Here is a 54,653-nt window from a genome sequence, read left to right on the forward strand (position 1 = left end):
CCCGCAGTACCTGTTGCTTGACGAACCGACCTCGGGCGTCGCCACCCAGGAGAAGGAGTACGTCATCGAGACGATCGTCGAGGCCAGCGAGGCAGAGGGCGTGACGACGGTGACGATCGAACACGACATGGATCTGGTCAAGGAGTACGCGGATCGACTCGTCGTCCTCCACGAGGGGAGCGTCTTTCGGGAGGGCGAGCCGGAGTTGCTCGAGACCGATTCCGAACTCCGACGGGTCCTGCTGGGGGTGGACGAATGAGCGAACCCGACACCGATTTCGACGACACGGACACCGACGCCAACGCTGCTCGTACTGGCGACCCCCTGCTCGAGGTCTCGAACCTCTCGGCGACGGTCCAAGGGTTCGAGGTTACCCACGGACTCGACCTCGAGGTCCGGGAGGGTGAGGCGGTCGCCCTCGTCGGCCGCAACGGCGCGGGAAAGACCTCGACGTTCCGATCGATCATGGGGCTAACACCAGTCGCAAACGGCTCGATCCGGTTCAAGGGCGAGGAACTGCTGGATCTGCGACCGGAACTGATCCCGCATCGAGGCATCGGCTACCAGCCGGAGAATCGCGATCTCTTCACCGGAATGACCGTCGAGGAGAACTTCCGTCTCCCGATCTGGACGGCCGGATCGGCCAGGGGAATCGAGGACGAAGATGCGGCCGTTGAAGACATCTTCGACTTGTTCACGGAACTCGATAACCGGCGCAACGCCGAAGTCCAGAACTTGAGCGGGGGGCAAGGGAAAATGACCGCGGTCGGCCGTGCGCTCGCGCTCAAACCGGATCTGCTCATCCTCGACGAACCGCTCGAGGGGCTGGCGCCGGTCGTCGTCGAGAACCTCAAAAGCTACATCCACGAGATTATCGATCGAGACATCTCGGTGCTAATCGCGGAGTCAAACGCGAGTCACGTTCCCGAGATGGTCGATCGGATGTACGTGATCGAACGCGGCGAGATCGTCGACAGCGGCGATCCCGAGGTACTCGCGGAAGACGACGAGATCCAGATGCTGATGCAGGGCGGCGGCGAGTAGCCGCTGGCGACGGCGATCACGCATTTTTGCGGTGCCACTAACCCGATCAGCGACGCGAGAAATCGCACTGTCGGTTTCCCTGCCAGAAAGAATGGGTTATCCGCCGATCTTAGCGTTCTTCGGTGCCGTTTAGCTGTTCCAGGGCAGTTAGTGCCGCCTGGAGGATCTTCCGTTCGCTTCGCCGAAGGTTCATCGAGACGGCGGTTTTCGAAATCTCGAAGTGCTCTGCGAGGTCGTCGAGGGTCGTTCCGCGCGGCGTTTCGTAGTAGCCGTTCCGGGAGGCGACCTCGAACGTCTCGCGTTCCGTCGGAGTCAGCGAGCGACAGCCCTCGAGGAGGTCCATCGCGCTGTCCGAGTTCTCGAGGAGATCGAACAGCATCGTCGGTCCGAACTGGTCGCGATCCTCGACGGTGTACTCGTTGTGGCGCTCAAGCTCAGCGAGCGCTCGGTCCTCGTCGTCGTCTTCGTCGAAGCCGACGTGCCACCGTTCTCGGCCGTCCTCGATCTGGAAGGGGCCAGTGATGTAGCCGCCGTTTTGCTGGATCGTCCGCATCGCGTTTGTTACCTCGATTTTCGTCCCGATCTCGGCGATATTATCGCGCTTCGAGAGGATATAACACTCCGTCATGTTCCGATGCTCCTGAAGCTCGTGGAGCCCCTTCTCGAGGACGCCCATCGACTCCCCCTTTGCGATGAGTCTGGTCTCAAGTTTCTCGTCGTTGGTGTCCAGTTGCCATTGGATAGCCGAGAACGCGATATCGACGTCATCAGTCGTGTCGATAAACGGACAGTCGTACTGTCGCATGTCGATATCGAGGTCGATCATTACTAGGTATTGGGTCACATACCAGGTATTAATATTTATCATCAGTAATCGCCGACATACTCTCAGAAACATTATATTATCGGCCAGTATCGGGAAGCCGGTCGATACCGCCGACCACTGAGACGCACCGGACAAAACCGCTGTGAATATGTTAACAAACGTATTTTAGCGTGTTCCAAGATAACGTATATCGAGTGCAAGACATGTCTCAGGACCAGGTTACGCCGCCGACGGTGACGGAAGACGATATTCAATCGATCGACGACGACGCGTTTACGGGTCGAAACGTCTGTCTCGTAACGGGCGGCGGATCGGGGATCGGCCGGGCGACGGCTCTTGCCGCCGCTGGAAACGGACTCACGGTCGCCGCGACGGACATCGACGAAGACGGCCTCCAGGGAACGATCGAACGCGGCGAGGAACTCGGTCTCGAGGGCGAGATCGAGTCTATCGCTGGGGATCTGACCGACGACGACGATCTCGAGCGAATCGTCGAGGAGGCCGCAGAGTACGGCGACCTCAAGTATCTCGCGAATATCGCGGGGATGCAACACATCGACTCGATCGAGAACTTCCCGATGGACATGTACGATCGGATGCACGAGATCATGCTTCGAGCCCCGCTTTACCTCTCGAAGCTCTGCATGCCACACTTCCGGGAGACCGAGGACGGACGGGGCTGTATCGGCAACATGAGCTCGGTTCACGGCCACTACGTCACCAGCGACAAGGTGGGGTACAACGTCTCGAAGTTCGGCCTGCGCGGACTCACGCAATCGATCGCCGCTGAAGGCGACGGCGACATTCGTGCGTTCTCGATCAGTACCGGCTACGTGAAAACGCCGCTCGTGACGGACCAGCTCGCGGACACCGCCGAACAGCGCGGCATTTCCGTCGACGAGGTGGTCGAAGACGTGATGCTCGGCCAGTCCCGCGTCACGGAGATGATGGAACCGGTCGACGTCGCCAACCTCTACATGATCGGGTTCTCGGATCTCGGTCGACACCTCGACGGCGGCGACCTGTTGTTTGATGGCGGCATGACCCTAACGTACGAGTAACGATGACGGGGAACACTACCGACCCGAGCCTCGAGGACGTCGATACAATCGTTCACGAACCGAGTCAGGAGTTCGTCGAGTCGACCAACGTCTACGAGTTCATGGAGACGTACGGGATCGACGACTACGACGATCTCATCGAGCGAACGACGAGCGAGGTCGACGGCGAACCCGAGAGCGGCGTCGACTGGTTCTGGGACGAACTCGTCGACTACCTCGACATCGAGTTCTACGAGGGCTACGACGAGGTTAGAGATGACAGCAAGGGGCCGCAGTTCACCGACTGGTATCCCGGCGGGGAGCTCAACGTCGCCCACAACGTCGTGGATCGTCACGCCGCCGTCGACGAGGAGCGCCGGAACAAGGTCGCGACCATCTGGGAGGGCGAAGACGGCGAGGTCCGCGAAGTCACGTATCACGAACTCCACCGGCAGTCGAATCAGGTCGCGAACGCACTCGAGGAACGCGGCATCGAGACGGGCGACACGGTCGGGCTCTACATGCCGATGGTGCCGGAGGTCGTTTCGATCCTCTATGGCTGTTTCAAGGTCGGTGCGATCGCGGTCCCCATCTTCTCGGGCTTCGGCGTCGACGCAGCTGCAACCCGAATCGCGGACTCCGGATGTTCAGTGCTGTTTACGGGCGACGGCTTCTACCGGCGCGGCAAGCCGATTTTCCTCAAGTCGGCGGCCGACGAGGCCATCGCGGAGGCCGGCCACGTCGAAGATACGATCGTCTTCGACAGACTCGGTTCCAGTGACACGGCCAGCGAGCACGAAATCCCGTGGAACGACGGCCGCGACGAGTGGTGGACCGACGCCGTCGAAACGCAGGACGACGCCTACGAGTCGAAGTCGCTCGACTCGAGTCAGGAGTCGATGCTGCTGTACTCTTCGGGGACGACGGGCAAGCCGAAGGGGATCGTCCACACCCACGCGGGCGTGCAGGTCCAGTGCGCCAAGGAGGTCTACTTCGGGATGGATCTCAAGCCCTCCGATCGCTTCTTCTGGGTCTCCGACATCGGCTGGATGATGGGCCCGTGGACCCTCATCGGCACCCACACCTTCGGTGGCACGGCCTTCATGTACGAGGGCGCGCCGGACCACCCCGAGCCGGATCGGTTCTGGGAGATGATCGACCGCCACAAACTCACGCAGTTCGGCATCTCGCCGACCGCGATTCGGGCGCTACGAAAGCACGGGGACGAGTGGCTCTCCGGCCACGACCTCTCCTCGCTCCGCCTGCTGGGCTCGACCGGCGAACCCTGGGACCCCGAATCCTGGCTGTGGTTCTACGAGAACGTCGGCGGCGGCGAGGCACCGATCATCAACATCTCCGGCGGCACCGAAATCTGTGGCTGCTTCCTGATGCCGATGCCGAACCAGCCGCTCAAACCCTGTACGCTCGGCGGACCGGGGCTCGGCATGGACATCGATATCGTCGATCAGCAGGGCAATTCGGTAACGGAGGACCACGAGCGCGGCTTCCTCGTCGCGCGGGATTCCTGTCCGTCGATGACCAAGTCGCTCTGGTCGGGCGACGAGCGCTACCTGAACGAGTACTGGTCGACGTTCGAGGACATGTGGAACCACGGCGACTGGGCCCAGCAGGACGAGGACGGCTTCTGGTACCTCCACGGCCGGGCCGACGACGCGCTCAACGTGGCGGGACGGAAGGTCGGTCCCGCGGAGGTCGAGGGTGCGCTGATCGACCACGAAGCCGTCAATCAGGCCGCGGCGATCGGGGCCCCCGACGACACCACCGGAACCGCCGTCGTCACCTACGTGATCCTCGAGGACGGCTTCGAGGAGACCGACGAGTTGCGCGAAAAACTGCGCGCACAGGTCGGCGAGGAACTCGGAAAGCCGTTCCGCCCGCGCGAGATTCTGTTCGTCGACCAGTTCCCCAAGACCCAGTCGGGCAAGATCATCCGCCGAGCCATCGAGGCCACCTACACCGGCGAGGATCTGGGCGACATGAGCAGCATCGAGAATCCGGAGGCGCTCGAGGAACTCGAGGACGCGCGGTAGCGTTCAACGGGGGTCGTACGGATTCGTCGCCGTCCCGAGACGGGAGATGTCTCCTATTCGATCGAAATCGTCGTCGAACGCGTAGAGATACTTGAGTTCGTTCGATTGGAGATAGGCGACGATACAGGCATCAACGAACGAGAGCCCTGCATACCGCCGAAACATCGATTTTGCAGTCGCCAGTTCGTCCGACGATAGCGTGTCGATGTGAAAGCGGGCGTTTTCTTCGATGCGATCGAGAAAATCAACAGCAGGATCGTGACCTGCGTGCGTCGTGAGGCCGTTGAGCGTCTCCGCAAGAACGTAATCGAGCACGACGGCTTCGGGAAGGGATTGATCGTCTATGCCACGGAGGATCGGGAGTGCATCCTCGTGCGCTGCGTCCCGACGATAGCTCGCCGCGAACAACACCGACGTATCGACGACCGCGCGTGGCATCTACTCGAGTCCCCACGCGTCGTGATCCGTCGTTCCGTCAGCTTCTTCGTTACCCTCGTATCCCGTGAAGTCGGCAAACGAGCCGCCGCAACGATGTACGACTTCGATCTGTACCGTTCCATCGTCTTTGACACTCCAGCGTAGCTGATCTCCGTCGTCGATATCGAGTTGGCGGCGAATCTGAGCGGGAATATTTGCTTGATTCCCGGACACCTTACTTTCCGCATCGACTCGATCGGTACTCATAGTTCCAGTGAGAACCTGCAGAGACAAATATAGTGTGGTAGCACACTACTAGCGAGTCGCCTCGAGGCCGTCCCGTTACGTTTTACCCCCACGGGCCCGAATCGCCTCCAATGACTGCCCAGACCGTCCAGCAGGGCGACCTCGTCACCGTCATCGGGCTCGAGGTCCACGTCCAGCTGGAGACCGACACGAAGATCTTCTGTGGCTGTTCGACTGACCAGACCGACGAACCCAACGAGAACGTCTGTCCGGTCTGTCTCGGCCTGCCCGGCGCGCTCCCGGTCCTGAACGAGGCTGCCGTCGAGGGAGCCGTCAAGATCGGCAAAGCGATCGACGCCGACATCCCCGAAGAGACCCGGTTCCACCGGAAGAATTACTACTACCCCGACCTGCCCAAGAACTTCCAGATTACCCAGTACGACGAACCGATCTGTCAGGAGGGCGAACTCGAGGTCTCCGTCGAGGGCGAGCGCCGGACGGTCTCGATCGAACGCGCCCACTTAGAGGAGGACCCGGGCAGCCTCCAGCACGTCGGCGGCGGTGGCGGTATCGACTCGGCGGAGTACACCCTCGTCGACTACAACCGCGCGGGGACGCCGCTGATGGAGATCGTTACGGCCCCCGACTTCCGCAGTCCGAGCGAGGTTCGGGCCTTCCTCGCGAAACTCGAGGAGGTCCTCGAGTACCTGGGCGTCTTCGACGCCGAACGGGACGGCAGCCTGCGAATCGACGCCAACCTCTCGATCATCTCCGAAGACGAGATCGAAAGCGGCGATGTGACCGACATCGGCGCGGAGGCGCTCGCAGCCGCCAACCGCACCGAAGTGAAGAACATCTCGAGTCACAAGGGCGCAGAGAAGGCCTTAGCCTACGAGGAGACGCGCCAGAAGAACGCGATCCAGCGCGGGCGCGCGGTCGAACAGGAGACCCGCCACTGGGACGAGTCCCGCGGGATCACGGTCTCGATGCGCTCGAAAGAAGAGGAGAAAGACTACCGCTACTTCGAGGAGGCCGACCTGCCGCCGCTGCGGGTCGCAGGCTGGAAAGACGAGATCTCGATTCCGGAACTCCCCTCGGCACGACGCGAGCGCTTTCAGGAGGAGTACGGGCTGAACGAGGAGGCTGCTTCGAAACTGACCTCGACGAAGCAGGTCGCGGACTTTTACGAGGACATCGCGAGCGAGTTCGATCCCGACCTCGCGGCGACGTGGGTTGCGGACAACTTGCTGGGCGAACTCAACTACCGCGACATGGCAATTACGGACCTCGAGGGGCGTTTCGAGGAGGTGACGCGACTCGTCGAGCTCGTCTCGGAGGGGGAGATTACGGCGAAAAACGCCCACGAGACGGTTCTGCGATCGATGCTCGACGACGAGAAGGCGCCGGACGAGATCGTCGAGGACGAAGGGCTGGGCAAGACCGACGAGGACGAAGTCCAGCAGGCCGTTGTCGCGGCCATCGACGAGAATCCCGACGCCGTCGACGACTACGAGTCGGGAGACGACGGGGCGATCAACTTCCTCGTCGGACAAGTCATGCAAAAGACTGGCGGGAGTGCGGATCCCGGTGACGTGAACCAGTTGCTCCAGGCCGAACTCGAGGGCTGAACGCGGGCACGCACAGTATTCGACTGGGTAGCGAGGCCGTTCGATTTCTCTCAGCAATCGACGTTCCCTGAGTTCGGAGTCGGTGTTCCGCTACCAGTACAGTTACCAACGGACGACCTGTGCAGTGTCGACATGGACCGTATCACGCTGGGAAACGACGAGTTCGAGGGGCGTAACAATACGTACGTTCTCGCCGACGAGACGACCGACGAAATCGCGCTCGTCGACACCGGACTCGCGACGGAAGGGATTCGAGCGGAACTGCGGGAAGGACTGGCCGAACGCGGCTACGCGTTTTCCGACGTCGACGACATCGTTCTGACGCACTTCCACGTCGATCACGCGGGACTGGCCGGCGAGATTCAGGCCGAAAGCGGCGCGACGGTGTACGCTCACGAGGCCGACGCACCGCTGATCGAGCAAGATCCCGACGCAGTGGCTGCCTTAGAGGAGCGGCGACAGGAGTACCTCGAGCGGTGGGGCGTCCCCGACGACGCCCAGGAGACGTTGCTGGGGTTCTTCGAGCAGGCCGCCCACCTCGAGGGCGAACCGGCCGAGGTCACGCCGATCGAGGACGGCGAGGTGCTCGAGGTCGGTGGCCGGACGCTCGAGGCAATCCACGCACCGGGCCACGCGGCGGGGCTCTGCGGGTTCGAAATCGAAACGAGTGGGAGATCGGAAGCGTTCGTCGGTGACGCCGTCCTCCCCGTCTACACGCCGAACGTCGGGGGTGCGGATGTCCGCGTCGAGCGGCCGCTCGAGACGTACCTCACGACCCTCAGACGACTCGCCGACCGCGAGTACGACCGGCTCTGGCCCGGCCACCGCGATCCGATCGACGACCCGCGGGATCGTGCGCTCGAGATCGTCGACCACCACCGCGAGCGAAGCGAAAAGATTCTCGGGATCCTCGAAGAGCACGGCCCAGCAAATGCGTGGGAGGTGAGCGCACACCTGTTCGGAGAGCTAGAGGGGATTCACATCGTCCACGGGCCGGGTGAGGCGTTCGCGCATCTCGATCACCTGCGTCACGAAGGGACTCTCTCGGTTCGGGAGAAAAAATACCGATTCGGTGAGTAATTGGCTCAGAGAGAATTTCCGTTTCGCGAGCGATTAGGAATCTCGTACCACGTTTGTAAACCAGGCCCTGTTCGTTATCATCCCGCTCCTGTGTGTCGATTTTACGACACATATTCATTGGTAACTTTAAACGGGAAAATTGGTAACAACCCTCAGAGTTAAGGTGACATGATTAATATACCAAGATGGATGTCCTAAGTGGTATATAATGGATAACGATAATCAACAGAGCGGATCTGACAGTGGTGGGCGGTTTGGGATCGGACGACGGAACTTCCTCGGAGCGGCCGGGGCAACAGCAGTAACGACTTCGCTTGCCGGCTGTTTTGGCGGAATCACTGGGGACGACGATGTCTTCCGGATTGGTCATCTCGGCCCGACTCAAATGGAGATGGGTATCGGCGCTGACCGAAGTGCCGAACTCGCCGTGGAGGAGTTACAGGACAATGGTGGGATCCTCGACCAGGAAGTCGAGTTTATTTCGGCAGACACCGGGGGCCAGCCGGCGGAGGGTGAACGAGTGACCGAGAGCCTGATCAACGAAGATCAGGTTGATTTGCTGGTGGGAACGTTCGTCAGTGAAGTTACCCAGGGAATCATCGGGCTGGTCGCGGAGATGGACGTTCCATTCGTTATTACTGGCTCCGCCGACCCCGACACCGTCACCGACAACCACGGTCAAGATTACGAGGAGTACAAGAACATCTTCCGTACGGGACCGATCAATTCGGATCTCCAGGCCGCGGGGATGGCCGACTACGCGAACTATCTCAACGAGGAGTACGGCTGGGACAACTTCTCCATTCTGGGCGACGACGCCGCCTGGACCACCTCGTTCAGGGATGTTCTCCCCGACCTGATCGAGGAGAACGACGACCTCTCCGTCGTCCACCAGGACGAGATGTCGCTCGAGACCGACAACTTCAGTCCATTCCTCGATGACGCCGAGGACGCGGACGCCGACGTTGTCTTCCGTTTCATCGCACACGGCGGCGCGGGGGCGATGACCGCGACGTGGGCGTCGAACGAGTATCCGTTCGCACTCGAGGGCGTGAGCGTTCCGGGGATGTCCCCGGAGTTCTGGGACGCGACGGAAGGCGCGTGTCTGTACGAAACGACGTCTCAGTCCGGTGCCGGAGGCGTTGCCGAGTTGACCGGTCGAACGATGGACTTCGTCGATGCGTACGAAGCGGAGTACGGAGACGAAGGGGCCCCGAGCAAACCGATGTACATGGGGTTCAACTCGTACGATGCGATCCTCTTCTACGCGGAGGCCGTCGAAAACGCCGGGACTGCGGATTACGAGGGCGACCTCGACGATATCGTCGACGCGATGCTTGACCTCGAGTTCGAGGGCGCCGCCGGAGATATCTCCCTCTACGGCGAAGACGACGAGTTCCCACACGACGTTCGAGAAACCAGGACTGACGACGACGTCATTTCGAACTTCCCTGTGACTCAGTGGCATCCGGACGGGGACGACGATGGCGTCGTCGAGTGTGTCTACCCGCAGGAGGACGCAACTGCAGAACACATGGAACCGGATTGGCTCTAAAGATCTTCGCAAGGAATGTTAGGACAACTAGCTACGATACTGGTACTGGGGGCCATGATCAGTGCCGTCTACGCGCTGATCGCGATCGGATTCACCATGATCTTCGGCGTCGGAGGCGTGTTGAACCTCGCACACGGGGCCTTGATCATGATCGGTGCGTTCGCCTACCTTGCGGTCACCTCGAGCGCTGGCGGGATCGCCCTTCCGCCCGTGGTCGGACTCGTTGTCGCCGTAGCGATTACGGCGGGAGCATCCTACGTCCTGTACGCCGGCCTCGTCAAATACATCGAGGACAACGTCGTGATTACGTTTCTCGCGACGGTCGTCCTCGCGCTCTTGCTTACCGAACTGGTCATTATTCAGTTCGGCGCGGAGCCGTCACAGCTCATCCCCGTGGTTGCGGGTTCGTTCTACATCGAATCCGTGGGAACTCGGATTCGATACGTCGAGATCGTCGCCTTCGTCGTCTCGTGGATCGCGATCGGGCTGCTGTGGTACTACGTGACGAAAACCGACGAGGGACGGTCGATTCTCGCGACGTCGATGAGCACCCGCGGTGCGGAACTCACCGGGGTCGATCTCGAGAAGGTTAAGTCCCGAACCTGGCTGATCGCCGGCGCGTTCGCCGGCATCGCGGGCGTGTTCATCGGAACGCTACAGTCGACCTACCCGGAGATGTGGCTCAACCCGCTCGCACTGGCGTTTATCATCGTCGTGATTGGTGGTATCGGGAGTATCAAGGGATCCGTCGTCGCGGCGTACCTCATCGGCTATCTCGAGACAGCGTCGATCGAACTCCTCGGACCGAGTTTCCAAGGAGTGTTGTCGCTGATCGTCCTCGCGATAGTCTTGCTCATCTTACCACACGGTCTCTACGGGAGGGAGCTCGTCCATGAGTAGCGCTCGAGAACGAGTGAGTGCGTCGATGAGCACCGCAACGGATCGGTTGAGCACCGTTACGGAACCGCTCGACAACGCACTCCACCCGATCGCAAAGCTCTACAACCGAACGCTGGGTGGCTACTTCGGCGAAATGAACGGGCTGCAGTTCCTGTTGATCGTCGGCTCGCTGGTCGCGATGTTGACGGTCCCGTTCTGGGGCACGTTCGGCCTCGTCAGAGCGATGACGTTGGCGTCGATCTGGGCCATCTTCGCGATGAGCTGGGACATCCAGAGCGGATACACCGGCTACATCAGCTTCGGCCACTCGGTTCTCTCCGGCGCCGCGGCGTACACGACGGCGATGCTCATCCACAACGTCAACCCCGAGATGTCGATGGCCGTGACGATTCCGGTGTCGATTCTCGCCTCCCTCATCGTTGGGTTGCTCATCGCACTCCCGTCACTCCGGCTCTCGGGACCGTATTTCTCGTTGATCACGTTCGTGGCCGTGTTGATCTTCTACCGCCTGATCCCCTCGTTCAGCCAGTACACTGGCGGTGAAACGGGGATTCAGGCCGTGGACGTTTTCACGTACGATCCGCTCGCGCGGTACTACTACATGCTGATCCCGATGCTCGTCGTCGCTGTTGGATTGACGTTCATCGCGCGCTCGAACATCGGACTGATCCTCATGTCGATCCGTGAAAACGAAGACGCAGTCAACGCTGCAGGGATCAACGCGACGAAATTCAAAGTCTTCTCGTTCGCCCTGAGTTCGATCCCGATGGGGATCGGTGGGGTGATGTTGGTTCACTTCTACGGCGGCGTCGATCCCACGACGTTCATCGTGGTGGACCGGAGTATCGAGATGATTGCGATGGCAGTACTCGGCGGTATGAGTTCCATTCTCGGTCCGCTCGGTGGGGCCTTCTTCCTCATCGTGTTGCGGGACTTCATCCTGACGGATATCGCGGGACTCTCGTCGCCGGCGCGCTGGACGATCTTCTGGGGGCTGGTTCTCGCGGTGCTCGTGTTCGCCCGCGACGGACTGTTCCGAAAGCTCTGGCACGGCCTCGACCGCATCGGAGGTGACAGATCGTGAGCCTCCTCGAAATCGACGGTGTGACGAAGCGCTTCGGTGGCCTCGTCGCCGTCGACGACGTTTCGTTCGACGTCAACCGCGGTGAGATCGTCGGCTTGATCGGACCGAACGGCTCTGGGAAATCGACGGTGTTCAACTGTATCATGAGCATCTACAAGGTCACCGACGGTTCGATTCACTTCGACGAGAACGATATCACCGACCACCAAACCCACGAGGTCGTCAACAGCGGGCTCTCTCGAGTCTCACAGGAGTCGAACCCGATCACGGCAATGTCCGTCGCCGGCAATATTCAGCTGTTTACGCTGCCGAACAGTCTATTCTCCCTTCGCGGCGGTGCCAGCGAAGCGGAGATCTACGAGTACGCGGCACGCGTCGACATCGAGGACAAACTACAGGAGATGCCGGACGAACTTCCACACGCGGATATCCGTCGTCTCGAAATCGCCAAAGCGTTGGCGACCGAGCCCGATCTGTTGTTGCTCGACGAGCCGTTTGCCGGAATGAATCAGGCCGAAATCACCGAACTCGCGGAGACGTTCCGAGCGTTCAGCGAAGCCGGGATTACGATGGTTATCGTCGATCACAACATGGGGGGTCTGATGGACCTCGTCGATCGGGCCGTCGTCCTCAACAACGGTGAAAAACTCATGGAAGGAACACCCGACGAGGTCACGAGTGACGAACGCGTTCAGAAAGCGTACCTCGGTACCGCGGAGGAGAGCTAGATGTCGTATCTCGAACTCGAAGACGTCCACGTCCGGTACGGCAAAGCACACGCGTTGAAAGGGATCTCGCTATCGGTCGAACGGGGCGAGATCTACGGCGTCATCGGTCCGAATGGCGCCGGGAAGACGACCATGTTGAACGCAATCGCCGGCTTCGTCGAGTACGAAGGCGACATTGGCTACGACGGGGTCGACCTCGCAACGGTAAGTCCACAGCAGATCGTCCAGAACGGCCTGGTCTACTGTACCGAGGATCGGGATCTGTTCCCGTTCTTTTCGGTCCACGATAACCTGTTGATGGGAGCACAGTTCCGTGACGACCGCGACGCGGTCCAGGAGGACCTCGACATGGTCTACGACCTGTTCCCGCGGCTGGACGAACGCCGAACGCAGGAGGCCGAAACCATGAGCGGCGGCGAACAGCAGATGCTCGCCATCGGCCGAGCGCTGATGAGCGATCCCGATATGCTCATGCTCGACGAACCGACGATCGGACTCGCGCCCGTGATCATTCAGGACATCAGCGACGCCATCGAAACGTTACAAGAAGAGGGTCTGACGATTCTCCTGGCCGAGCAGAACTCGACGTTCGCGCTGCGCCACGCCGAGCGACTCTCGTTGATCGAAACCGGCGAGATCGAACTCGCGGGAACGTCCGAAGAGTTCCACGACAACGAGTACGTCCGAGAAGCTTACGTGGGCATCCACTAACGCCGCGCGATTATTTTTCGGCGGTACGGGCTCGACTGACTCGAGCGGTCGCGCTACGGATCGGCGCTCGCGAGACCACCCTGAAACGCCGCGACGGCCTCCCGGAAGGCATCGGGGACGGCGATCGGTTCCTCGGTCTCGAGGTCGACGGCGACCTGCGTGACGGTGCCGTCGGCGAGCGTTCGGTCGTCGGATTTTCGTCTCACGCGGTACTCGAACGTGATGCTTGCCGTGCCCATCTCGGCAACGCGCAGTTCGTTGACGAGCACGTCGCCGAACTCGGCCGCGTCGCGGTAGTTCAGTTCCGCGTTGACGACGTGGACCTGCCAGCCGTCAGCTTCCATCTCCTCGTAGCTGTAATCGATCTCTCGGAAGAACTGGGAGACGGTCTCGTCCTGAAAGGTGAAATACTCGCCGTAGAAGACGATCCCCTGCTGGTCGGTCTCGGCGAATCGGACGCGATTCTCGAAGACTGGCTGGAAGTCGGGCTCGCCGGCATCATCGGTATTGTCAACGGTATCCATACCACCTACCGTTGTCGCGACGAGCAAAATCGTACCGGACTCGGCAACCGGTCGCCGCTACAGGGACTCGAGCGTCTCGAGGTCGTCACCATCGTGTCCACAAATAACGGTCGCGTCGTGCCGTCGCTCGAGGGCTTTGACCGTCCGGAGGCTCTCGAGCCAGTGGCGTTTGCTCCAGAGTAACTGCCCACCCATCGGCTGTTCGTCGTGATAGTTCGCCCGCGTGTAGGCCTGGTCGCCGGCGAGGACGACGGTGCCGGTGTCCTCGAGTTCCAGTTGGACGCCGAGCAATCCGGGCGTGTGGCCCGGAAGGTGGACGAACTCGAGGTCCTCGACGAAGTACTCCCGGTTGCCGTGAACGATCTCCCAGTTCAGGTCGCGGTCGAAATCACCCGCCACATAGGCCCCGTCGCCCGCGTCGGTCTTGGCGCTGTAGTAGGCGAACTTCAGTTCTTCCTCATGGACGTAGACCGGCGTGTCAGTCTCCTCGAACGCGTAGAGCCCGCCGGCGTGGTCGAGGTGGAGGTGCGTCTGGATCACGCAGTCGATATCGTCGAGGGCGTAGCCCGCGTCTGCGAGGTCGTCCTCGAGCGGCCGTAACCCCGTGTGTTCGAACGCAGCGTAGAGCTCCGGCGGCCAGTGGCCCGAGTCGGCTTCCGGATGCGAGCCGGTGTCCCAGAGGATCGTCGCCTCGGGGTGGTCGATAACAAGGTTGTAGACGGGACCATCGCCCATCACCGTCTCCGGATTCGGCTCGTCGGTCGTCCCCAGCGCGAATCCCTCGATGATGTTGTTGACGTCGGTGGTGATCGTGCCGCGCTCGATCGGCGTCACGGTCGCAGAAACCATGGTTGACACTGTGGCCGGTCGAGCATAATTCCGGCGGCGAGAGTCCGCGCCCGAGCGTCGGCCTCGAGGATGCTTGCTGTGCATGCCTGCCGCAGGCCTACCCGACAGTTCGTCGTACCTATCGTATGGTTCGCATTTCGACGATCGTGATCATCGCCGGTATCGTCCTCCTTCCCGTCCCGATTCCGCCGTTCGCGACTATCGCCGGACTCCTCCTGATCGCCGTGGGAGTGGCGCTCCGGCTGTTGACAGATCTGTAGCCCGCAGTCGAAGCGGCCTTGCGTGACCAGCGAGCGCAGCGAATCGGCTGGGAGACCATCGAGCGCCGCGACCGCCGAATCGGTTGCATGGGTAGGTCCACGGTTTTTATCTCTCTCGGCGTGACGGGGTCTGTATGCAGACGACTCCACGGGTGCTCGTCGTCGGTGGTGGACTCGCGGGACTCGTCGCCGCACGCCACCTCGCCGGCGGCGGGACCGACGTGACGCTGCTCGAGCACCGCGAGACGGTCGGCGGCCGCGTCCGAACGCTCGAGCGGGACGGTTACCGATTCGATCGCGGCTTTCAGGTGCTCTTTCCCGCCTATCCCGCAGTGCGGCGGGAACTGGACCTCGAGGCCCTCGACCTTCGCCGATTCACCTCGGGTGCGACCATCGCGCGACCGGGCCGACGGTCGGTACTCGCGGATCCGCGCCAGCAGCCACGTACGATACCCGCGACGCTGTTCAATCGCGATATCACGATGGGCGACCGGCTTCGCGTCGCTCGCCTCTGGTGGGCGTTGCGGGGAACCGATCCGGATCGCGTCTTCGGCGATACTCGCGAGGAAGACGTCTCGATCGAACGCTATCTGCGCGACCGCGGCTTCTCCGACGGCTTTATCGAGGAGTTCGTCGCGCCGTTCTATGGAGGGATCACCCTCGATCGAACGCTCTCGACCTCGAGTCGAGTCTTCGAGTACACGTTTGCGACGCTCGCGGCGGGCGGTGCTGCAGTTCCAGCGGAGGGAATGGAAGCGATACCGACGCAGCTCGCCCAGCGCGTCCGGAATGTCGGCGGCGCGATCGAGACCGGTATCGCGGTCGAGTCGGTCTCGAGCGACGAGTCGACGGCGACCGTCGAAACGGCCGACGGGGAGACCCACGACGCGGACGCCGTCGTCGTCGCCACCGATCCGCCGGCTGCACGAGAGTTGACCGGCCTCGAGTCGATTCCGACCGAGGCGCGAGGCTGTGTCACCCAGTACTACGCGCTGCCGGACGAGACGGGGCTCGAGACCGGAAAGCGGCTGCTGCTCAATGCGACCGAAGACGAGGGACCGAACCACGTCGTCCCGCACAGCGCAGTCGTTCCCGAGTACGCGCCCGACGATACGACGCTTGTCAGCGCGACGTACCTCGGATGCGAGGTCCAGCGGACCTCGAAGCGAAGCGACGCCAGCCGCGGAGCAGAGGCGAACGACGCGGAACTGGCCGAACGAACGCGACAGGCGCTCGAGTCGTGGTATCCGGAGCAGCGGTTCGACGGCCTCGAGACGCTGCACACCGATCGAATCCCGTTCGCCCAGTTCGACCAGCCGCCGGGGATCTACGACCGGTTGCCGGACGCTCGCGATCCGGACGGCCCGGTCTACCTGGCGGGCGACTACACCCGCTGGTCGTCGATTCAGGGCGCAATGCGCAGCGGACAGGACGCAGCGCAGGCGGTGCTCGAGGATCTCTCCCGGTAGCCCGTCGTGTCCTCGAGCGATACCAGTGTCGCGAGGGTGCAGTCGATCAGGCACGGTTGCTATCCGTTTCCGGACGATACGCTCACGCAATGGCACGCAGCGGCACACAGCGACCCGAGGCGGTGGACCGACGGCTTGCCCGGCTGTTCGTCGCCGTGGTGAGCATCTCGCTCACGGTCGGCGCGCTGGCCGTTCTAGCGGCTCATCGATTCGGTGCCGCGTTGATCGAACGGCTCCGTCGGCGCTAATCAGTACTCAGCGGTCACAGTCACAGGAGCCGCCGACACTCCCCCAGCGGCGGAAACCACAGCGGCTCCTCGCTCGAGTCGTCCCAGACTGCCGGGTGAAACTGGCCGGGGTCGGTGACCAGCGGCGACTGGAAGTCGCGGCCGTACATGCCGTTGACCGTGGCACCCGACGCTAGCCTCGTAAACGCCGGGCAGACGACCACGTCGGCTCCCTCGTAGACCCCCGGTCCGTAGAGGAAACACGGCAGTTTGCGCCCCTCGACGGAGAGTGCAGGGTGGTCGTGGCCGACGACGTACCGGTCGGCCTCAAGAGTGGGTGCCTCGTGACCGTGGCAGACGACCGTCTCGTCGTCCCCGAGACGATACTCCGGGCTCGTTTCGCCGTCGAACGCGCCCTCGAGCTTCGTGTCGTGATTCCCGGGCGTGACGACGAGGGACGCGCCAGCATCGTCGACGACCGTCTCGAGACGGGCCAGATCGCGTTCGACGCCGCGCGGGAGCCGGCTGAAGGAGTGGAGGAGATCGCCCGCGACGACGACGGTTTTCGGCTCGGTGCGAGCGAGCAGTGACTCGAGTCGCTGGCGGACGTCGCTCCCGTCGTCGATAGGGGCATCGACGCTCGAATCGGCGGCTTTGCCGAGGTGAACGTCCGCAACGACGAGCGCGTCGGCTTCCGGGACGGCGAGTGCGCGCTCGACGGGCGAGACGGGGAGGTCGACGGTGGTCACTGCTGATCGGGACCGCCGTCGGCGCGAACCTCGTCCTTGCCGAGCGCCTCGAACAGGTCGTACTCGTTGCCGGTGAGGACGAAGAGGACGTCCTCGAGCGGTTCGAGGATCTCGGGGAGGATCTTGACGAGGAGGTAGGTGATCCCGACGAGGGCGACGATCGACAGCGACTGGGCGATGTAGTTGTGGGCGACGAGGAAAGAGACGCGGCTCTCCTCGGCCCCCATGTAGGTGGTCATGAACGAGACGAGCCACTCCTGCTGGAACCAGCCCCACGGGGAGGCCAGCCCGATGAAGACGTTGCGCACGAGGTTGAGAAACCAGATGACGCCGATAGCCATCGCGAAGGCGATCGCCTTCCGCTTGAACGGCGCCTTCACGGCGGCGACGAGCCCGCCGAAGATGGCCATACTCCCGAGTCCGGTACAGGCGAGGATGATGTAGGTGGTCCGCCCGGTCACCGTCTCGTCGGAGTCGAAGTCGAACCGACTCTGGTAGCCGTTCGCGCCCTCGTTGATGCCGGGGCTGTGGCCGAGCAGTTCCATCCCGTAGTGGGTCTGGACCGCGGTCGTCTCGATCAGCCACGTGCGAACGACGGGAATCGTCTCCGCGGGGAGGTAGATGAGCCCCATGAACGCGACCGCTTTCGTCAGGAGGAACAGTGAGTCGCGGCCGTCCCAGAGGAGATAGCCCGTGTACGCACACAGCGGAAGCGCCGCGAGCGCCAGCACCGTCTGGAGGGGACTCTGGACGTCGTAGTAGTAGTACGGCACCATCGTCAGCCAGAAGACGCCGAAGGTGAGCCAGGCCCCCATCGCGAGGTGTCTGGCTGGCTCGGGGACGCCCTGCCATCGGAGGATCAAGGCCACGAGAAACGCCGCAATCGCGACCCACGCGAGCAGATCCGTCAACCCCATCGAACCGACGACTGCCGGGGTCAGCGTCGCGCCTGCGGCCTCGAGACCGGCGACCGAGACGGCGTCGATCGCGGCTGAAGCGGGCGACATATTCATGGAAGACTGAAGGAGGGCGTCGTTATCAACCTGACGCCCTGTATCAGATCGTTCGGACGGGAGTCCAGTAGCCGCTGACCGTCATTTCACACCCGGTTGAACGACGGGTGCGTGGTTCGGAGCGGATGCGGTTCGGAGCGAACGAAGTGAGCGAGAACCACGACGCGAACGGGAAACGAATGTGACCCGTGAACTGAACAGAACGAGCGAAAACCGCGAACTGTACGATCCGTGTGGAACTCGATTCGGTTGTTACCAATGGTTAGTAGTGCGTATTCAGAGTTGGGTGTGAAACTCGCGAAGCGTACAGCTGAAATACCGAACAAGTGAATTAGAGATAATTTCTGAATGAGCCGTCAGTTCAGGTATCTACCTCATGAGTCAGTTTACACGCCTTTCCCTTCGAGATAGGCGTCGATGCCACGGAACAGAATCTGACACCAGAACCGCGTCGCGATAATCACGACAAACGCTACTACGAAACCGCTGCTAAACGGTCCGAGCAGGTCCCTTGCAAAGAGTGCTCCATAAAACGCAAACACGAATATAAGCACGCTTCGCGTAAACACCCAATTTACGACTTTTTCTCTTGATTGTGTCGGCTCCAGATTAAATGCGTTCATCTCGTTCACATAACTCTTCAATACATATTTACGTTATTGGATTATTCATCGCGACTATTTCAGAGATTGTCTCGTTGAAATGCATCTTCTACGCAACAGCGCTACATTCGAATCTATAAGTACCGAACACCTCCGATCCAGTTTCAGACGTGAGCTTGAGTAAAGGAACCGTGCTACTATCTACTGTTGCTATAGACGGCACCGGCGTCGATCGCCGTCCGCGCGTAGAGGTCGATCGTCGAGAGCGCGATGATCGTCAGCGGAAACGCCACGTCGGCGAAGCTGATCGCCTCGAGTCGGAGGGCGGTCACGACGATCGGTTCGGTGAGCGTTCCGGCGACGAGGAGCGTACCGGGGCTGAGAAACACGAGCGCGAGCCCGCACAGCGCGGCCCAGCTGCACCCGCGTTTCCACTGTCCGTTGTAGAGGTGGCCGGTGCCCGGGAAGCAGACGGCCAGGAGGTACGCCGGCCACGCTCGCGCGCGGTGGCCGAGTCGCCGCGGCAGGCGTACCGTCACCTGTGGAAGCGTCATCGGTGTCGCCTCCCGCAAGCCGTGGCTCGGTGTGCGACGAGGACCGGTTCGACTGTTCGTGGTGTATCCATACTAGCCGGCTCCACACTCTCCCTGAAAAACGTCAGTCAGACGGCTGTGCGACACGACGCTGTCGCCAGCCCCTGGCAGGTTCCACAACCTCTCGCCGACGAACGGTGCGGCGTTTCACTAGCCGCATATAATAGTTCACAAGATTCACCACCTCGCTTTTATAATCCGGACACAGAACACGTTCATGGACGACCAGTACGCCGGACCGCCTCGTCCATCGAGCCACCACCGGGTCGACGAGCCGACCGCGTGTTGTACCTGCGGATCCGAGATCGGACCGGACGAACGCCGCCTGACGTGGCGGGTCCGCGACGGCGACGACCGTTTTCGGTACCACTACTGCAGCGAGGACTGTCTCCCGACCCCCGATATCGAACTGGGATAGCTCGAGGGCGGACCGGTCCCCGGCCAGGCCACAACCATATCAATTAAATCCTGTTACCACTTCATCCCGGCCAGTATGTGGCCACTCGGACACGTCGCCGTCGCCTATCTCTGCTACGCGTTCGCGACGCGAGCTCGCTTCGACGCGCCGCCGGCGCAAATCCCCGTACTCGTGCTCGTCGTCGGGAGCCAGTTTCCGGATCTCGTGGACAAGCCGCTCGCGTGGTATCTGGGCGTCATCCCGACAGGGCGGACACTTGCGCACTCGCTGTTTCTGATCGTCCCGCTCTCGATCGCCCTCTACGCGCTCGCCAGTCACTACGACCGCCGCGAGTACGGCATCGCCTTCGCGATCGGTACGCTCTCGCACGTGCTCGTCGACGCACTCCCCGTACTCTGGGGCGTCGAGGGGAGTGCGAACCACCTCCTCTGGCCGGCGATTCCCGTCGAGGAGTACGAACAGGGACCACCGACCGTCCTCGGCCTCCTGCGGGAGTCGATGGGCGATCCGTACTTCCTCTCGGAGTTCGTCCTCGCGGCCATCGCCGTCGTACTCTGGCGGCGTCACGGCTATCCCGGTCTCGAGCCGCTCCACGCCGCACTCGAGCGAGTGCGGCCGACCGCAGGATAACAGCTATTGGCCCTCGATAGCCGACGGCCGATGGTGAGTCGCCAACCGTCCGCAGCGTGGACAGACTGAGACGATTACCGGATCTCCTTGTACTCCGCGGCACAGTCCGGACAGATCCGGACGGTTTTGATCTCGTCCGGGTCGTTTTCGGTCTTCAGGGGCTTTTCGCAGTCACCACAGACGAGCCGATCGTAGGTGTCCTTCTCGAGTTCGCCTTTGCGGAGTGCCTTCCGAACTGATTTCATGTTCGCCCCCTACGAAGGTGGGGGAGAAAAAGACCGGTGCTTATTTCGAGTACGTGTCGTCACTGATCCAACAGTTTCCCTGCAGTGAGTTTCGGTCCGAAAGAAGCAACCGAGATCACGAGACGGGAGAGACGAACGAGTCGATGGAGGTTCGCAGTACTCTCGCGGTCTATCTGGCCGGAGCCGTGGGCGTTTTACCGATCCGGCCGAACACTTTACCGATGGAGTACGTACAGGAGCGGATCGCGACGCTCCACGCCTTCGGTGGAACGGGCGGGGAATCGGGCCACGGTCTCGCCCGCACGACCACCGATTCGGTCGCCGAGACGTCCGTCGTCGTTCCGATGACCGCCCGGGAACACGAAAATCCCGCCGCCGAGCGCGTCCTCTCGGAACTCGAGACCCTCGAGCCCGCCCCGGCCGCCGTTATCGTCCCCGTTCGAGCCGACGCCGACGAGATCGGTCCGTTTCGGCGGTGGCTCGAGTCGTTCGCCCTGCCGATTCGGGTCTGTTGGTGTACCGCACCCGGAGTCGAGACGCTCCTCGCGGACGCGGGACTGGCGAACGGCTTCGGCAAGGGACGGGACGTCTGGCTTGCGCTCGGCCCCGCCGCCGAATTGGGCGAGTACGTCGTCGTCCACGATGCAGACGCCCGGAGCTACGAGGCCGCACACGTTCGCCGGCTGCTCGCGCCGCTGACGATGGAGTTCGAGTTTTCGAAGGGGTACTACGCCCGCGTCGAGGACGGACAGCTCTACGGGCGACTGTTCCGCTTGTTCTACGAGCCCCTGATCCGAACGCTGTCGGCCGATCACGACGCGCCCGTTCTCGACTACCTCGAGGCGTTCCGGTACGCCCTGGCCGGCGAGTTCGCCGCCACCGCTGACCTCGCGCAACAGCTTCGCGCGCCACGCGCCTGGGGGCTCGAGGTCGGCACCCTTGGCGACGCCTTCGACCACGCGGGCTTCGACGGCTCCGCGCAGGTCGATCTCGGCCGCCACGAGCACGATCACCGCGCGGTCGCCGGCGACACCGGACTCGAGGGAATGAGCCGCGAAGTCGCCGCGGAGCTGTTGCGCGTCGTCGAGGAACGCGGCGTCGGCCCGGACTACGAGACGCTTCAGGAACGATATCTTACGACCGGCGATCGGCTCGTCCAGCAGTACGACGCGGACGCTGCGTTCAACGGTCTCGCGTACGACGCGGCGAGCGAACGCGACCAGCTCGCGCGCTACGCGGAGTCCGTTGTCCCACCCGGAACCGACTGCCGGCTGCCGCGATGGGTCGACGCCCCGTTCGAACCAAGCGAGGTGCTCGCGGCAGCCCAGCCATGGCGGACGGACCGACCCGCCGGTCCGCGCCTATCCGAGCGGATCGACACCGGCGCACAAGACTAATCTGCCCACCCTTCGTTGTGGCGGGTATGAACGCGACCGCCGACGAACTGGCAGGGGTGGTCGACCTCTTCGGCGGGCTGACCCGACCGGAACTCGAGCAGGCGCTCTCGGAAGCCGCGTTCCGCGCCGACGGCCAGTCCGTCGACGAGTCGGCGCTCGAGGCGGCGATCGACGACGCCCTCGAGACCTTCGCCCTCGTCGAGTACGAACGACGCGTCGACGACGAGCGACAGCCCCTGCTCGTCGCCGGCCCGACCGCGTTTCCATCGGTCCCCGAACACGCCGAAGACGTCCCGCACATCCTCGACATCGACCGCCGTCGACTCGATCGCGACGCCCTCGGCGAGCAGGTCTACGAGCAGTTCGTCGACGCCGTCGAGACCGCCGTCGATGCCGAGGAGGGGGATCAACTCCGGCAGCTGCTCGATGTCAGCTACGATGTCGAAGCCTGGGCGCCGGTCGACCTTGCGAGCGAACGGGACCGACTGGAGGCGAGCCTCGAGTGAGCTCCGAATCACCGTGAACGCGGACGAACACCCAATGTCACAGAAGAGCCTGACCCTGGAGCCGGTCGCGAGCCACGAACCGCTCGAGATCGACGACCAGGAATACGACGCGGCCGTCCTCGCGCCGGTCATCGAGCGTGACGGCGAGGATCACCTGCTGTTCACCCGACGGGCCGACGACCTCGGCGAACACCCCGGCCAGATGAGTTTCCCCGGCGGCGGTGCCGAACCCGTCGACGAGACGATTCTGGATACCGCGCTCCGGGAATCGAACGAGGAGATTGGGCTCGATCCCGGGGAAGTCGAGGTCGTCGGCCAACTGGACGACATCCGGACGATTACGGAGTACGCGGTCACGCCGTTCGTCGCCCGCGTCCCCGACCGCGAGTACGTCGGCGACGGCAACGAGGTCGCGGAGATCGTCGTCCTGCCGCTGTCTGGACTGCTCGACCCCGATAACTACGAGTACGAACGCCGGGATCATCCCTACTACGGCGACGTCGTCATCCACTACTTCCACGTCGACGGCTACACCGTCTGGGGGGCGACGGGGCGGATTCTCGTCCAGTTGCTCGAGTTGACGACCGAGTTCGAAGCCCCCGAGGGGCTCGATCGAACCCACTACTAGTCGATTTGGCGCATCGAGCGTATTCGCCGGCCGTTTCTCGAAATCGACTACTGTTGTGGCGGTTTCCCGTCCGACTGCATCTCGCCGACGACGGAAAGCGGCACGTCCTCGAGGTCGCCGTCCGCGCGGTCCGCGTCACCGAAGCCGGCGCTCACGACGCGCGTCAGCGCTTCCTCGACGGTCTCGTCGAGTTCGGTTATCTCCTCGGGTGCGACCTCGAGGACGAATCCCGTCGTGATGTTCGGCGACGTGGGCAAGAAAAGGAGGACCCGTCCGTCCGGCGAGGTGCGGCCCGTCTTGAACGCCGTCATCCGCAGTCCGCCCCAGGTGTCGATCTTGACCGGCGTCTGGAGGGTATCTCCCGTCCCGATCGTCGTCTCGGTGGCCGTCTTCGAGGCGTTGTAGACGACGCGGATGACGGGGACGCGGTTCGCCAGGTAGTCGACGATTCCCTCGAACACCTCGCCCGTCGTCGTCTCGGTCGTCTGGCCGATGGCGTACATCGCGAGTGCGAGGGTCGCGACGAACGCAAGCACGCGGAGGAAGCCGGCGAGTTGCTCGCGAGCGTACTCGCCGACGCCGGGGAGGATGGCCTCCAGAGTCTCGGCGTTGAGCAGTATCCCCGGCGTGAAGTTCGCGATGAACGAGTAGAGCGTGTAGACGATGAATAGCGTCACGAGGACGGGTCCGATGACGATGAGTCCGCGACCGAAGTCCCCTTTCACCGAGTCCATTGCTCCACTCACAGTCTGAGTCAGGGCCCCCTCCTACGAGTAGATTGTGGACTCGCGGCGACCGAAACCGAACCCGCGTCGGAACGCCAGATTTTTGCGCGACGGTCCCAGAAGAGGTCTATAGTCGCGTAAGCGCCGCCACTCGCGAACCGCCGATCAACGATGGTCCGCCGGTTCGCCGCTGCGTTGCGCGAGTACGCCACCGATGTTAACTACGAGCACTGTCGCCCGCGCCGGACTCGATGCGATCGCCCTGAAACCCGCCGAGTGTGACGTTTCGACCGCCGAAGCGCTCCCGGTCGAGACGATCGCGATCGACTACGAGGGACGGGACCACCTGCCCGCCCGGGAGACCCTGACGTCGCTCTCGAGCGACGCGAACGTACTGGTCACGACGCCCATCCGGGCCGACGGCTTCGACCCGCTGGGGGACGACTCGCTGAGTTCGGAGTTGCCCGACGCGGTCGGCCGCGTCCTCGTCGCCGGCCACCCCGCCTACCTCTCCGAGGAGGAGCGAGAGCGGGCCGTCGCGCCCCGCCTCGGTGCCGCCCTCGAGACCGCACCCGACGCCTGGGTCGGCACCGAGAGCGTCGAGCGGATCGCGATGGCGACCGGCGCGACCCAGTACGATCTGCTCTCGCGGGCGACCCACCGGGAGCTCCGAGGGCTCCGTTCGGCCGGGTTCGACGGCGAGATTGCCGTCTACGCGCCGACGGTCCTGACCGACGACGACGATCGCGTCCTCGAAGCCGTCGGGGAGTACATCTCTCGTCGCCGCCCAGTCGCGCAGGCACTGCCCGACCAGGCCGCGACCGATGCGAGCGCAACCGGGCGCGCTCGAGAGATCCTGCTCGAGGCGGCCGGCGACTACGCACTCGCCGGCACATCTGAGGACGTGCGCGCACAGACCGATGCGCTGCGCGAGGCCGGCGCGACGACCGTCGTGGGGTATCCGGCGCAGGGACTCGAGCCGTTTCTCGCTTAGTCTGTTCAGTATCGATGGTTTCGAGTCGCGCGGTCGAAAACGGGTTCCGCACTCGGACCACTCGAGTGCTATCAGTAGTTGGGAATGCGACTTCTTTACCCAGAGTGATCCATGAAACTCGCGTTCAGTATAGGGTAAGCTGGCTCTGTTGAAATCCTCAATGGCTGATAGAATTCGACTGCTGAATATAGAGTATTAGTGCAGCACGACAACCCCATTTGTTTCACTCCGAAATTAGTGAACCATCCGCTCACTACACGTGCAGAAGTACCTTTTTCCGCCTCGGGATTCCTCGCTACGCTCGGAACCGCTCGGCGCAAAAATCTACGCTAAAAAGGCCGCTCGCTCCCGATGGTCGCTCGCGGGTGCTGCACCTTTGGCTCAACCTCAGCGGTAACGCCTTGCCCTGTACTGACTGTTCGACATTCCGCGTTGATCCCTCCTCAGCCCATGCAACATTCGCGCTGTGTATTCAGCACAACTGCTAAAACGTATCATCAGTCGAGGGTTTCAACAGAGCCGGTAAGCTCATATCACTCCCCACTCGCGTAGGTAGAGCAATCCGGTGCCGATTACAGAGACTGTTGCCATAATTAGTAGTGCCTGCGAACCAATATCCACAGTTTGGCCAATAGCAACCCCTATCAGCACACAAAGTAATATCAGAAATAGTACACCCACTCTCTCTATATACATAATCCAGTTACCAAGAATGTCAATAGATATTGTTAAATAATTGTCGCTCAGTTCGCAGATGTACTTAGCGAATTCTCCGATTCTGTTTCAGGTGACATTCTGAATAAAGAAGCCGCACTACGATCTACTGCTATACTGTGATGGCAAAACGACGAGCGGTCTGCAGCCGCTAGCGGCGGTGATTTCCACGTCCTCCCCAGCCGATTCGATCCCTCACTTCGTTCGGTCACTCATCCACTGGAAGACGCTTGCGTCTTCCAAGCCATTCGCTCGTGATACTCGCGAAGACCTCGCGCAAGGTCGGGCCGCCGTTCGCCGTCGGCTCACTGCGGCCCAGCGCGCGCCACAGCACGTGGATCGACCGGTCCGATTTCGACGCGACCCCGACGATCACCGCGTCGAATGACCGACACTATAAGTGACGTGGATGCGCAGGACAGCGCATGTCGCTACTCGCCGAACACACCACCACGACTGCCGCCGACGCCATAGAGCGGGCCGAGGTTGCGGTGCTCCCGACCGGGAGTACCGAACAGCACGGGCCGGCGCTGGCGCTCGGAATGGACCACCTGGCCGCCGAGGCGTTCGCCCGGACGGCCGTCGATCGCGACGATACGGTCGTTCTGCCGACGATCCCCGTCGGCGTCAGCGAACACCACCGCCAGTTCGACGGCACGCTGTACGTGACCGCGGAGACGTTCGAACGCTACGTCGAAGAGACGATCTCGAGTCTCGCCGCACACGGCGTTCGGAAGGCCGTCGTCGTCAACGGCCACGGCGGAAACTCGGACGCGCTGCGACGGGCCGCACGAACCCTGCGCGACGAGGAGACGGCGTTCGCCCCGCCGTGGAACTGGTGGGATAGCGTCGCGGACGTCGCCGACGACCTGTTCGACGAGGAAGGCGGCCACGCGGACGCCATGGAGTCGAGTCTGCTCTGGCACCTCCGCGAGGATCTCGTCGATCCGGACGCGCTCGAGGACGCCGAGGCCGGCGCGAGCGAGGCGTGGGGCGAGTCCGTTCACGGCGCCGCACTCGGCTTCGATACGATCGACTTCTCCGAGAGCGGAGCGGTCGGTCGGCCGACGCAAGCCGACCCGGAGAAGGGAGCACGTCTGTTCGACGCCGGCCGAGACCAGTTGCACGCGCTGCTCGACTGGCTTGTCGATCGACCGCTCGAAGACTGCTGGCCGAGTGATCACAAATGAGCGGGAATCGCAACGGCGAGGAACCCGAACTTGCCGTCGGCGCGGACGCCTTCGTCCAGTCCGGCACCGGCCTCGAGATCGCCGTCGTCGGCGCGGGGGCCGTCGGCGCGACGACGGCCTACGATCTCGCTCGCGAGGGTGCCGACGTGACGCTGTACGAGAAGGGATCGATCGCGAGCGGCTCGAGCGGTCGCGCGGCGGGCGTCTGTTACGACGCCTTCGCGGACCCGCTCGACGCCGAGATCGGTGCCGACGCGATCGAGCGGTTCCGCGACCTCTCCGGCGACGACACCTTCCCGTTCGTGGAGTGTCCGTACGTCTGGCTCGCCCGCGAGGGCGATTCGGAGCGCGCGGACGCGATCCGCGAGCAGGTCGGGCGGATGCAGGAGAACGGCATCGTCGCGCTCGAGGCGACCGGTGACGACCTCGCGGATCGGTTTCCGTCGCTACGGACGGACGACGTCGAAGTCGCGGGTATCGCCGGCGGGGCGGGCTACACCGATCCCGCGACGTACACGGCCTGTCTCGCCGCCGCGGCGAACGGGGCAGGTGCGGCTCTCGAGTCCGAGACGCCGGTGCAGGTTCGCACCGATCCGTCGCGAGTCGTCCTCGAGGACGGCACCGAACGCGAGGTCGACGCGGTGGTCGTCACCGCCGGCGCGCACACGAAACGGCTCCTCGCCGACGCCGGCATCTCGATCGCGATGAAACCCTATCGCGTGCAGGCGCTCGTCGCGAGCGGCGACCTCGCGGAACCGATGTGTTACGACGCGACGGACTCGCTTTACCTGCGGCCCCATCCTGACGGCTTGCTCGTCGGCAACGGGACGGAGTACGTCGAGGCCGATCCGGACGACTACGAGCGCGACGCGGATCTCGACTTCGCGAACGACCTGCTCGCACGCGTCGAGCACCGCCTTCCGGAGGCGGATCTCGAACTCGAGCGAGCGTGGGCCGGCCTCTGTACGGCGACGCCGGATCGAGACCCGCTGGTCGGTGAGCTACGGGACGGGCTGTACGTCGCGACCGGCTTCCAGGGCCACGGCTTCATGCGCGCGCCGGCGATCGGCCAGCGACTGGCAGAACAGGTGCTCGGCGACGACGGGATCGAAGCCTTCGATCCGACCCGGTTCGACGGCGACGAGTCGTTCGAAATCGTCGACGGAATGTCGGTCGAGTCCGAGTCCGCGTGAAAACGACGTGTCGGTAACGGCAAATCAGTCGTCGACGGTGATCTCGTCGGCTTCCGGCGCGGTCGCACTCTCTGGCTCCGTGTCGGTCTCCGAATCGTCAGTTTCGATCGAGACGTCCTTCGGAATGTCGATGCGCAGCGTGCCGGTTTCGGTTAGGGTCGCCTCGCCGGCATCCGGATCGACGACCGCGTCGTTCGGCAGTTCGGCTTCGCCGTCGAGTTCCATTCCGCGGCCGGGAAACCGCATCTCGTAGCCGTCCCGGAATTGGCGGAATCGTTCGATCCGAATCTTGACGTTTCCTTCCAGATAGCGGACCTGTACGTCGTCGGGTTCGGCACCCGGGGCGTCGAAAACGACCTGATAGCTGGTCTCGTTCTCGAGGACGTCGACGGGGAGCGAGCGGTGTTTCTGGACGCGGCCGTTCGCGCGGCCGACCTGTCGGTAGAGGGCGTTACCGATCGACTTGCGGAGGTCGCTGGGGCTCACGGGGGGTCACCTCTGGACGCGACACGCAAGGCCGCAGTGGGGACCGGGAGGTGGGTCGAAGACATGACTTACCATCGGCTACACTAGCCCCATTCATATCTCTTTTGATAGAACAAAATAAACGTCTGACGAGTTCCGCGTTCACGAAACTGTGGCGGCCTCAGGAAGCTACAGTTCGACCCGCTCGAGACAGTCGCTTCCGCCACAGACCGGACACGAGAGGTCGGTCACCTCGATATCGTCCGGCACGTCGTAGGTGTAGTGATTCTCGAACAGGTCGAGAAAGCAATCCTCCGCGGTACAGACGAGTTCCTCCGTCGGTGGCATACCCGTTCTTGGGGCACGACGACCATCAACGTCCGGGTTACGGCACCATCGGTTCGAGGTACTGGCTTCGGCTACTCGCTGCGGGTCGCCCATACGAACTGCACCCGCGAGCAGCGAGCGGTTCATCAACGGCGACCCTGAGGTGGACACGTTCGTTCGGTGTAGTCACCGTTTTATCACTCGAGGCGCTACCCGACGATATGACTGACCCCGAGACGCTGTCGGTGACGATCGTCGACGGCTACGTCGACGAACCCGCTCACTTCGGGGTGCCGCCGTACATTTCGACGTACCCGCGATACGCGGCCGGCGCGCTGATCGATGCGGGGGTGCCACGCGAAGCGATCACTTACCACACGATCGATCGGCTTCGCGACGAGCCGGACTACTGGCGGGACGTCGACGAGGCCGACCTGCTGATCTATTTGGGCGGGATGACCGTCCCCGGCAAGTACGTCGGCGGCACGCCCGCCGAACCGGACGAAGTGCGAAAGATGGCCTGGACGGCGGGTGGCACGACCCTGATGGGTGGCCCCGTCAAGTTCGGCGTCGGCGACGAGAACGCCGGCGCTACGGAGACCGAACGGGACGATCTGGACTTCGACTTCGTCGCCAAAGGCGACGTCGAGGCCGCCGTCTACGACCTCGTCGAGAGCGGTCTCGAGGGCTTCAACAACCGGATGCGCGACGTCGACGAGGTGTCACGGTGGGCCCAGGAGGGGGCGTTCATCGTCGAGCAACACCCGAATCATCCGGACCACCTCATCGCGGAACTCGAGACCTCCAGGGGCTGTGCCTACCGGTGTTCGTTCTGTACGGAGCCGCTCTACGGAAACCCGACGTTTCGGCCGCCGCCGTCGGTCGTCGGCGAGGTCGACGCCCTCTCGGATTACGGCGTCTCCCACTTCCGAATCGGTCGGCAGGCCGACATCCTCGCATACGGCGGCGACGGCGAGGCGCCGAACCCCGACGCCCTTCGCCAACTGTACAGCGGTATCCGGGAGGTCGCGCCCGACCTCGAGACGCTCCACCTCGACAACATGAACCCGATCACGATCGTCGAGTGGCCCGAGGCGAGTCGGGAGGGAATTCGGATCATCGCCGAACACAATACGCCGGGTGATACGGCCGCGTTCGGTCTCGAGTCGGCCGATCCCGTCGTTCAGGAGGAGAACAACCTGAACGTCACCGCCGAGGAGTGTTTCGAGGCGGTCAAGATCGTGAACGAGGAGGCTGGCTGGCGTCCAGGAGGGCCGAGGGACCCGAGGCACTCCGATAGTGCGAGCGGCCCAGCTGCGAGTGCGGGCGAAGTGCCAGACGGCGACGCGCCGCAACTCCCCAAACTCCTCCCCGGGATCAACCTCTTACACGGTCTCAAGGGCGAGCGCGAGGAGACCTACGAGCGAAATCGCGAGTTCCTCCAGCGGGTCTACGACGAGGGCTACATGCTCCGGCGGATCAACATCCGACAGGTGATGGCCTTCGACGGAACCGACATGAGCGATACGGGGGCCGAAATCGCGAACGAGCACAAACAGCTGTTCAAGCGGTACAAGACGCGGGTCCGCGAGGAGATCGACCAGCCGATGCTCGAGCGCGTCGCCCCGCCCGGCACCGTCCTCCCGAACGTCCACCTCGAGTACCACCAGGACGGGAAGACATTCGGTCGCCAGCTCGGCACGTACCCGCTGCTCGTCGGCATCCCGGGCGAGCGCGAACTCGATCGGACGATCGACGTCGCGGTCGTGGATCACGGCTACCGCTCCGTCACCGGTGTCCCGTATCCGCTCGATCTCAACGACGCCTCGATGGACGAACTCACCGCCATCCCCGGAATCGGGGATCGAACTGCGGGCGACATCGTCATCAATCGCCCCTACGAGACCGTCGCGGACGCCGACCTCGAGACGCAGTTCGATCTCTCGCAGTTCGTGACGACGCGGGGTCTCGAGCACGCGCGGTGATCTGCACTTCGAACGACCCCGTTTGGCCCTCTCGAGCTGGTTCAGTCCGCTTTTCGAACCTACGCGATCTGTTGCCGTCCGCAGCCCGTACTTTTTTCCAACTGTGCAGACGCTCGATCTGTCGGTAGTTCTATTACGAATGAGCATAAGAGGTGAAATCGAGGGTCTACTGTGGAAATATCTGAAAAACTCCTGTGTCTGTTCAGTGCGGACGTTTCAGCAGAGGAGGATCGTTACGTCATCGAAGTACCACGTCAAGAGGTCGAAACCGGCGATATCGACCCGGAGGAAGTGTACCGCGTCGCGCTGATCTCTCGTGAGGAGTCGACCGAGACCGAGGAGACGACGGCCCAGCCACAGACGGCACCGTCGGAACCGCAGCCACCGGTCGACGTCGGCGAAACGCGCTACGTCGAGATCGAAGACATCGGGAAACAGGGAGACGGTATCGCTCGCGTCGAACGCGGCTACGTCATTATCGTCCCCGGCGCCGACGTCGGCGAGCGCGTCAAAGTCGAAGTCACCGAGGTCAAATCGAACTTCGCCGTCGGCGAGATCATCGAAGAAACGTTTTAAGCGACCAGTCGTCCGGGTTCTCGAGCGGTCTGTGGCCGCGCTCGAACCCGGTCCGTGTCAGCTTCCCGTGAGACGCCGTCAACGAAGGTTTCGTATTGCAGTGGCGTCGTCCGAACAGCCTGTGGAACTACCAGCCCGAGCGAACAGGGTCCCCAACTGCCCCCTGCGGATCGAGCCGGGTCAGTCGTGGTCGTTCACGTCGAGGGCTGCTGCGACGAGACTGGATTGGCCCCGCCGTAACAGATCAGAGACGGTCGAGACCGCACAGTCGAGTCGATCCGCGATGTCCTGAAGCGTCGCGGTCCGTGGAATTTCGTAGTAGCCGAGTTCCCAGGCGGTCTCGAGCGCTCGTCGCTGATCAACGGTGAGGGGAGCGTCTGCGATCTGGGGGACGGAGCCGACGGAGATCACGTCGACCGTCAACTCGTCCGGTATCTCCTCGCGGATCTCCCGAAAGTCGCTGGATGTGGTCACAATCGAGACGACCATTCGCCGATCGGGCAGATACTCTATCGGCGGAATCACCGCGAGCGTCTCGCGTTGAAACGCCGTCGCGAGCGCTCGATTGTACGCATCCAGTTCGTTTCTGAGGTAGGAATAACAGCCGTCGTCTCCGTCCGGATAGATCTCGTACTCATCAATGTCGAGTTCCGTCCGGAGCGCCGATTCGTACACCTCCGGATCGCCTTCCACGTAGTTGATTGTCGTTTCGATACCGTCGGTGACCGTGACGTACAGAATCAGCTCTCGAGACACCGCTGGAGCGGTACAGACGAGCGAGTGGATCGGATGGATCGTCGTCTCCGTATGCGTAATCGCGATCCGGATTGCATTCATTCGTTCGGCCTCGTCCAACCCCTTCATCTCGCCGAGGCAACTTATATAATTGCGAAAGCATTCGTGCCAACAGTTTGGCGGGGCCGAAGCAGTGTTGTGGATGATGGCACGGAACGGAACGTCGGAGAACTCGACACCGGCCACCGACGAATTGCTCGAACTGCTCGGTGACCGGTACGCTCGTCGGGTCCTCCGGACGATACTCGACGAGCCGATGGCTGTACAACAGATCGTCGATACCACGGGAATCTCGAAGCCGACAGCGTATCGCCGCCTCGACCAGTTAGAGCGTGCGGGGCTCGTCGCGTCGAAGATGCTGCTCGACACCAGCGGGAACCACTACAAACAGTACTGGACGACGCTTGAGAGCGTGACCCTCCGAATCGGTGAAGACGGGGTAACGACGACCGTCCGGGCCGACCGTACGCAGCGGAGCCAGGAACGAAGACTATCGTAACGATCGAAGCCAGTTGCAGACCGATCAGATGACCGTCGTCCGAGGGTGCGTACCGACCGCACGGCCGTCGTCTGAAGATGCGTACCGACCGCCAGCCGCGACGCTCAGCCGGCTCACGCCATTGGAATCGTGTCTCGAAACGTCTCCGGATCGTCGTGGAAACAGTCGCCGACGACGACGGCGTCCGCGCCGGCCTCGAGGATCTCCATCGTCTTCTCCTGACTGTCGATACCGCCGCCGTAGAGGAGCGTGGTGTCCTCGAGATAGCGCGCCGCGGCTTCGACGTCCTCGGGCCCGCCGTAGCGGCCGGAGTATTCGACGTAGAAGATCGGGAAGCCGTAGAACGCCTCGGTCGCGAGCGCAGCACCGGCGACCTGCTCCGGCGTGTAGGTGGTCTCGACCCCGGAGGTGGTCGCCGCCGCGGAGTCGAGATGCTGGACGACGTATCCCTCGCCGATCAGGCTCGTCGCGAGTTCGGCGATCGCATCGACTCCTTTGGACGCGACGAAGTCGCCGACGACCGGGAGACCGGCCCCGAGGAGTTCCTCGGGCGTGCGTCCGACCTCGGTGAAGAGATCGACGTGTTTGCCCACGAAATGCTCCCGATCACCGTTGTAGACCGCCGGAACGGCGACGAAGTCCGCGGCGTCGATCGTCTCTCGCGAGACGTGGTCGGAACTGTACGGCTCCTGAAAGACGGGTGTCGAGGGATGTGCGTCGTCGATCGCTCGGATCGCCTCGAGCGTGTTCGTCTCCGTGACGTCGTCGGAGCCGCCGACGATCACCAGATCGGTGCCCTTGAGCACGTCGAGATCATCCGGCAACGGCTTCGCAGGATCGACTTTCGTGATGTGGGTCACCCCGTCCCAGTCGAGTGTCATGCAGAGGCCTTCGAAGAACGGTCTCAACTCCCTGTCGGTTTCGCGGTCGGTCGTCGGTCGAACCCCGCTGGACGACGATTCACTCTTCGAGGGGCGTCCCGTCGATGCCTTTCACCCCTTCGGAGTCGTGAACGACGACCTCGCCGGGGTCCGGTGGGGCGGGCTCGTAGGTATCTCGGACGGCAATGGCCTCCTCGAGTTCGCGTACGGCGCGCTCCTTGAGTGCGCGTGCGAGGTCTTCGGCGTCCTCGCGGGAGATATCTCGACCCAGCCCCTCGCACTCGTGGGCGCGGACGACGCCTTTCTCGTCGCCGGCTCCGCCAGCTTCCCGTTGCGCCGGGAGCGCAACGCTGTCGACGACCTCACCCATCGGCTGGCTGGTTCCGTCCAGTGCAACGCTGAACGGGTAGGTACGACAGATCAGTGGTCGGTCGTCGTGGGCGGCGCAGGCACCGGCCCCATCCTCGTCTTCCTCGTAGAAGGTACAGTCCCCGCAGCTGTCGGTCTGGAGCGCCCACTCGAAGGTCTCGCCCTCGAGGTCGCCGTCTTCGGTCTCCGACAGGCCGTACGGCATCGGTCGGGCGACGTCGCGCCAGTCGTACTCGCCGTCGTACGCGTCGCTCGCTTCGAGGTCGCGCACCTCGTCCGGAAACACCGTCGCAGTGTGTTCGTCCTCGCCGTGGCCCTTGCAGCAGGCCCCACAGCGGGTACACTCGAAGCCGATCGACTCGATGGCGTCCGCGAGGTCGTCGACGGCGAGCTGGCGGGCGTCTTCGAGTTCGGCCTCGAGCGATTGCATACTGGATACTCCCTGCGAGGGCAGAAAAGGCAGTCGCTCCCTCGCCGTTCAGTCGGTCCGCGCGGCCGGCACCGCCCGCTCGCCGTCCCACCGGACGCGACCCTCGACATCGAGCTTCTCGAGGTGGGCCACGACGGTTGCCCGCGCGAGGTCGCGGACGCCGGAGAGATCCTTCTCGTAGGCCATCTCGAGGATCTCCTCGAGCGTGTCCGCACCAGCGTCGACGGCCTCGAGAATCTTCTCCTCCCGACGCTTCCGGTGGGTGAGCAGTCGCTCCAGAGTCTCTCGGGACGCGTCGATCTCGGGTCCGTGTCCGGGATGGAGCGCCGGCGGGTCGGCCGCCCAAAGGCGACGCAGGGTCGTTACGTAGGCGCGCATGTCGCCCTCCGGTGCGCCGACGACGACACTGCCCTCGCGGACTGCACAGTCACCGCACAGGATCGGTCCGTCGCGGCCGGCCTCGAGGGCGACGTGGTCGGGCGCGTGGCCCGGCGCGTCGAAGACGCGAACGCGGTCGTCGCCGAGCGGAATCGACGTTCCCGGGGTGAACGTTCGGTCGGGATCGACACCGGTCGCCTCGCGGAACCGTTCCGCGTGGCCGTACCGCGCCCAGACGGTCGCGTCCGTTTCGGCGGCGTACGCGTCGACGGCACCGACGTGATCGGGATGGGTGTGCGTGACGAGCACGTGCTCGACGTCGCGGGTACGGACCGCCCGGTCGAGTTCGTCGGTTCGCGCCGCGGGATCGACGAGCACCGCGGACTCGTCGCCGAGCAGGTAGGCGTTGGTCGCCCCGCCCGGCGCGCGCGTCGCGACTGGAATCGCCAGTCGAGTGAGATGCATATCTTGAGCGTTGCAGCGAGCAAAAAAGTGTGTATCGGCGGGTCGGTTCGACCGACGCCGGCGGACCACCCCCATCCGTACCCCCGTACAGATGTGGACCGGGCTGCCGGGCGGTCAGTTCTTGAGGAAGTAAACCTGTTTGCGCGCGTCGCGGAAGCTGTATCGGGAGCCGACGAGACCGACGTCCTCGAGGCGGTTGAGCGCGTAGCGGACGGTTCGGTCGGGTAGGAGCGACTCCTCGGCTAGCTGGCCCTGCGAGAGTGGCGAGTCGGTCTCGAGCACTTTCGCGACCAGTTTCGCACTCGGCGGCAGGTCACGGAGGCGGTCACGGTATTCATCCGCTGAGAGGGTTTCTTCGGCAGCACCGGCACGGTCCTCGGCTGTACTCATGCTCATACCTACCACAGCGGAATGGTCATTGGTAAAGCTTCCCTATATGTAGATACGAATAGTCCAGTTTGTATAAGGGGTATGAATGAGGTATTAACACAGAACGTGCACCTCGACTCCGTCCCCCGATTGTAGTTATATATGGGGTCGCTCGAAGGCCGACCTCACAGCAAGCGAGTGTCCGTTAGTCACCGACATCGGACTGTCAGCTCGGCGGATCAATTCCGACGAATCGTCGGACCGGCCGAGTCGATTCGGGCCGACAGCCGCGTGCCCACTCGCCGATAGACTCCAGTATCGTTTTATCCTCCGGCTACTGTAGTTGCGCCCAGTGTGAAAGGACAGGAGTGGTACCAGGCCGACGACGTCGCCGAGGAGTACGACGACAAGCGATTCTCCCAGGGCGGACAGCTGATCGACCGCCGGGAGAAAGCAGCCGTCCTCGAGGCCATCATGCCCGTCGAGGACCGGAACATCCTCGAGATCGCCTGTGGTACCGGGCGGTTTTCGGTGATGCTCGCCGAGCAAGGTGCTGACGTCGTTGGACTCGATATTTCGGCGGCAATGTTACAGCAGGGCCGAAAAAAGGCTCAGAACGTCGAACTCGAGGGGACACTCGAGTTCTTGCGAGGTGACGCGGGACGGCTTCCGTTCCCGGACGATCACTTCGATACCGTCGTCGCGATGCGGTTTTTCCACCTCGCGGACGATCCGAAGGCGTTCTTAGCAGAGATGCGTCGCGTGTCGCGCGAGCAGATCGTCTTCGACACGTTCAATCGGTTCAGTTCGCGCAGTATCTACAACTGGGCACTGCCGATGGGGTCGCGACTCTACTCGAAGAGCGAAGTCGCCGTCTTGCTGGCCAAGACGAACCTGACCCTGGTCGACGTCGAAGACGACTTCATCGTCCCCTACGGGTTCTACCGGTCGATTCCGAACGTGCTTGCCTCACCGATCCGAACGATAGACGAGACCATCGGAAAACTGCCGGTTACCGACCATCTCGCGTCGGTTTCCTACTGGAACACGCGGGTTCGCTGACGGATACCCGAACTCGTCGACGATCCTGTCCCGTGTGTCCCCGTAGCTGCTGGACTCCCGTTCGTGGACGGTGGACGACCTGAGACGAAACGGTGATCCTCGCTTGGCGGGAAACCCCCCTGTTTTTACTACCGACGAACGCTACCACAAGGTATGGAGCTCTCGGTGGTAGTATCGACGCTCAACGACCGGGAGCAGTTAGTATCCTGTCTCGATGCACTCGCGGAACGAGCACCCCCGTCGACGGAAGTAATCGTCGTCAACGGACCGTCCTCCGACGGAACGACCGGCGTCGTTCGCGACCGCACCGACGTGGACGTGCTCGTCGAAATCTCCGAGCGAAATCCGAACGTCTCGAGAAACGCGGGGCTCGGAACGGCCACCGGCGAGGTCGTCGCCTTCCTCGACGGCGAGTACGCGATCGAACACAGCTGGTACGAGGCCATCGAACGGTCGATCGCCAACGGTACTGACGTTGTCACCGGTCCCGTCACGGGCGGCGGTACCGATTACGATCTTCGAACGCCACGGTCGATCAGGGGTCGCAGCGTCACGCACTTCGACGGCGACAACGTCGCGTTCGATCGGACCGTCCTCGAGGCGCTGGACGGGTACGACGAGTACCTCGAGGTCGACGGCGAGCGGGACTGTGCCCACCGCGTGGCCGGTCTCGGATTCGACGTCGCCTGGGATGCGGAGATGGCAGCCAGATGTGAGGCCGAGACCGACGGCGGCCGAACCGACTGCGACTGGGGGGCGACCTACCGCTCGCTGTCCTACCGACTCGCGAAGAACTACGGGCCGCGACCGACAGTTCTCGGGCGAACGGTCGGGAGCGCGCTCCGCGACGGGTTCACGAGCATTCGCGGCGTCGTCGCCGGTGACGAGAAGCCGACCGGGTGGGTCTCCAACGGTACCGACGTCGTCAGCAACGCGGCCCGCGGTCTGGGAGACGGTCTCCGCGCTCGCTACGCGGATCGGTCGGCACAACGAAATCCGAACGGGCTTTCAGTGCGTCACGACCGGGCAGTGCAGTTGTACGATCGCCGCGAGGAGTGAGCTATAGTAGCCACTGAAAGTCAATGCACACCAGATCGCATGACGGCTATGCGATCAGTGTGTGAATCGTTTCAGTTGTTACTATACGCTGCCGCTGGTTTTTATTCGCCACGAAATGCCGGCTCTCGATCCTCGAGTCGCGCTTCGAACCCCTCGCGGTAGTCGTCGGTGTCGTCCAACTCGTACCCTAACTGCCGTTCGTAGGCCAGCCCCCGCTCGAGGGGCATCTCGAGGGCGGCGTTGAGCGCTCGTTTGGCGTTTCGAAGGCCGAGCGGCGCGTTGTCACAGAGGCCGTCGGCGAACGCCTTCGCTCGCTCGTCGACGGCGTCGGTATCGACGACCTCGTGAACTAATCCCATCTCGGCGGCGTCCTCGGGGTCGACGAACTCGCCCGTCATGACGATCTCCTTTGCATTCGAGAGGCCGACCAGTCGCGGCAGTCGCTGGGTTCCGCCGCCGTGTGGAAAGGTCCCGAGTCGGACCTCGAGTAACCCGTACGTCGCCTCGCGGCCGATGATCCGGAAGTCACAGGGGAGCGTCAGTTCGAACGCCCCCGCGGGCGCGGCGCGTTTGATCCCGGCGACGACCGGCTGGCGGATTTCCTCGATGGTCTCGAGAAGTTCGGGAAAGACGTCGCGATCGATCCCGGAATCGGGTTCGACCCGGTCGCGCATCATCTCGAGGTCCATGCCGGCACAGAAGGCGGGTCCCTCGCCGAGCAGCGTCGCCGCACGGACATCCTCGTTCGCGTCGACGCGTTCGAACGCCTCGGTCAGGTCGCACATGAGGTCGACCGTCATCGCGTTTCGCTTGTCCGGTCGCGAGAGATAGACGTCCGCGCGAGTATCGTTCCAGTCGATCGCCGCGAGTCCGGTGCCGATGGATTCCATGTCCGTGCGATCGATTGCCAGCCACGTAACAGTAGTTGTTAGGCGTGTCCTGTTGCTCGAAGCACGTGGTGAAATTGGCTTTCAGTTCGGTGATGGAATGCTCGTTCCGATCTGATCAGGTTACGTGCGGTGGCGCGCGCTGGTTGCGAGGTGCAACAGCGTGAGCAGTGTATTCGAATCGACTCCACCTCGTCCCTGCGACAAATCCGATAGGTAAGCCGTCGCCGCAGTACTTTCGGATGGCGAACCATCGGCCAGGTCGGAACGAATCGACTACCCCTCGAGCACTTCGTAGGAGACATCCGCGTCTCGAAGCGTATCCGTGACTCGACCGACTTCGTTGGTGGTGGCGACCGCGGCCACCTCGAGACCGCGTTCAGCACCTTCGGCGGCGACCTCGCCGGCCGCGAACGGGACGGCCGGATCGCAACCGGCCTGTCGGCAGGCGACGACGGCCTCGACGCCGGCGGCGACGACGAGATCGGACTCCTCACAGTGCTCCGAGAGCACCGTCGAGTCGACGTCGCGACTCCCACCGGTGCGAACCGCGGGGATCTGCAGGACGGTGACGGAGCCCGGCTCGAGTTCCATAACGCCCTCGAAACTCGTAACGCCGACGTCGGTGCCGGCGTCGGCGTCGGTCGTCGCGACGCCCGTCGCCGGCCCCTCGCTGCTGGGGGTCGCGTGAAGCAACCCGTCTCGAACCGAGAGGGTGACGGTGTCGCCCTCCGCGATGTCGTCCGTCGCGATGTAGGCCGCCTCGCTCATCGCTCCGAGCACGTCGCCGGTGACGTGGTCGGCGAACCGGCGGACGTCGTCGGCGGTTCGAAAGAGCACGTCGACGCCTTCCGGCGTGACGCGGTACCGCGAGCGGCCTTCCTTTTCCACGAGGCCGTCGTCGACGAGTTCACGGATGTACTCGCTGACGGCCTGACTCGTCACGCCGACTTCCCCGGCGATCTCTCCCTGGCTGACGGCGGGTTGGCGCTCGGCGATCTGGACGAGGATCCGAAACCGCGTTGCGGCCCGCTTGTTGTCGAGGACGTCGACCATACCCCGATAGTTCGGCGAGCGCCCCAAAAAGGTACGCGGTCTCGGCGATCCGCTCTCGGCGGGGCGATTCGGCCCGTGGGGAGGTCCAGACCTCGAGAACGTCGAATCTGACGGCGTGCTCCTCCCATCGGGAAGAGGGTGTGCAAGCGACGTTCATATGGGATCGCGGCCGTACAGGGAGATACGGAGTAGCGATCGATTCCCTCGACGGGACGGCGCTTCGATCCCCCACGGTCCCCCTCCCAGACGAGTAGGCGGAGTGCAGACGAACTCATGCATCGACGAACAGCCCTCGCGGCGATCACCGGCGCTAGCCTGTCCCTCGTTACGGGGGGCGCTACTGACTGGACCACTACACCGCCTGTCGCCGTCGACGGATCCCTGACCGACGACACCATTGGCCCGGCCGACGCGACCGAACGGGCGGCGGCCGATCTCGAGAGCGACGTGTCCTTCGAGGGGGACGTAGTCGAGATCGTCGAGTGCGGGCGGACCTGCCGCGAGGTCACCACGACGCTCACTAACACCGGCACCGCCGATGCCACTGCCGTTCGGGTCGCCGCCACCGTCGTCGCCGGTGAGACACTCGTCTGGGAGACCGACGAAGAGATCGGTCGTCTCGAGGCCGGCGCGACCGTCACTCGAACTCAACGTATCGATATCGATGTCGTAAGCGCCCTTGCGATCGAAAACAACGACCGAACGGTCACGATCACGACGACGATCACGTCGGCACAGCAGACGGAACAGTTCGTCACCGAGACGACCGTGTAGTCCGATGGCAACGCATCTCCAATAGACTGATTACGCTCCACTCGAGCCAAGAGTACGTGGGCTGGGCTGCGGTTGACACACCATTATGACACACACTGCGGTCCCAGCGTCCACACCGCGATTTCGATGCGGGAATCACGGCTAGCCGCCGGTATTGGCCGAGCAGCGTTCCCGCTGTAGCGTAGTATATCGGTATTGGTGATAGTCTTTAACCCGATACGATTTGGCGGAGGTGGACCAACGAACCATCGCTCCGTCCGGTGAAAGTGACTACAGCGTTTCCGTAGTCGGCGGCGAGTCCGGACCCCCGTCCGAGGAGGCGGGATGGCGGCGCTACTGCGTCGAACTCGAGGCCTGAACCTCGGTCTCTCCGGGAGTGATCGATTCGAAGAGTCGACGAAGCAGCGAGTAGCAACAGCCGAAAACGAACCCGAAGACGAGCAGTCCGATCAGACTCTGCCAGTGGAGATACGGGAACGGCCGCGAGAGTTCGAAGAACCGCTGCATCCAGAGCGGGAGGGCGACGACGATGCCGAACAGCCACCCCACGGCGGCGACCAGCATGCCGACCGAGATCCCGGCGACCGGATCGGTCGCCCGCATGGTTTCGTCCGCCAGCGCGATGATCGCCGCGATTCCCGCGCCGGTGACGACGCTCCACGCGAGCAGCAGCGTTGCCCCTGCACGGGCGCTCTCACGGCCGTACAGCGTGGCAACGGACTCGAGCCGGTTCGTCGCGTACAACCCGGCGCCGAGGGCTGTCCCGGCGATCAGAGCCGCGAGCGCGACGCAGACGATGGCCGCGACGAACTGGGAGCCCCGCGATCCGCTTGTCGATCCGCTCCTGCTCCACGCGGCCGTGAACACGGTGATCGCGACCAGAAACAGGAGTATCGACCCGACGATTAGTTCGAGCGCCATCCCGGTCAGCGCCGGCTGATCGAGCGTGTAGTGGAACGCGAACAGGTCGACCCACCGCGAGTCGTGAAGGGACTCGAGGGTGCGATCGAGAACGGGAGCGACGTAGTGGACGTCCGGGAGGAGACCCCAGAGGCCGCCAGCGAGGATCAGCCACAACTGATAACGACGAACGGTTCCGAATCGGAGCGCCAACGGCGCTGTCAGCAGGAGTAAGAGTGACGCGCCGACGAGGAAGTGGACGATAGCTGGGGCCATTGCAGTCGAAGTGAGGCGACCGTACGTCGGGGACGTTCTTTAGTAACCTCGCCGTACTCTCCGTTCGAGGGTGTCGAGGGAGCCGAAACGCGGTCTCGAATCGCGAACGTGGAGGCTATAGTAACAACTGGAACTGTTTACACACCGATCGCACGACGTGCGATCGGGTGTACACTGACTTCCAGTGGCTACTATAGACGGGGTCCGCCCGCGCCCGCCTACCGATCCCGATCGACCGTCTCACCGGGCAGCGTCGTCGCGCCGGTATCGAGTTTCAGTCCGGGCGACAGACTCGAGTTGATGCCCGTCTTCGCGCCGTCGCCGGCGACGACGCCGAACTTTCGCCGTCCGGTCGACACCCGCTCGCCTTTCACGGTGAACTCGATATCCGCGTCGTCGTGCCGGAGGTTCGCGACGTTCGTGCCGGCTCCGAAGTTGACGTCACGGCCGAGCACGCTGTCGCCGACGTAAGAGAGGTGACTCACCGACGCGTCTCGAGAGAGCACGCTGTTTTTCACCTCCGCGGCGTGGCCGACCTTCGCTCCCTCGTCGACCAGAGTCGCCCCGCGTACGTAGGCGTTCGGCCCGACGGTCGCGCCCGACCGGATCAGCGCCGGCCCCTCGACGACGACCCCCGGCTTCACCGTCGCACCGTCCTCGACAACCACGTCGCCTTCGAGGTGGGCATCCTCGCTCACGTCGCCGTCGATCCGGCGCTCGAGATTGCCGATCTTCCACTCGTTTGCCTCGAGTAGTTCCCAGGGCCGACCGACATCGAGCCAGCGCTCGAGGGTGACGGGCGTGACGTCGAACTCGTCGATCACGCGAGCGACGACGTCGGTGATCTCGTGTTCGCCGCGCTCGCTTTCGGGGACCTCGAGCCACTGTCGGGCCTCCTCGGGAAAGGCGTAGGCCCCGGCGTTGGCGAGGTTCGTCGGCGGATCGGCGGGTTTCTCGACGATACCGGTGACCGAGTCGCCCTCGGTGCTGAGGACGCCGTAGTTGCGGGGCTCCTCGACTTCGATGGCACAGATAGCCGGGCACTCGGTAAAGAGGCGATCGATCGCCGCGGGATCGTACAGGTTGTCACCGTTCAGGACGGCAAACGGCCCCTCAATGTGCTCGCGGGCCGTGTTGACGGCGTGGGCCGTCCCGGCCTGTTCGGTCTGGACGGCGTAGCTGACGGGAACGCCGCGATACTCCGCGCCGAAATAGTCGCGAACCGTGTCGGCTTCGTAGCCGATTACGAGGACGATCTCGTCCGCTCCGGCGTCGACCGCAGCGTCGATAGTGTGGGCCACGAGCGGCCGGTCTGCCACCGGCAGCATCGGTTTCGGAACCGAATCCGAAAGTGGTCGAATGCGCGTGCCCTGACCCGCCGCGAGAACGACTGCTTTCATATGATCGGATGTTCCACGAACCGTCGGATAAGCGATTCGCCTCCCGGAGGCGAGATTCTTTCCATTCCTGACAGCAATCGACCGGGTGTTCCGACCGAGAAAACGCGACTTCCGATTTATAAGGTCGGATTCCTGAAGTGAGACAGAGAACCGATGAAACGAACGCATCTTTCGACAGTGGTCGTCGCCCTCCTGTTGGTCACCGCCGGCTGTCTCGGCGCGGTAGGATCCGGAGACGACGACGCGAGCGTCGACGACAGTGGCGACGAGGAACTGCCCGAAGCGGAACTACCCGATGCCGATGAGTTGCTCGAGGCCGCAGTCAACGCCGAATCGAACGTGGAGACCGTCCAGGGGATCCAGACGATAACGATGGACGACGGAACGGAGACCGTCACGACGACCCAGGAGGTCTGGGAACGAGGGCCGGATCAGTACCGGGCTGACATCGTCGAAGCGGACGAGCCCGAGCCAATCGACGTAATTGTATCCGACGGCTCGACGATCTGGATGTACGACGAGGACGACAACGAGGCCGTTCAGATGGAACTCGGCTTCGATCAGGCCGACGAGGAAGCATTGAACGACGGCTTCGCCGACGCCTTCACGGCCGACACGGACGCGTCGGTTGAGGGAACCGATACCGTCGCCGACCGCGACGTCTACGTCCTCGAACTCACCGGCGACGGCGACGACGCGCTCTACGAGTCGGCGACCCTCTGGATCGACCAGGAGACCGACTACCCCCTGAAACAGGAGATCACGCCCGCAGTCGGCGAGTCGGTGACGACGACCATGGCGTTCGAGGAGGTCACCTTCGATGAGGAGATCGACGACGAGATCTTTACGTTCGAACCGCCGGAGGACGCCGAGATTCGGGAGTTCGACGATCTCATGCCCCAGCAGTACGCGGACGTCGACGCCGCCGACGCCGACGTGCCGTTCGACGTTCCACAGCCTGACGTTCCCGCCGAGTATACGCTCGAGAGCGTACTCGCCGGAGAGAACATGGTGGGCTGGAGCGCGACGCTGCAGTACACCGACGACACGGGCTCGTTCCTGACCGTCGGTGTCGCCGACGAGGCGCAGGACCCCGTCTTCGAACCCGACAGCGACCCCCTCGAGATCGACGATGTCGACGCGACGATCCGCGAGGTTACCGAGACGAGAACGATCGTCGAGTGGGAAGATGACGGACTCACCTACACCGTCGGCGGGGAACTCACGGCGGACGAACTGATCGAGATCGCCGAATCGATCGTTCACTGACCGCGCTACGCTGAGAACGGTTTTTCAACGAGACAGTACCGATAGGGAAGCCGTCAGCGAGACGAATTAGCCGCTGTGCGCCAGTTTGAACACCGTTCGGAAAAGAGGGAGACGACTACGTCCGCTATCGCCAGCGCGACGCCGATTCCGTCGATGACCCCCATAGGTCGGTCAATCACGCCTCGAGACGTTGGTTTTGTCCCGTTGACTGAGACGGTCGGCTACGGGTGTGGCCGACGCGCGGTAGTGGTCGACTGATCGGGAGTCGAAAGCCGGACGGTCCGGAACGACCGGCAGCGGAATCCGATCGGGGACGGCGAACGCTGAGCCGGATCAGGGACGGCAAACCCTGTGCCGGGTCAGGAATGGCAAACACTGTATCGAATCGGAGACGGCGAGCGCCGAACCCGAACGGATTCGTGACTCTCCACTCAGTCCTCGCCCATCGTGATATCGGCCGACAGCCCCTGGGCCATCTCGATCTCTTTGGAATTGTTGAGCGTCCAGGCGGTCCGTTCGGTGACGGCCTCGATGGCCTCGCGTGCGCTCGGGTAGCCGTTCCCGGACTTCTTGACGCCGCCGAAGGGCAACTGGACCTCCGCACCGATACACGGCAGGTTCGCGTACGCGAGCCCGAGGTCGGCCCGGTCGCGGAAAGCGTTGAGCTGGCGGTAGTCCTCCGAGATGATCGCCCCGGCGAGTCCGTACGGCGTGTCGTTGTGGATCTCGAGCGCGCGGTCGATCTCCCCGTCGTACTCGACGAGGGCAACGTGCGGGCCGAAACACTCCTCTTGCAGACAGCGCAGGTCGGTGTCGTACTCGATCTCGTAGACGAACGGCCCGACCCAGTGGCCCTCTTCGTGGCCCTCGGGAATCTCCTCGTCGCCGAGTTCGAAGCGGTCGACCAGCACCTCGGCCCCCTCCTGTTCGGCCAGTTTGTTGTGCTTGCGGATCTTCTCGACGTGGTCGGCCTCGATCGCCGGTCCCATGAACGTGTCCTCCTCGAGGGGGTCGCCGACCGCGATATCCGCGGCGATATCGACGTATCGCTCCGTGAACTCGTCGTAGACGTCCGTGTGGACGATCAGGCGCTCGGAGGAGACGCAGCGCTGCCCGGTCGTCTTGAACGACGACATGATCGCGGAGTGGACGGCGATGTCGAGGTCTGCTTCCTCGGTGACGATGATTCCGTTCTTGCCGCCCATTTCGCAGGCCGCGAGTTTGCCGGGTTCGCCGCCGACCTTGCCCGAGATCTCGTGGCCGACCTCCGCGGAGCCGGTGAAGAGGACGGTGTCGACGCGCTCGTCGTCCGTGATCGCCGCGCCGGCGTCACCAAAGCCCTGGACCATGTTGAAGACGCCCTCGGGAATCCCCGCGTCGTCCATCATCTCGGCGATAGTCTGGCCGCACCACGGCGTCTGCTCTGCGGGCTTCCAGACGACGGTGTTGCCCTCTACGAGGGCGATCGCCATGTGCCAGAAGGGGATCGCGACGGGGAAGTTCCACGGGGTAATACAGCCGATGACACCGCGGGGTTTGCGCCGCATGTAGGCGTCTTTCGCCCCGACCTCGCTCGGAACGACATCGCCGTGGGGATGTCGGGCATTGCCCGCGGCCCACTCGACCATGTGCCAGGCTTCAGTCACGTCCGCTTTCCCTTCCGAAATCTCCTTCCCGCACTCTTTCGTGACGATCTCGCCGAGTTCCTCGTGGCGCTCGCGCAGTTCGTGGTAGATGTCCCAGAGGTACTCCGCGCGATCGATGTAGGAGAGCGACCGCCACTCGTCGAAGGCGTCTTCGGCGGCCTCGAGGGCCGCGTCGACATCGTCGACCGTTCCGCGCCGGAACGTCGCCAACGTCTCGCCGGTAGCCGGGTTCCGGCTGTCGAACGTGTCTCCATCTCCATCAGTCCACTCTCCGCCGATGTAGTGGCCGTACTCCTGCTCTGTGGCTTGCTGGCTCATACTGAAACGGACGACGAGCGGCGTAAAAAACCTGGTTGTGGTTCACACCCAAACAAAGCGGGCTGACGGCAGGACGGGGGTGACGACTCTCGGTCCGGGTCATCCCCTGATCCGATGGGCCGCTAGTCCGACCGCCGTGGATAACGCACGCGACCGTACAACTCCCGTGCCCGATCCGAGTGCCGAGCGACTGGGACCACGAGGGCGAGCGCCGTGGCGAGACCCACAACCCCGGCCGCGGTCGAGAGCGAGACGAACGATCCGCCGCCGAGCGCGGCAACGAGCGGAATTGCACCGATCAGCGTCGCGCTGCCTCGTAACAGTATCGGGCGAACCGAATGCGAGCGCGACGGGGCGACGGCGAGTCGTCGGCCAAGCATGACCAGTTGCCAGCCGCCGAAGGCCCCCAGCGATCCGGCGAGCAGGAACACCGCGATCGGGGATCGATCGCTCATCACGAGGTAGAACGTGCTGAATCCGATGCCGAGCGCGAACGTGATCGTCGCGCGGTCGGCGAACTCCCGCCGGAGGAGCGCTCGAGCGACGAACAGGAGCGCCAGTCCGACCGCAACCCCGACGACGACATCGACGACGTAGTGCACGCCGAGTGCGACGCGCGTGAAACAGACCAGCGAGACGAGCGACGCGGCGACGCCGTACCGGAGTCGTCTCGAGCTGACCGAGAGAACGCTCGCCAGCCCGAAATAGACGATCGTCGTGTTGACCGCGTGGCCGCTCGGGAAGCCGTAGCCGCCGGCAGTCGCCGTCGCCTCGTACAGCGGCTGGACGAGCCGCGGCAACAGGGTCGGATCGAGCAACGGCGCCTCGGGACGCGGGAGACCGAACACCTCCTTCAGTCCCTTGTACAGTCCCATTCCGGCCAGCGTGACGCCCGCAACGGCGGCGATGTCGTCCCGGTCCGTCGTGTCGAACCAGTACAGCACGGTCAGGACGAGCACCAGAAACCAGACGTCACCTAACTGGGTGAGCAGAGCGATAACGACGGCCAGCCACTCGGGGATCGACTCCTGTACGAGATCGAACTCGCCGATGCCACGGGACATTGATTCAGAGTACGGTCAGCGATCGGGAACGTCGTCTGTCGCGCAACCCGAAATCACTCGGCTCGACGCGCTCGAGATCGAGTCCTCGCTCATCGGTCTTCCTCTTCGCCGCGGTCTTTCGTCACCGTCCGATCACCCTCCGGCGGCCGGTCTTCGCTCTCGGGGTGGCGTTCAGCCCCCGATTCGGTCATCTCGTCCGTCTCCGGCTCCATCGCCTCGCCCGAACGGCCCTCGCCCGCAGCTTCCGTCTCGCCGGTTTCCTCGCCGTCAGTTTCGTCGCGCTGCTCACCGGCGGCTCGTTGATCGCGCTCCTCTCCCTCGTGGCCGGCGGACTCGTCGCGGTCGAAGACGGGATCGGTATCTGTGTCGGTCGTCCGTGCGTTCTTTCCCTCGAGTCGGACCACATCCGCAGTCACTTCGCGGACGACGGCACCGCCGATCGGGACGATGTTGTCGGTATCGGCGTTCCAGTCGAGGACGGCTTTGATGGAGTCCGTCACACCTCCCTCGAGTTCGACGTACGCCGTCTCGTTGCCAGTCATTGTGACGACCCCGATGGACTCGCCGGCGGCCGTCTCGACCCGTTTTCCGACGTCGGCGTCAGTAAATCGAGCGCACATGCACACGGTTAGTGTAATCTTCTCAAAACGTGTAGTGCCTGCACAGGCCAGCGACTCGAGCGTGCCGCCCGGTCGCTGCGTATCGTACCCAAAGCGGAGTTACGGAACGGCCTCGGCCCCCGGATCGAGTTCGGAGACGATTCCCCGATAGCAGACAGAAACTCCGATTCGCCGTCTCTGCGGAACCGATCAGCGCTGCCCCTGATCGGCCGCCGCCTCGAGTTCGGTCCGTAACGTCGTCGAGTCGAACTCGTGGTCTGGACGGAGGCGGACGAAATCGAGAAACCGGCGCGCCGAGAGGAGTTCTTCCGATTCGTAGACCGTCGCGGCCGCCTGGACGGCGTCTCGAGCCCCGATGCGGGGCTCAAGGACGGCCAGCGCACAGGCGAGATCGTAGGCGGTGGTCTCGCCGACTCGGTCGTCGTGGACGTTGGTCGCGTCGATGAAGTAGAACTCGCCTTCACACAGCAGGATGTTTTCGGCGCGCAGGTCGCCGTGGGCCATGCCGTGATCCCGGAGGGTGGCCAGCATGTCGAACAGTTCCGTCGCGCGCTCGGCGACGAGCCAGTCCGGCGCATCGTCCAGCGACCGGAACTCCGGCAGATACTCGAGGACGAGCACGCCCAATCCGTTGACCTCGAAGGCCTCGATCGGCTGGGGTGCGTTGATGCCGATTTCGCGCATCCGTTCGGTTGCCTCGTACTCGTGTTCGACCATCTCCCGGGGCGTATCGAACCGACCGAAGAAGCCACCGGTGCCCGCCGAGACCGCGCCGACGTTCCGCCCCGTCGTCAACACCGCGTGGACGAGCGCGTTCTGCCGCGAGACGATCTTGACGAACCACCGCTCGTCGATCACGCAGGGCGTCGACAGCCAGTTGTCGGCCTCGAGAAACTCGACACGAACCTCCTCGCGGTCGTACCGATCCGCCAGCGTCCGGATCACGCGCTCGAGGCGATCCCACTCGACGTTTCCTCGCGCTAGCCGGCGGATATCCATATATCGGATGTGGGTGCTCGGGTGTTAAATGCGTCCCGAACTGTCGCCGAGAAGATGTATTCGACGACGGGATCCCCAATGTGGTCCGTTGGGACCTGATCGGACCGTCAGGCCGTGAGGTGACGACGGAGCAGTATCATTATCAACAACGGAATGAAATGTAGGGATAATATGGATGCGATCGACGATCTCAGCGACGCACTTGAGACGACTCGGAACTTCCTGACGCCGGTCAGTCTGGGGCTGTGGGTCAAACTCGCGATCGTCGTCTTCTTCGTGAGTTCGCTGGGGATGGGGGGCCCAACGATCCCCGGCGGGGACGTCGGCACGTTCGCCGACGAGCCGATGTTCGAGGAAGAGACGCCTGGCGAGGTCGAGGAGTTCGAAGAAGAGTTCCCGCTCGAAGAACTCCTCTTGGTGCTACTGGTCGTTGGCGGAATCGTCCTGTTGCTCTGGCTACTGTACGCGATCATCAGCGCCGTGATGCAGTTCGTCTTCATCGAGTCGCTCCGGTCGACCGAGGTCCACGTGAGACGTTACTTCAAGACGAACCTCGGGAACGGGCTCCGATTGTTCCTGTTCAGAGTCGGCTTGCTGCTCGTCGCCGGGGTTCTCGGAACTGCGCCGGCACTGGCGATCTGGCTGCAGGGCGGGTTCGATGCCCTCTCGGGCGCTCTCGTCGCGCTGTACGCGCTGTACGGCATTGGACTGTTTCTGGTCTACTCGCTCACCCGACGGTTCACCGACGAGTTCGTCGCGCCCGTCATGTTGCTCGAGGATCGGGGCGTCCTCGGCGGCTGGCGACGATTCTGGTCGACGTTGACGGGCAACTGGACGGAGTACCTGGTCTACCTGATTCTCGTCTGGATCCTCTCGCTCGCGGTTACCATCGCCGTCTGGTTCGTGCTGGCGTTCGGGGTGCTTGCACTGCTGATCCCCTTCGCCATCGTGATCTTCCTGCTGATACTCGCCGCGGGCGAGATCGGCGCGATTCTGTCTGTGTTGGTCGGCATCGTCGCATTCCTTACTATTCTGCTGTTCGTCGCGCTCGTCTGGACGCCGATCACGACCTACTTCCAGTACTACGCGCTGTTGTTGCTCGGCGATACCAACGATGACCTCGATCTCATCCCCGAGCAGCGCGCCGCAGTTCGGTCCGACGGCGGGAAGCCAGTCGGGCGAAACGGCACGCAGGCCGGTGACGCTCGAGACGACCGCGACCGGTTGGACCGCGACGAGCGTCGAGCGACCGACGACGGGCGCGAGTGGGACGACGACTCGGATCCGTGGAGTGACGCGGACGAGACGGACGACCCGGACCCGTGGGACGACTCGAGCGAATCGGACGACCGCGACGACGACCGCGGCTGGTAACGGCCCGGAAACAATTCCAGCGGCTGATGCTTTAGCGTTCTATTTGTGAGGGTGACCGTCTCGCGAGCGAGACGAGTCGCTATGCGGGTGATATATTGGTGGACAGAAACCGCGAGTACCCCTACCCGCTGTCCACCGTCCTACCAGAGTGGTTACCGGTTGAGGCAATATGCTTTGTGGTCGCGCAGGACTGAATCGAGTGGGGTGAGACCGACCCCGACGACGCTGTCGGACCGACGGTCGACGAAGGCTGTCGGTGCGTTTATTCCATTCCTCGGCAAGTATTGCGTATGGACACCGAGCTACCCGACGAGCACCGGATGGTCCGAGAGACCGTCAGAGACTTTTGTGACGCAGAAATCGAACCGATCGCTCAGGAAATCGAGGACGAACACCGATTCCCGGCGGAGATCTTCGAGCAACTCGCCGACCTGGATATGATGGGCGTCCCGATCGACGAGGACTACGGCGGTCTCGGCGGCGACACGCTCATGTACGCGCTGGTCGCCGAGGAACTCGGTCGGGTCTCCGGCTCGATCGGCCTCTCCTACGTCGCGCACACGTCGCTCGCGTCGAAACCTATCGAGCAGTTCGGAACCGACGCCCAGAAGGAACGCTGGCTGCGCCCGCTCGCCGAGGGCGAGCATCTCGGCGGCTGGGCGTTGACCGAACCGGAGAGCGGCTCCGACGCATCGGATATGAACACCGTGGCGGAAAAGGAGGGCGACGAGTGGGTGGTAAACGGCACCAAGCAGTTCATCACCAACGCCTCCGAAGCCGGCTCGATCCTTGTCAAGGCGGTCACAGACCCCGACGCAGGCTACGACGGCATCTCGACGTTCATCGTCGATCCCCGCGAGGACGACGGCTTCGAGGTGAGCACGATCTGGGAGAAGATGGGACTGAACGCCTCGCCGACCTGTGAGATTCGCCTCGAGGACGTCCGGCTCCCCGAAGACCGCCTCCTCGGCGAGGAAGGCGAGGGCTGGAACCAGACGAAGAAGACGCTCGACGGCGGCCGGATCTCGATCGCCGCGCTCTCGACAGGGCTGGCACAGGGTGCTTACGAGCACGCGAAAACGTACAGCAAAGAGCGCGAGCAGTTCGGCCAGCCGATCTCGAAGTTCGATGCCATCCGCGACAAGGTCGTCGATATGCACCGCAAGACCGAGCGAGCGCGACTGCTCACCCGCCGGGCCGCTCGCACCTACGATAAGGGCGAGCCCGTGACCCGTGAGTCCGCGCTCGCGAAACTCGACGCCAGCGAGGCCGCCCGCGAGGTCGCCGAGGACGCCGTCCAGGTGCTCGGCGGCTACGGCTACACCACCGACTTCGCCCCCCAGCGGTTCTATCGGGACGCGAAGCTGATGGAGATCGGCGAGGGAACGAGCGAGATCCAGCATCTCGTGATCGGGCGCGAACTGGGACTGTAGCTCCGTCTCCGAAGCCGTGATCCTGACACTGCTCGGTTTCGCCCTCATTGCACTCGGCGTCGCCGGCGTACGGTACGCGCCCGCTATCGTCGCCGCCCAGCACCGACAGGGGATGGCCCCACTCGGTGACGACGACGGCACCGACCTCGAGGACGCGGACAGAGTCCGGGTCACGAAAGGGGCCGGCGTCGTGCTCGTCGTTGTGGGACTGGTCAGTGTCGCGTACGGATCCAGTCTTATCTGAGCGACGAACCGAGAATCAGTGGTGCGGCGGATGTCGAACCGGGCGGCTACTCGAGGGTACCGAGTATCCCATCGTCGTCGTCTTCACTCTCATCGTCGTCGCCACCACCGTCGCCGTTCTCACCGTCTGCATCGTCGTCGCCGTTCTCACCGTTTTCACTCTCGTCGCTTCCGTCGTCACCATCGTCGTTCGTATCGATATCCGCAGTCACACCCTCCATGAGCTCGAGGACGTTCGACTCTTCTTGCATGCGGAGATCCTGGGGGTAGACGCCGATTGTCACGAGCAGGTCGTCGTCGTCGGTCGGGACAGCCTCGCTGACGTGGAGGTCGACCGGAAGGTCGTGGCCGTCGAACGTCGCGTCGGCGTCGAACCGGGACCGGGTCGTTTCGCCATCGAGGATCGTGATCTCGCCGTCTTCGTCGTGGGAGATGTCGCCGATATCGTCGTAGTTGTCCTCGACTAACTCGATGATCTCCTGGGCGGACATATCTTCGATCGGATTGACGTTTCGCCCGGCGATACTGATCTGTGGCGTCGTAAGGACGATGAAAACGGCCGCGCGCTGGCCGTCGAGCGGCCCGATACTCACCGACTTCTCGTGTTCGGTCATGTAGTTCGTGACGGAGATCGTCTCCGTGGCGATGCTGGCGCCGACTTCCTCCTCGACGACGATGTCGTCGATGTCGGTCTGGGCGTAGCCCGTCTCGTCGCGAACGCTCGCTTCGACGCCGACCGGCGAAGACTCGTGTTCGTCCATGCCGACCAGACCGAGACAACCCGCGAGGCTCGAAAGCCCTGCGATGGAGAGTCCGCCAAGTACGGTTCGTCGTTTCATTTTCCTCCCAATCGATAGTCTGTTCATATGAGTTTGTTGGATCGAGGACTATCTGTAATGGCTGAAACAGTTGCACCAGCGGAAAGAGTTCTCGTCGGTCGAAGCGGATGGCGACGAGGCCCACGGTGACGAACTGTGGACGACGCATCCGGTCCGCCCATCATCGACGGAAGAACCCAATCACGATAGATAGCAGTGACGTCCCCGTTTGCCGTCTTGATCGTCGCCGGTGAGCCCGCGTCAGGTGTAAGACGGTAACGTATCCGATCGCGGAGAGTGCAACCGCGATGATGAGATTTCCGAGCAGTAACTGCTGGATCGCGACCCACGCCGATTCGGTGGCTGTCCCGTCGAGCGATCCAACCGACTCCGAACCGAGCAAAACGGCCCCGAGCTTGAAGCTCGCGAGATAGATCACGGGCTTTACGAACGGGTTGAGTACGGCGACGGAGGCGAATATTGCGGGTTTGCTGATCCACGACCAGATCGAAATCAGCACGAAAAACAGCCCGACACCGAGTCCGCCGGTCGGCATCGCCGTGATGAAGATGCCGACCGCGAAGCTCGCTGCAACTTGGTGCGGGGTGTGCTCCTCGCGGAACGCCGCGAGGAGTTGGCCGCGAACGCGATCACGATAGTCGGCGAGCCGTTCGCGTACCATTCGCTCTGTGGGTCGGTAGCCAGCAACCATCAAAAAGATACCGAGTCCCTTGGCCACGTGTCAGACATAGCGTAGATGACCGCGGACGAATTCGGCGTGTGGTCCGAACCCGAAGCAGGTTACGGGAACGTCCCGGCCTCTTCGAACGAGTCGGCGACTCGCTGAATCGCCACGACGTACGCGGCGATACGGGGGTTCTCGAGGTTGTACTCCTCGAGCGTCTCGACGAGGGCGTCGAAGGCGTCGACGATGATCTCCTCGAGTTCGCTGTTGACTTTCTCCTCGGTCCAGTAGAACCGCTGGCGGTTTTGCACCCACTCGAAGTAACTGACGGTCACACCACCGGCGTTGGCGAGGATGTCCGGAATGACGAAGACGTCTTTGTCCTCGAGGATCGCGTCTGCTTTGGGTGTCAACGGTCCGTTCGCGGCCTCGGAGATGACATCTGCTCGCACGTCGTCGGCGAGGTCGGCGTCGATGGCGTTCTCGAGGGCGGCCGGGATCAAGAGATCGACGTCCAGCGTCAGGACCTCGTCGTTCGTCAGTTCCTCTTCGCTCTCCCCGAAGCCGACGACGCTGCCGGTCTCGTTCTTGTGATCTCTGGCCGCGACCGGATCGAGACCGGAATCGTTGTAGACACCGCCGTTCGAGTCGCTGACCGCGACGACGGTTGCGCCCATGCGGTCGATTAGTTTTGCCGCGATCCAGCCGGCGTTGCCGTAACCCTGAACGGCGACGGTCGCCCCCTCGAGATCCTTGCCGAGGTAGTCAAATGCCTCACGAGCGGCGAGCACCGTCGAGCGGCCGGTCGCCTCGACGCGGCCCTCGCTACCGCCGCTGGCGATGTTCTTGCCCGTGATAACGCCCGGTTCGGTAGTGTTCTCTAAGGTTTCGTAGGTGTCTTTGATCCAGTTCATCTCCCGCTGGCCCGTGTTCACGTCGGGCGCTGGGATGTCGCGATCCTCGCCGATCATCGGCCGCAGTTCCGTCGCGAACGC

General features: G+C 63.2%; 60 protein-coding genes (2 of these 60 running past the window's edge). 32 read left to right on the forward strand and 28 right to left on the reverse strand.

Annotated features, from left to right (window positions below):
* Both NATTI_RS0102865 and NATTI_RS0102870 read left to right on the forward strand, forming a co-directional pair.
* A protein-coding gene (locus NATTI_RS0102865; protein WP_006092197.1) for an ABC transporter ATP-binding protein crosses the window boundary here: on the forward strand, positions 1–259 show its end. Its footprint begins 515 nt before the window's first position; the window shows 259 of its 774 coding nt (coding positions 516–774); its start codon lies beyond the left edge, outside the window; the stop codon is at positions 257–259.
* A complete protein-coding gene (locus NATTI_RS0102870; protein WP_006092198.1) occupies positions 256–1,044 on the forward strand; it encodes an ABC transporter ATP-binding protein in 789 nt (262 codons plus the stop codon). Before NATTI_RS0102865 ends, NATTI_RS0102870 begins: the two co-directional genes overlap by 4 nt.
* Positions 1,045–1,153: 109 nt before the next feature.
* On the opposite strand, the gene NATTI_RS0102875 is transcribed toward NATTI_RS0102870, so the two are convergent.
* On the reverse strand, positions 1,154–1,870 hold the full coding sequence (locus tag NATTI_RS0102875) for a helix-turn-helix domain-containing protein (RefSeq protein WP_006092199.1): 717 nt from the start codon (positions 1,868–1,870) through the stop codon (positions 1,154–1,156).
* A 203-nt stretch (positions 1,871–2,073) separates the two neighbouring features.
* On the opposite strand from NATTI_RS0102875, the gene NATTI_RS0102880 reads away from it, so the two are divergent.
* Both NATTI_RS0102880 and NATTI_RS0102885 read left to right on the forward strand, forming a co-directional pair.
* A complete protein-coding gene (locus tag NATTI_RS0102880; RefSeq protein ID WP_019991590.1) occupies positions 2,074–2,931 on the forward strand; it encodes an SDR family NAD(P)-dependent oxidoreductase in 858 nt (285 codons plus the stop codon).
* A 2-nt stretch (positions 2,932–2,933) separates the two neighbouring features.
* Complete coding sequence (locus NATTI_RS0102885) at positions 2,934–4,961, forward strand: AMP-binding protein (RefSeq protein WP_006092210.1); 2,028 nt, start codon at positions 2,934–2,936, stop codon at positions 4,959–4,961.
* 3 nt (positions 4,962–4,964) lie between these two features.
* On the opposite strand, the gene NATTI_RS0102890 is transcribed toward NATTI_RS0102885, so the two are convergent.
* Both NATTI_RS0102890 and NATTI_RS0102895 read right to left on the reverse strand, forming a co-directional pair.
* The gene (locus NATTI_RS0102890; RefSeq protein WP_006092212.1) at positions 4,965–5,399 is read right to left on the reverse strand and encodes a type II toxin-antitoxin system VapC family toxin; all 435 of its coding nucleotides are present in this window, start codon (positions 5,397–5,399) and stop codon (positions 4,965–4,967) included.
* Positions 5,400–5,645 (reverse strand): AbrB/MazE/SpoVT family DNA-binding domain-containing protein, encoded by a 246-nt coding sequence (locus NATTI_RS0102895; protein ID WP_006092213.1) that lies wholly within the window; start codon positions 5,643–5,645, stop codon positions 5,400–5,402.
* Positions 5,646–5,755: 110 nt separating this feature from the next.
* On the opposite strand from NATTI_RS0102895, the gene gatB reads away from it, so the two are divergent.
* The 7 genes from gatB to NATTI_RS0102930 all read left to right on the forward strand — a co-directional run bounded on the left by gatB (position 5,756) and on the right by NATTI_RS0102930 (position 13,310).
* Complete coding sequence (gene gatB / locus NATTI_RS0102900) at positions 5,756–7,252, forward strand: Asp-tRNA(Asn)/Glu-tRNA(Gln) amidotransferase subunit GatB (RefSeq protein WP_006092215.1); 1,497 nt, start codon at positions 5,756–5,758, stop codon at positions 7,250–7,252.
* 132 nt (positions 7,253–7,384) lie between these two features.
* On the forward strand, positions 7,385–8,332 hold the full coding sequence (locus NATTI_RS0102905) for an MBL fold metallo-hydrolase (RefSeq protein WP_006092216.1): 948 nt from the start codon (positions 7,385–7,387) through the stop codon (positions 8,330–8,332).
* Positions 8,333–8,717: 385 nt separating this feature from the next.
* Positions 8,718–9,887, forward strand: coding sequence for an ABC transporter substrate-binding protein (locus tag NATTI_RS0102910; protein WP_006092217.1), 1,170 nt, complete (start codon positions 8,718–8,720; stop codon positions 9,885–9,887).
* Positions 9,888–9,941: 54 nt separating this feature from the next.
* Complete coding sequence (locus NATTI_RS0102915; RefSeq protein ID WP_006092219.1) at positions 9,942–10,787, forward strand: branched-chain amino acid ABC transporter permease; 846 nt, start codon at positions 9,942–9,944, stop codon at positions 10,785–10,787.
* Between the two features lie 25 nt (positions 10,788–10,812).
* Positions 10,813–11,871 carry a branched-chain amino acid ABC transporter permease gene (locus tag NATTI_RS0102920; RefSeq protein ID WP_006092221.1) on the forward strand — a complete coding sequence of 353 codons (1,059 nt, stop codon included), beginning with the start codon at positions 10,813–10,815 and terminating at the stop codon, positions 11,869–11,871.
* Positions 11,868–12,599 (forward strand): ABC transporter ATP-binding protein, encoded by a 732-nt coding sequence (locus tag NATTI_RS0102925; protein ID WP_006092223.1) that lies wholly within the window; start codon positions 11,868–11,870, stop codon positions 12,597–12,599. Before NATTI_RS0102920 ends, NATTI_RS0102925 begins: the two co-directional genes overlap by 4 nt.
* Entirely contained in the window at positions 12,600–13,310 is a 711-nt protein-coding gene (locus NATTI_RS0102930; RefSeq protein WP_006092225.1) for an ABC transporter ATP-binding protein, read from the forward strand. It begins immediately after the preceding gene.
* Positions 13,311–13,363: 53 nt separating this feature from the next.
* On the opposite strand, the gene NATTI_RS0102935 is transcribed toward NATTI_RS0102930, so the two are convergent.
* Together NATTI_RS0102935 and NATTI_RS0102940 are read right to left on the reverse strand one after the other, a co-directional pair.
* On the reverse strand, positions 13,364–13,834 hold the full coding sequence (locus tag NATTI_RS0102935; RefSeq protein ID WP_006092226.1) for an acyl-CoA thioesterase: 471 nt from the start codon (positions 13,832–13,834) through the stop codon (positions 13,364–13,366).
* Between the two features lie 57 nt (positions 13,835–13,891).
* Complete coding sequence (locus tag NATTI_RS0102940) at positions 13,892–14,683, reverse strand: N-acyl homoserine lactonase family protein (protein WP_006092228.1); 792 nt, start codon at positions 14,681–14,683, stop codon at positions 13,892–13,894.
* A 125-nt stretch (positions 14,684–14,808) separates the two neighbouring features.
* Here NATTI_RS0102940 and NATTI_RS0102945 point away from each other — a divergent pair, with 125 nt between their 5' ends.
* The 3 genes from NATTI_RS0102945 (at position 14,809) to NATTI_RS25970 (ending at position 16,660) form a co-directional block, all read left to right on the forward strand.
* Positions 14,809–14,943, forward strand: coding sequence for a hypothetical protein (locus NATTI_RS0102945; protein WP_019991592.1), 135 nt, complete (start codon positions 14,809–14,811; stop codon positions 14,941–14,943).
* 134 nt (positions 14,944–15,077) lie between these two features.
* Positions 15,078–16,412, forward strand: coding sequence for an NAD(P)/FAD-dependent oxidoreductase (locus tag NATTI_RS0102950; protein ID WP_019991593.1), 1,335 nt, complete (start codon positions 15,078–15,080; stop codon positions 16,410–16,412).
* Between the two features lie 89 nt (positions 16,413–16,501).
* Positions 16,502–16,660, forward strand: a complete 159-nt coding sequence (locus NATTI_RS25970) for a hypothetical protein (protein WP_019991594.1) — start codon at positions 16,502–16,504, stop codon at positions 16,658–16,660.
* 20 nt (positions 16,661–16,680) lie between these two features.
* Here NATTI_RS25970 and NATTI_RS0102960 read toward each other — a convergent pair whose 3' ends face one another.
* The 3 genes from NATTI_RS0102960 to NATTI_RS0102975 all read right to left on the reverse strand — a co-directional run bounded on the left by NATTI_RS0102960 (position 16,681) and on the right by NATTI_RS0102975 (position 19,557).
* On the reverse strand, positions 16,681–17,388 hold the full coding sequence (locus NATTI_RS0102960; protein WP_006092232.1) for a metallophosphoesterase: 708 nt from the start codon (positions 17,386–17,388) through the stop codon (positions 16,681–16,683).
* Positions 17,385–18,395, reverse strand: a complete 1,011-nt coding sequence (gene artA / locus NATTI_RS0102965) for an archaeosortase A (protein WP_027119044.1) — start codon at positions 18,393–18,395, stop codon at positions 17,385–17,387. The genes NATTI_RS0102960 and artA overlap by 4 nt, the downstream gene beginning before the upstream one ends.
* Before the next feature lie 805 nt (positions 18,396–19,200).
* Positions 19,201–19,557, reverse strand: coding sequence for a hypothetical protein (locus NATTI_RS0102975; protein ID WP_006092247.1), 357 nt, complete (start codon positions 19,555–19,557; stop codon positions 19,201–19,203).
* A 256-nt stretch (positions 19,558–19,813) separates the two neighbouring features.
* Here NATTI_RS0102975 and NATTI_RS0102980 point away from each other — a divergent pair, with 256 nt between their 5' ends.
* Positions 19,814–20,014 carry a DUF7576 family protein gene (locus tag NATTI_RS0102980; protein WP_006092249.1) on the forward strand — a complete coding sequence of 67 codons (201 nt, stop codon included), beginning with the start codon at positions 19,814–19,816 and terminating at the stop codon, positions 20,012–20,014.
* A 75-nt stretch (positions 20,015–20,089) separates the two neighbouring features.
* Positions 20,090–20,644, forward strand: a complete 555-nt coding sequence (locus NATTI_RS0102985) for a metal-dependent hydrolase (RefSeq protein WP_006092251.1) — start codon at positions 20,090–20,092, stop codon at positions 20,642–20,644.
* A gap of 74 nt (positions 20,645–20,718) precedes the next feature.
* Here the strand turns inward: NATTI_RS0102985 and NATTI_RS26395 are convergent, their stop codons facing one another.
* Positions 20,719–20,889 carry an HVO_0758 family zinc finger protein gene (locus tag NATTI_RS26395; protein ID WP_006092253.1) on the reverse strand — a complete coding sequence of 57 codons (171 nt, stop codon included), beginning with the start codon at positions 20,887–20,889 and terminating at the stop codon, positions 20,719–20,721.
* A 221-nt stretch (positions 20,890–21,110) separates the two neighbouring features.
* Here NATTI_RS26395 and NATTI_RS0102995 point away from each other — a divergent pair, with 221 nt between their 5' ends.
* The 3 genes from NATTI_RS0102995 to NATTI_RS0103005 are packed head-to-tail and all read left to right on the forward strand — an operon-like array spanning position 21,111 to position 23,420.
* Positions 21,111–22,286: a glycosyltransferase family protein gene (locus NATTI_RS0102995; RefSeq protein ID WP_027119045.1), complete on the forward strand. Its 1,176-nt coding sequence runs from the start codon at positions 21,111–21,113 to the stop codon at positions 22,284–22,286.
* Between the two features lie 26 nt (positions 22,287–22,312).
* The gene (locus NATTI_RS0103000) at positions 22,313–22,792 is read left to right on the forward strand and encodes a DUF7109 family protein (RefSeq protein ID WP_006092257.1); all 480 of its coding nucleotides are present in this window, start codon (positions 22,313–22,315) and stop codon (positions 22,790–22,792) included.
* A 34-nt stretch (positions 22,793–22,826) separates the two neighbouring features.
* Positions 22,827–23,420 carry an NUDIX hydrolase gene (locus NATTI_RS0103005; protein WP_019991598.1) on the forward strand — a complete coding sequence of 198 codons (594 nt, stop codon included), beginning with the start codon at positions 22,827–22,829 and terminating at the stop codon, positions 23,418–23,420.
* 47 nt (positions 23,421–23,467) lie between these two features.
* Here the strand turns inward: NATTI_RS0103005 and NATTI_RS0103010 are convergent, their stop codons facing one another.
* Positions 23,468–24,154, reverse strand: a complete 687-nt coding sequence (locus tag NATTI_RS0103010; protein ID WP_006092259.1) for a DUF502 domain-containing protein — start codon at positions 24,152–24,154, stop codon at positions 23,468–23,470.
* A 205-nt stretch (positions 24,155–24,359) separates the two neighbouring features.
* Between NATTI_RS0103010 and NATTI_RS0103015 the strand changes: the two genes are divergently transcribed.
* From NATTI_RS0103015 to NATTI_RS0103030, 3 genes are all read left to right on the forward strand, one after another.
* Positions 24,360–25,139 carry a DUF7388 family protein gene (locus NATTI_RS0103015; RefSeq protein WP_006092261.1) on the forward strand — a complete coding sequence of 260 codons (780 nt, stop codon included), beginning with the start codon at positions 24,360–24,362 and terminating at the stop codon, positions 25,137–25,139.
* 1,139 nt (positions 25,140–26,278) lie between these two features.
* Positions 26,279–27,043 (forward strand): creatininase family protein, encoded by a 765-nt coding sequence (locus NATTI_RS0103025; RefSeq protein ID WP_006092263.1) that lies wholly within the window; start codon positions 26,279–26,281, stop codon positions 27,041–27,043.
* Complete coding sequence (locus NATTI_RS0103030; protein WP_006092265.1) at positions 27,040–28,236, forward strand: NAD(P)/FAD-dependent oxidoreductase; 1,197 nt, start codon at positions 27,040–27,042, stop codon at positions 28,234–28,236. Before NATTI_RS0103025 ends, NATTI_RS0103030 begins: the two co-directional genes overlap by 4 nt.
* A gap of 24 nt (positions 28,237–28,260) precedes the next feature.
* Here the strand turns inward: NATTI_RS0103030 and NATTI_RS0103035 are convergent, their stop codons facing one another.
* Both NATTI_RS0103035 and NATTI_RS26400 read right to left on the reverse strand, forming a co-directional pair.
* Entirely contained in the window at positions 28,261–28,722 is a 462-nt protein-coding gene (locus NATTI_RS0103035; protein WP_006092267.1) for an Hsp20/alpha crystallin family protein, read from the reverse strand.
* Between the two features lie 168 nt (positions 28,723–28,890).
* Entirely contained in the window at positions 28,891–29,049 is a 159-nt protein-coding gene (locus NATTI_RS26400) for a DUF7559 family protein (RefSeq protein WP_006092269.1), read from the reverse strand.
* Between the two features lie 200 nt (positions 29,050–29,249).
* On the opposite strand from NATTI_RS26400, the gene NATTI_RS0103045 reads away from it, so the two are divergent.
* A complete protein-coding gene (locus tag NATTI_RS0103045) occupies positions 29,250–31,013 on the forward strand; it encodes a radical SAM protein (RefSeq protein ID WP_006092270.1) in 1,764 nt (587 codons plus the stop codon).
* Positions 31,014–31,184: 171 nt separating this feature from the next.
* Complete coding sequence (locus tag NATTI_RS0103050; protein ID WP_006092272.1) at positions 31,185–31,589, forward strand: TRAM domain-containing protein; 405 nt, start codon at positions 31,185–31,187, stop codon at positions 31,587–31,589.
* Positions 31,590–31,769: 180 nt separating this feature from the next.
* Here NATTI_RS0103050 and NATTI_RS0103055 read toward each other — a convergent pair whose 3' ends face one another.
* Positions 31,770–32,453 carry a helix-turn-helix domain-containing protein gene (locus tag NATTI_RS0103055; RefSeq protein WP_006092274.1) on the reverse strand — a complete coding sequence of 228 codons (684 nt, stop codon included), beginning with the start codon at positions 32,451–32,453 and terminating at the stop codon, positions 31,770–31,772.
* A 76-nt stretch (positions 32,454–32,529) separates the two neighbouring features.
* Here NATTI_RS0103055 and NATTI_RS0103060 point away from each other — a divergent pair, with 76 nt between their 5' ends.
* Positions 32,530–32,883, forward strand: a complete 354-nt coding sequence (locus tag NATTI_RS0103060) for an ArsR/SmtB family transcription factor (RefSeq protein ID WP_241434409.1) — start codon at positions 32,530–32,532, stop codon at positions 32,881–32,883.
* Positions 32,884–32,996: 113 nt separating this feature from the next.
* On the opposite strand, the gene NATTI_RS0103065 is transcribed toward NATTI_RS0103060, so the two are convergent.
* From NATTI_RS0103065 to NATTI_RS0103080, 4 genes are all read right to left on the reverse strand, one after another.
* Positions 32,997–33,764, reverse strand: coding sequence for a heptaprenylglyceryl phosphate synthase (locus NATTI_RS0103065; RefSeq protein ID WP_006092278.1), 768 nt, complete (start codon positions 33,762–33,764; stop codon positions 32,997–32,999).
* A 79-nt stretch (positions 33,765–33,843) separates the two neighbouring features.
* Complete coding sequence (locus NATTI_RS0103070; protein WP_006092280.1) at positions 33,844–34,563, reverse strand: YkgJ family cysteine cluster protein; 720 nt, start codon at positions 34,561–34,563, stop codon at positions 33,844–33,846.
* Between the two features lie 48 nt (positions 34,564–34,611).
* Positions 34,612–35,406: an MBL fold metallo-hydrolase gene (locus NATTI_RS0103075; protein WP_019991600.1), complete on the reverse strand. Its 795-nt coding sequence runs from the start codon at positions 35,404–35,406 to the stop codon at positions 34,612–34,614.
* A 114-nt stretch (positions 35,407–35,520) separates the two neighbouring features.
* Positions 35,521–35,802 carry a MarR family transcriptional regulator gene (locus tag NATTI_RS0103080; protein ID WP_006092282.1) on the reverse strand — a complete coding sequence of 94 codons (282 nt, stop codon included), beginning with the start codon at positions 35,800–35,802 and terminating at the stop codon, positions 35,521–35,523.
* 327 nt (positions 35,803–36,129) lie between these two features.
* Here NATTI_RS0103080 and NATTI_RS0103085 point away from each other — a divergent pair, with 327 nt between their 5' ends.
* A complete protein-coding gene (locus NATTI_RS0103085; protein WP_006092283.1) occupies positions 36,130–36,837 on the forward strand; it encodes a class I SAM-dependent methyltransferase in 708 nt (235 codons plus the stop codon).
* Positions 36,838–36,990: 153 nt separating this feature from the next.
* Positions 36,991–37,896 carry a glycosyltransferase family 2 protein gene (locus tag NATTI_RS0103090; protein WP_006092285.1) on the forward strand — a complete coding sequence of 302 codons (906 nt, stop codon included), beginning with the start codon at positions 36,991–36,993 and terminating at the stop codon, positions 37,894–37,896.
* A gap of 101 nt (positions 37,897–37,997) precedes the next feature.
* Here NATTI_RS0103090 and NATTI_RS0103095 read toward each other — a convergent pair whose 3' ends face one another.
* The gene (locus NATTI_RS0103095; RefSeq protein WP_006092287.1) at positions 37,998–38,786 is read right to left on the reverse strand and encodes an enoyl-CoA hydratase/isomerase family protein; all 789 of its coding nucleotides are present in this window, start codon (positions 38,784–38,786) and stop codon (positions 37,998–38,000) included.
* Between the two features lie 273 nt (positions 38,787–39,059).
* The gene (locus tag NATTI_RS0103100; protein WP_006092289.1) at positions 39,060–39,839 is read right to left on the reverse strand and encodes a DUF7839 domain-containing protein; all 780 of its coding nucleotides are present in this window, start codon (positions 39,837–39,839) and stop codon (positions 39,060–39,062) included.
* 273 nt (positions 39,840–40,112) lie between these two features.
* On the opposite strand from NATTI_RS0103100, the gene NATTI_RS0103105 reads away from it, so the two are divergent.
* Positions 40,113–40,613: a hypothetical protein gene (locus NATTI_RS0103105; RefSeq protein ID WP_006092290.1), complete on the forward strand. Its 501-nt coding sequence runs from the start codon at positions 40,113–40,115 to the stop codon at positions 40,611–40,613.
* Positions 40,614–40,946: 333 nt separating this feature from the next.
* On the opposite strand, the gene NATTI_RS0103110 is transcribed toward NATTI_RS0103105, so the two are convergent.
* Together NATTI_RS0103110 and glmU are read right to left on the reverse strand one after the other, a co-directional pair.
* Positions 40,947–41,789 carry a hypothetical protein gene (locus NATTI_RS0103110; protein ID WP_006092292.1) on the reverse strand — a complete coding sequence of 281 codons (843 nt, stop codon included), beginning with the start codon at positions 41,787–41,789 and terminating at the stop codon, positions 40,947–40,949.
* 218 nt (positions 41,790–42,007) lie between these two features.
* Positions 42,008–43,189 carry a bifunctional sugar-1-phosphate nucleotidylyltransferase/acetyltransferase gene (gene glmU, locus NATTI_RS0103115; RefSeq protein ID WP_006092294.1) on the reverse strand — a complete coding sequence of 394 codons (1,182 nt, stop codon included), beginning with the start codon at positions 43,187–43,189 and terminating at the stop codon, positions 42,008–42,010.
* Between the two features lie 153 nt (positions 43,190–43,342).
* Between glmU and NATTI_RS0103120 the strand changes: the two genes are divergently transcribed.
* On the forward strand, positions 43,343–44,458 hold the full coding sequence (locus NATTI_RS0103120; protein ID WP_241434412.1) for a DUF2092 domain-containing protein: 1,116 nt from the start codon (positions 43,343–43,345) through the stop codon (positions 44,456–44,458).
* Between the two features lie 431 nt (positions 44,459–44,889).
* On the opposite strand, the gene NATTI_RS0103125 is transcribed toward NATTI_RS0103120, so the two are convergent.
* The 4 genes from NATTI_RS0103125 to NATTI_RS0103140 form a co-directional block, all read right to left on the reverse strand.
* Positions 44,890–46,422, reverse strand: a complete 1,533-nt coding sequence (locus tag NATTI_RS0103125) for an aldehyde dehydrogenase family protein (protein ID WP_006092298.1) — start codon at positions 46,420–46,422, stop codon at positions 44,890–44,892.
* 122 nt (positions 46,423–46,544) lie between these two features.
* Positions 46,545–47,486 carry a phosphatase PAP2 family protein gene (locus NATTI_RS0103130; RefSeq protein WP_006092299.1) on the reverse strand — a complete coding sequence of 314 codons (942 nt, stop codon included), beginning with the start codon at positions 47,484–47,486 and terminating at the stop codon, positions 46,545–46,547.
* Between the two features lie 89 nt (positions 47,487–47,575).
* Positions 47,576–48,106 carry a hypothetical protein gene (locus NATTI_RS0103135; protein ID WP_006092301.1) on the reverse strand — a complete coding sequence of 177 codons (531 nt, stop codon included), beginning with the start codon at positions 48,104–48,106 and terminating at the stop codon, positions 47,576–47,578.
* 189 nt (positions 48,107–48,295) lie between these two features.
* Complete coding sequence (locus NATTI_RS0103140) at positions 48,296–49,105, reverse strand: RIO1 family regulatory kinase/ATPase domain-containing protein (protein ID WP_006092303.1); 810 nt, start codon at positions 49,103–49,105, stop codon at positions 48,296–48,298.
* Positions 49,106–49,276: 171 nt separating this feature from the next.
* On the opposite strand from NATTI_RS0103140, the gene NATTI_RS0103145 reads away from it, so the two are divergent.
* The 3 genes from NATTI_RS0103145 to NATTI_RS0103155 all read left to right on the forward strand — a co-directional run bounded on the left by NATTI_RS0103145 (position 49,277) and on the right by NATTI_RS0103155 (position 52,156).
* Positions 49,277–50,479 (forward strand): DUF7544 domain-containing protein, encoded by a 1,203-nt coding sequence (locus NATTI_RS0103145; protein ID WP_006092305.1) that lies wholly within the window; start codon positions 49,277–49,279, stop codon positions 50,477–50,479.
* Positions 50,480–50,769: 290 nt separating this feature from the next.
* Complete coding sequence (locus tag NATTI_RS0103150) at positions 50,770–51,912, forward strand: acyl-CoA dehydrogenase family protein (RefSeq protein WP_006092307.1); 1,143 nt, start codon at positions 50,770–50,772, stop codon at positions 51,910–51,912.
* A gap of 16 nt (positions 51,913–51,928) precedes the next feature.
* Entirely contained in the window at positions 51,929–52,156 is a 228-nt protein-coding gene (locus tag NATTI_RS0103155; protein WP_006092309.1) for a hypothetical protein, read from the forward strand.
* A 46-nt stretch (positions 52,157–52,202) separates the two neighbouring features.
* Here NATTI_RS0103155 and NATTI_RS0103160 read toward each other — a convergent pair whose 3' ends face one another.
* The 3 genes from NATTI_RS0103160 to NATTI_RS0103170 form a co-directional block, all read right to left on the reverse strand.
* Positions 52,203–52,994: a DUF6517 family protein gene (locus tag NATTI_RS0103160; RefSeq protein WP_019991602.1), complete on the reverse strand. Its 792-nt coding sequence runs from the start codon at positions 52,992–52,994 to the stop codon at positions 52,203–52,205.
* Positions 52,995–53,154: 160 nt separating this feature from the next.
* Positions 53,155–53,655, reverse strand: coding sequence for a DUF2062 domain-containing protein (locus NATTI_RS0103165; RefSeq protein ID WP_006092321.1), 501 nt, complete (start codon positions 53,653–53,655; stop codon positions 53,155–53,157).
* A 119-nt stretch (positions 53,656–53,774) separates the two neighbouring features.
* Positions 53,775–54,653 carry the 3' portion of a Glu/Leu/Phe/Val family dehydrogenase gene (locus NATTI_RS0103170; protein WP_006092323.1) on the reverse strand. Its footprint extends 378 nt past the window's final position, so 879 of the gene's 1,257 nt are visible here — the last part of the coding sequence; its start codon lies off the right edge, out of view — the gene reads right to left on this strand; the stop codon is at positions 53,775–53,777.

Source organism: Natronorubrum tibetense GA33 (genome assembly GCF_000383975.1).
Lineage (GTDB): Archaea > Halobacteriota > Halobacteria > Halobacteriales > Natrialbaceae > Natronorubrum > Natronorubrum tibetense.

Excerpts from the sequence above, each read along its gene's own strand:
- NATTI_RS0102895 (WP_006092213.1), bottom strand. The coding sequence starts at position 5,645 with ATGAGTACCGATCGAGTCGATGCGGAAAGTAAGGTGTCCGGGAATCAA.
- NATTI_RS0103080 (WP_006092282.1), bottom strand. The coding sequence starts at position 35,802 with ATGAGCATGAGTACAGCCGAGGACCGTGCCGGTGCTGCCGAAGAAACC.
- NATTI_RS0102945 (WP_019991592.1), top strand. The coding sequence starts at position 14,809 with ATGGTTCGCATTTCGACGATCGTGATCATCGCCGGTATCGTCCTCCTT.
- NATTI_RS0103140 (WP_006092303.1), bottom strand. The coding sequence starts at position 49,105 with ATGGATATCCGCCGGCTAGCGCGAGGAAACGTCGAGTGGGATCGCCTC.
- NATTI_RS0103105 (WP_006092290.1), top strand. The coding sequence starts at position 40,113 with ATGCATCGACGAACAGCCCTCGCGGCGATCACCGGCGCTAGCCTGTCC.
- NATTI_RS0103135 (WP_006092301.1), bottom strand. The coding sequence starts at position 48,106 with ATGTGCGCTCGATTTACTGACGCCGACGTCGGAAAACGGGTCGAGACG.
- NATTI_RS0103065 (WP_006092278.1), bottom strand. The coding sequence starts at position 33,764 with ATGACACTCGACTGGGACGGGGTGACCCACATCACGAAAGTCGATCCT.
- NATTI_RS0103015 (WP_006092261.1), top strand. The coding sequence starts at position 24,360 with ATGTTAACTACGAGCACTGTCGCCCGCGCCGGACTCGATGCGATCGCC.
- NATTI_RS0103095 (WP_006092287.1), bottom strand. The coding sequence starts at position 38,786 with ATGGAATCCATCGGCACCGGACTCGCGGCGATCGACTGGAACGATACT.
- NATTI_RS0102950 (WP_019991593.1), top strand. The coding sequence starts at position 15,078 with ATGCAGACGACTCCACGGGTGCTCGTCGTCGGTGGTGGACTCGCGGGA.
- NATTI_RS0103130 (WP_006092299.1), bottom strand. The coding sequence starts at position 47,486 with ATGTCCCGTGGCATCGGCGAGTTCGATCTCGTACAGGAGTCGATCCCC.
- NATTI_RS0102915 (WP_006092219.1), top strand. The coding sequence starts at position 9,942 with ATGATCAGTGCCGTCTACGCGCTGATCGCGATCGGATTCACCATGATC.
- NATTI_RS0103060 (WP_241434409.1), top strand. The coding sequence starts at position 32,530 with ATGGCACGGAACGGAACGTCGGAGAACTCGACACCGGCCACCGACGAA.
- NATTI_RS0102875 (WP_006092199.1), bottom strand. The coding sequence starts at position 1,870 with ATGATCGACCTCGATATCGACATGCGACAGTACGACTGTCCGTTTATC.
- NATTI_RS0103075 (WP_019991600.1), bottom strand. The coding sequence starts at position 35,406 with ATGCATCTCACTCGACTGGCGATTCCAGTCGCGACGCGCGCGCCGGGC.
- NATTI_RS0103125 (WP_006092298.1), bottom strand. The coding sequence starts at position 46,422 with ATGAGCCAGCAAGCCACAGAGCAGGAGTACGGCCACTACATCGGCGGA.
- NATTI_RS26400 (WP_006092269.1), bottom strand. The coding sequence starts at position 29,049 with ATGCCACCGACGGAGGAACTCGTCTGTACCGCGGAGGATTGCTTTCTC.
- NATTI_RS0102880 (WP_019991590.1), top strand. The coding sequence starts at position 2,074 with ATGTCTCAGGACCAGGTTACGCCGCCGACGGTGACGGAAGACGATATT.
- NATTI_RS0103120 (WP_241434412.1), top strand. The coding sequence starts at position 43,343 with ATGAAACGAACGCATCTTTCGACAGTGGTCGTCGCCCTCCTGTTGGTC.
- NATTI_RS0102975 (WP_006092247.1), bottom strand. The coding sequence starts at position 19,557 with ATGACGCTTCCACAGGTGACGGTACGCCTGCCGCGGCGACTCGGCCAC.
- NATTI_RS0102905 (WP_006092216.1), top strand. The coding sequence starts at position 7,385 with ATGGACCGTATCACGCTGGGAAACGACGAGTTCGAGGGGCGTAACAAT.
- NATTI_RS0102910 (WP_006092217.1), top strand. The coding sequence starts at position 8,718 with ATGGAGATGGGTATCGGCGCTGACCGAAGTGCCGAACTCGCCGTGGAG.
- artA (WP_027119044.1), bottom strand. The coding sequence starts at position 18,395 with ATGTCGCCCGCTTCAGCCGCGATCGACGCCGTCTCGGTCGCCGGTCTC.
- NATTI_RS26395 (WP_006092253.1), bottom strand. The coding sequence starts at position 20,889 with ATGAAATCAGTTCGGAAGGCACTCCGCAAAGGCGAACTCGAGAAGGAC.
- NATTI_RS0103010 (WP_006092259.1), bottom strand. The coding sequence starts at position 24,154 with ATGGACTCGGTGAAAGGGGACTTCGGTCGCGGACTCATCGTCATCGGA.
- NATTI_RS0103070 (WP_006092280.1), bottom strand. The coding sequence starts at position 34,563 with ATGCAATCGCTCGAGGCCGAACTCGAAGACGCCCGCCAGCTCGCCGTC.
- NATTI_RS0103030 (WP_006092265.1), top strand. The coding sequence starts at position 27,040 with ATGAGCGGGAATCGCAACGGCGAGGAACCCGAACTTGCCGTCGGCGCG.
- NATTI_RS0102980 (WP_006092249.1), top strand. The coding sequence starts at position 19,814 with ATGGACGACCAGTACGCCGGACCGCCTCGTCCATCGAGCCACCACCGG.
- NATTI_RS0103025 (WP_006092263.1), top strand. The coding sequence starts at position 26,279 with ATGTCGCTACTCGCCGAACACACCACCACGACTGCCGCCGACGCCATA.
- NATTI_RS0103090 (WP_006092285.1), top strand. The coding sequence starts at position 36,991 with ATGGAGCTCTCGGTGGTAGTATCGACGCTCAACGACCGGGAGCAGTTA.
- NATTI_RS0103000 (WP_006092257.1), top strand. The coding sequence starts at position 22,313 with ATGAACGCGACCGCCGACGAACTGGCAGGGGTGGTCGACCTCTTCGGC.
- NATTI_RS0102940 (WP_006092228.1), bottom strand. The coding sequence starts at position 14,683 with ATGGTTTCTGCGACCGTGACGCCGATCGAGCGCGGCACGATCACCACC.
- NATTI_RS0102920 (WP_006092221.1), top strand. The coding sequence starts at position 10,813 with ATGAGCACCGCAACGGATCGGTTGAGCACCGTTACGGAACCGCTCGAC.
- NATTI_RS0103165 (WP_006092321.1), bottom strand. The coding sequence starts at position 53,655 with ATGGTACGCGAACGGCTCGCCGACTATCGTGATCGCGTTCGCGGCCAA.
- NATTI_RS0102985 (WP_006092251.1), top strand. The coding sequence starts at position 20,090 with ATGTGGCCACTCGGACACGTCGCCGTCGCCTATCTCTGCTACGCGTTC.
- gatB (WP_006092215.1), top strand. The coding sequence starts at position 5,756 with ATGACTGCCCAGACCGTCCAGCAGGGCGACCTCGTCACCGTCATCGGG.
- NATTI_RS0102870 (WP_006092198.1), top strand. The coding sequence starts at position 256 with ATGAGCGAACCCGACACCGATTTCGACGACACGGACACCGACGCCAAC.
- NATTI_RS0103150 (WP_006092307.1), top strand. The coding sequence starts at position 50,770 with ATGGACACCGAGCTACCCGACGAGCACCGGATGGTCCGAGAGACCGTC.
- NATTI_RS0103145 (WP_006092305.1), top strand. The coding sequence starts at position 49,277 with ATGGATGCGATCGACGATCTCAGCGACGCACTTGAGACGACTCGGAAC.
- NATTI_RS0102890 (WP_006092212.1), bottom strand. The coding sequence starts at position 5,399 with ATGCCACGCGCGGTCGTCGATACGTCGGTGTTGTTCGCGGCGAGCTAT.
- glmU (WP_006092294.1), bottom strand. The coding sequence starts at position 43,189 with ATGAAAGCAGTCGTTCTCGCGGCGGGTCAGGGCACGCGCATTCGACCA.
- NATTI_RS0102930 (WP_006092225.1), top strand. The coding sequence starts at position 12,600 with ATGTCGTATCTCGAACTCGAAGACGTCCACGTCCGGTACGGCAAAGCA.
- NATTI_RS25970 (WP_019991594.1), top strand. The coding sequence starts at position 16,502 with ATGGCACGCAGCGGCACACAGCGACCCGAGGCGGTGGACCGACGGCTT.
- NATTI_RS0103160 (WP_019991602.1), bottom strand. The coding sequence starts at position 52,994 with ATGAAACGACGAACCGTACTTGGCGGACTCTCCATCGCAGGGCTTTCG.
- NATTI_RS0103005 (WP_019991598.1), top strand. The coding sequence starts at position 22,827 with ATGTCACAGAAGAGCCTGACCCTGGAGCCGGTCGCGAGCCACGAACCG.
- NATTI_RS0102935 (WP_006092226.1), bottom strand. The coding sequence starts at position 13,834 with ATGGATACCGTTGACAATACCGATGATGCCGGCGAGCCCGACTTCCAG.
- NATTI_RS0103055 (WP_006092274.1), bottom strand. The coding sequence starts at position 32,453 with ATGAAGGGGTTGGACGAGGCCGAACGAATGAATGCAATCCGGATCGCG.
- NATTI_RS0103100 (WP_006092289.1), bottom strand. The coding sequence starts at position 39,839 with ATGGTCGACGTCCTCGACAACAAGCGGGCCGCAACGCGGTTTCGGATC.
- NATTI_RS0103045 (WP_006092270.1), top strand. The coding sequence starts at position 29,250 with ATGACTGACCCCGAGACGCTGTCGGTGACGATCGTCGACGGCTACGTC.
- NATTI_RS0103110 (WP_006092292.1), bottom strand. The coding sequence starts at position 41,789 with ATGGCCCCAGCTATCGTCCACTTCCTCGTCGGCGCGTCACTCTTACTC.
- NATTI_RS0102995 (WP_027119045.1), top strand. The coding sequence starts at position 21,111 with ATGGAGTACGTACAGGAGCGGATCGCGACGCTCCACGCCTTCGGTGGA.
- NATTI_RS0102885 (WP_006092210.1), top strand. The coding sequence starts at position 2,934 with ATGACGGGGAACACTACCGACCCGAGCCTCGAGGACGTCGATACAATC.